This window comes from Streptomyces sp. NPDC111744 (assembly GCF_055634995.1).
The window spans coordinates 113,693-169,469 of the sequence record NZ_JBVKCG010000004.1 but is presented as its reverse complement, the minus strand read 5'-3'; the positions used below and the strand labels follow the sequence as shown (position 1 = coordinate 169,469).

The 55,777-nt window shown below is 71.1% G+C and carries 50 protein-coding genes, 2 tRNA genes and 5 pseudogenes (2 of these 57 cut by a window edge); 28 read left to right on the top strand and 29 right to left on the bottom strand.

The window, feature by feature from the left end; genetic code table 11:
* On the top strand, positions 1–3,161 hold the 3' portion of the coding sequence (gene cydD / locus ACZ7OO_RS10970; protein ID WP_471503671.1) for a thiol reductant ABC exporter subunit CydD. Its footprint begins 406 nt before the window's first position; the window shows 3,161 of its 3,567 coding nt (coding positions 407–3,567); the start codon falls outside the window, past its left edge; the stop codon is at positions 3,159–3,161.
* A gap of 19 nt (positions 3,162–3,180) precedes the next feature.
* Positions 3,181–3,334: pseudogene (locus ACZ7OO_RS10965) on the top strand (two-component system sensor kinase); the annotation flags it as partial.
* Positions 3,335–3,480: 146 nt separating this feature from the next.
* Here ACZ7OO_RS10965 and ACZ7OO_RS10960 read toward each other — a convergent pair.
* The 4 genes from ACZ7OO_RS10960 to ACZ7OO_RS10945 form a co-directional block, all read right to left on the bottom strand.
* A complete protein-coding gene (locus ACZ7OO_RS10960) occupies positions 3,481–4,368 on the bottom strand; it encodes an HAD hydrolase family protein (protein WP_471503669.1) in 888 nt (295 codons plus the stop codon).
* Positions 4,369–4,492: 124 nt separating this feature from the next.
* Positions 4,493–5,386: an LLM class flavin-dependent oxidoreductase gene (locus ACZ7OO_RS10955; RefSeq protein ID WP_471503667.1), complete on the bottom strand. Its 894-nt coding sequence runs from the start codon at positions 5,384–5,386 to the stop codon at positions 4,493–4,495.
* A gap of 50 nt (positions 5,387–5,436) precedes the next feature.
* Positions 5,437–5,637 carry a hypothetical protein gene (locus ACZ7OO_RS10950; RefSeq protein WP_471503665.1) on the bottom strand — a complete coding sequence of 67 codons (201 nt, stop codon included), beginning with the start codon at positions 5,635–5,637 and terminating at the stop codon, positions 5,437–5,439.
* Between the two features lie 29 nt (positions 5,638–5,666).
* Positions 5,667–6,173: an SWIM zinc finger family protein gene (locus tag ACZ7OO_RS10945; protein ID WP_471504248.1), complete on the bottom strand. Its 507-nt coding sequence runs from the start codon at positions 6,171–6,173 to the stop codon at positions 5,667–5,669.
* Here ACZ7OO_RS10945 and ACZ7OO_RS10940 point away from each other — a divergent pair.
* Positions 6,108–6,257 (top strand): annotated as a pseudogene (locus ACZ7OO_RS10940) (DNA-binding protein); the annotation flags it as partial. The gene ACZ7OO_RS10945 and the pseudogene ACZ7OO_RS10940 sit on opposite strands and share 66 nt — an antisense overlap.
* A 51-nt stretch (positions 6,258–6,308) precedes the next feature.
* On the opposite strand, the pseudogene ACZ7OO_RS10935 reads toward ACZ7OO_RS10940, so the two are convergent.
* The 5 genes and pseudogenes from ACZ7OO_RS10935 to ACZ7OO_RS10915 all read right to left on the bottom strand — a co-directional run.
* Positions 6,309–6,552 (bottom strand): annotated as a pseudogene (locus ACZ7OO_RS10935) (LLM class flavin-dependent oxidoreductase); the annotation flags it as partial.
* 138 nt (positions 6,553–6,690) lie between these two features.
* Entirely contained in the window at positions 6,691–7,278 is a 588-nt protein-coding gene (locus tag ACZ7OO_RS10930; RefSeq protein ID WP_471503663.1) for an RNA 2'-phosphotransferase, read from the bottom strand.
* A 121-nt stretch (positions 7,279–7,399) separates the two neighbouring features.
* The gene (locus tag ACZ7OO_RS10925) at positions 7,400–8,350 is read right to left on the bottom strand and encodes a MerR family transcriptional regulator (protein ID WP_471503661.1); all 951 of its coding nucleotides are present in this window, start codon (positions 8,348–8,350) and stop codon (positions 7,400–7,402) included.
* On the bottom strand, positions 8,347–10,107 hold the full coding sequence (locus tag ACZ7OO_RS10920) for an SDR family oxidoreductase (protein ID WP_471504246.1): 1,761 nt from the start codon (positions 10,105–10,107) through the stop codon (positions 8,347–8,349). Before ACZ7OO_RS10920 ends, ACZ7OO_RS10925 begins: the two co-directional genes overlap by 4 nt.
* A gap of 20 nt (positions 10,108–10,127) precedes the next feature.
* Complete coding sequence (locus ACZ7OO_RS10915; protein ID WP_471503659.1) at positions 10,128–10,976, bottom strand: M24 family metallopeptidase; 849 nt, start codon at positions 10,974–10,976, stop codon at positions 10,128–10,130.
* Positions 10,977–11,201: 225 nt separating this feature from the next.
* On the opposite strand from ACZ7OO_RS10915, the gene ACZ7OO_RS10910 reads away from it, so the two are divergent.
* The 5 genes from ACZ7OO_RS10910 (at position 11,202) to ACZ7OO_RS10890 (ending at position 14,996) form a co-directional block, all read left to right on the top strand.
* Positions 11,202–12,167 carry an ABC transporter ATP-binding protein gene (locus ACZ7OO_RS10910; protein ID WP_471504244.1) on the top strand — a complete coding sequence of 322 codons (966 nt, stop codon included), beginning with the start codon at positions 11,202–11,204 and terminating at the stop codon, positions 12,165–12,167.
* Positions 12,157–13,065 (top strand): ABC transporter permease subunit, encoded by a 909-nt coding sequence (locus ACZ7OO_RS10905; protein WP_471503657.1) that lies wholly within the window; start codon positions 12,157–12,159, stop codon positions 13,063–13,065. Before ACZ7OO_RS10910 ends, ACZ7OO_RS10905 begins: the two co-directional genes overlap by 11 nt.
* Complete coding sequence (locus tag ACZ7OO_RS10900; RefSeq protein WP_471503655.1) at positions 13,062–13,973, top strand: ABC transporter ATP-binding protein; 912 nt, start codon at positions 13,062–13,064, stop codon at positions 13,971–13,973. Before ACZ7OO_RS10905 ends, ACZ7OO_RS10900 begins: the two co-directional genes overlap by 4 nt.
* Before the next feature lie 10 nt (positions 13,974–13,983).
* The gene (locus ACZ7OO_RS10895) at positions 13,984–14,703 is read left to right on the top strand and encodes an ABC transporter permease (RefSeq protein WP_351695747.1); all 720 of its coding nucleotides are present in this window, start codon (positions 13,984–13,986) and stop codon (positions 14,701–14,703) included.
* 80 nt (positions 14,704–14,783) lie between these two features.
* Positions 14,784–14,996, top strand: coding sequence for an SGM_3592 family protein (locus ACZ7OO_RS10890; protein WP_471503653.1), 213 nt, complete (start codon positions 14,784–14,786; stop codon positions 14,994–14,996).
* On the opposite strand, the gene ACZ7OO_RS10885 is transcribed toward ACZ7OO_RS10890, so the two are convergent.
* Complete coding sequence (locus ACZ7OO_RS10885) at positions 14,921–15,100, bottom strand: hypothetical protein (protein ID WP_471504272.1); 180 nt, start codon at positions 15,098–15,100, stop codon at positions 14,921–14,923. The two genes, ACZ7OO_RS10890 and ACZ7OO_RS10885, sit on opposite strands and share 76 nt — an antisense overlap.
* 112 nt (positions 15,101–15,212) lie before the next feature.
* Here ACZ7OO_RS10885 and ACZ7OO_RS10880 point away from each other — a divergent pair.
* Positions 15,213–15,318 (top strand) — tRNA-OTHER (locus tag ACZ7OO_RS10880).
* 47 nt (positions 15,319–15,365) lie between these two features.
* On the opposite strand, the gene ACZ7OO_RS10875 is transcribed toward ACZ7OO_RS10880, so the two are convergent.
* The 9 genes from ACZ7OO_RS10875 to ACZ7OO_RS10835 all read right to left on the bottom strand — a co-directional run bounded on the left by ACZ7OO_RS10875 (position 15,366) and on the right by ACZ7OO_RS10835 (position 25,451).
* Complete coding sequence (locus ACZ7OO_RS10875) at positions 15,366–16,163, bottom strand: HAD family hydrolase (protein WP_471503651.1); 798 nt, start codon at positions 16,161–16,163, stop codon at positions 15,366–15,368.
* Positions 16,160–17,437 carry a serine--tRNA ligase gene (gene serS, locus ACZ7OO_RS10870; protein WP_471503649.1) on the bottom strand — a complete coding sequence of 426 codons (1,278 nt, stop codon included), beginning with the start codon at positions 17,435–17,437 and terminating at the stop codon, positions 16,160–16,162. Before serS ends, ACZ7OO_RS10875 begins: the two co-directional genes overlap by 4 nt.
* Before the next feature lie 528 nt (positions 17,438–17,965).
* Positions 17,966–18,901, bottom strand: a complete 936-nt coding sequence (gene pheA, locus ACZ7OO_RS10865; RefSeq protein WP_352222513.1) for a prephenate dehydratase — start codon at positions 18,899–18,901, stop codon at positions 17,966–17,968.
* Positions 18,902–19,093: 192 nt separating this feature from the next.
* Positions 19,094–20,377 (bottom strand): iron uptake transporter deferrochelatase/peroxidase subunit, encoded by a 1,284-nt coding sequence (efeB, locus tag ACZ7OO_RS10860; protein ID WP_471503647.1) that lies wholly within the window; start codon positions 20,375–20,377, stop codon positions 19,094–19,096.
* Positions 20,378–20,385: 8 nt separating this feature from the next.
* The gene (locus ACZ7OO_RS10855) at positions 20,386–22,392 is read right to left on the bottom strand and encodes a copper resistance CopC/CopD family protein (RefSeq protein WP_471503645.1); all 2,007 of its coding nucleotides are present in this window, start codon (positions 22,390–22,392) and stop codon (positions 20,386–20,388) included.
* Between the two features lie 14 nt (positions 22,393–22,406).
* Positions 22,407–22,847: a copper chaperone PCu(A)C gene (locus ACZ7OO_RS10850; RefSeq protein ID WP_471504242.1), complete on the bottom strand. Its 441-nt coding sequence runs from the start codon at positions 22,845–22,847 to the stop codon at positions 22,407–22,409.
* 77 nt (positions 22,848–22,924) lie between these two features.
* Entirely contained in the window at positions 22,925–23,578 is a 654-nt protein-coding gene (locus ACZ7OO_RS10845) for an SCO family protein (protein ID WP_471503643.1), read from the bottom strand.
* A 127-nt stretch (positions 23,579–23,705) separates the two neighbouring features.
* Entirely contained in the window at positions 23,706–24,440 is a 735-nt protein-coding gene (locus tag ACZ7OO_RS10840) for a YcnI family copper-binding membrane protein (protein WP_471503641.1), read from the bottom strand.
* A gap of 144 nt (positions 24,441–24,584) precedes the next feature.
* A complete protein-coding gene (locus ACZ7OO_RS10835; RefSeq protein WP_471503639.1) occupies positions 24,585–25,451 on the bottom strand; it encodes a hypothetical protein in 867 nt (288 codons plus the stop codon).
* Between the two features lie 239 nt (positions 25,452–25,690).
* On the opposite strand from ACZ7OO_RS10835, the gene ACZ7OO_RS10830 reads away from it, so the two are divergent.
* The 4 genes from ACZ7OO_RS10830 to ACZ7OO_RS10815 all read left to right on the top strand — a co-directional run bounded on the left by ACZ7OO_RS10830 (position 25,691) and on the right by ACZ7OO_RS10815 (position 28,637).
* Positions 25,691–26,140, top strand: a complete 450-nt coding sequence (locus ACZ7OO_RS10830) for an ATP-binding protein (RefSeq protein ID WP_471503637.1) — start codon at positions 25,691–25,693, stop codon at positions 26,138–26,140.
* A gap of 38 nt (positions 26,141–26,178) precedes the next feature.
* Positions 26,179–26,754, top strand: a complete 576-nt coding sequence (locus ACZ7OO_RS10825) for a GNAT family N-acetyltransferase (RefSeq protein ID WP_471503635.1) — start codon at positions 26,179–26,181, stop codon at positions 26,752–26,754.
* A 121-nt stretch (positions 26,755–26,875) separates the two neighbouring features.
* Positions 26,876–27,811 (top strand): intradiol ring-cleavage dioxygenase, encoded by a 936-nt coding sequence (locus tag ACZ7OO_RS10820; RefSeq protein ID WP_471503633.1) that lies wholly within the window; start codon positions 26,876–26,878, stop codon positions 27,809–27,811.
* A gap of 10 nt (positions 27,812–27,821) precedes the next feature.
* Positions 27,822–28,637: a triphosphoribosyl-dephospho-CoA synthase gene (locus tag ACZ7OO_RS10815; RefSeq protein ID WP_471503631.1), complete on the top strand. Its 816-nt coding sequence runs from the start codon at positions 27,822–27,824 to the stop codon at positions 28,635–28,637.
* Position 28,638: 1 nt separating this feature from the next.
* Here ACZ7OO_RS10815 and pdxR read toward each other — a convergent pair whose 3' ends face one another.
* The 3 genes from pdxR to ACZ7OO_RS10800 form a co-directional block, all read right to left on the bottom strand.
* Entirely contained in the window at positions 28,639–30,003 is a 1,365-nt protein-coding gene (gene pdxR / locus ACZ7OO_RS10810) for a MocR-like pyridoxine biosynthesis transcription factor PdxR (RefSeq protein WP_471503629.1), read from the bottom strand.
* A 124-nt stretch (positions 30,004–30,127) separates the two neighbouring features.
* Positions 30,128–31,621 carry an aminopeptidase P family protein gene (locus ACZ7OO_RS10805; protein WP_471503627.1) on the bottom strand — a complete coding sequence of 498 codons (1,494 nt, stop codon included), beginning with the start codon at positions 31,619–31,621 and terminating at the stop codon, positions 30,128–30,130.
* 104 nt (positions 31,622–31,725) lie between these two features.
* Positions 31,726–33,111 carry a PP2C family protein-serine/threonine phosphatase gene (locus ACZ7OO_RS10800; RefSeq protein ID WP_471503625.1) on the bottom strand — a complete coding sequence of 462 codons (1,386 nt, stop codon included), beginning with the start codon at positions 33,109–33,111 and terminating at the stop codon, positions 31,726–31,728.
* 610 nt (positions 33,112–33,721) lie between these two features.
* Between ACZ7OO_RS10800 and ACZ7OO_RS10795 the strand changes: the two genes are divergently transcribed.
* Positions 33,722–34,396, top strand: coding sequence for a bifunctional DNA primase/polymerase (locus ACZ7OO_RS10795; RefSeq protein ID WP_471503623.1), 675 nt, complete (start codon positions 33,722–33,724; stop codon positions 34,394–34,396).
* A 54-nt stretch (positions 34,397–34,450) separates the two neighbouring features.
* Positions 34,451–34,966 (top strand): annotated as a pseudogene (locus tag ACZ7OO_RS10790) (hypothetical protein); the annotation flags it as partial.
* Positions 34,967–35,340: 374 nt separating this feature from the next.
* On the opposite strand, the gene ACZ7OO_RS10785 reads toward ACZ7OO_RS10790, so the two are convergent.
* The 3 genes from ACZ7OO_RS10785 to ACZ7OO_RS10775 all read right to left on the bottom strand — a co-directional run bounded on the left by ACZ7OO_RS10785 (position 35,341) and on the right by ACZ7OO_RS10775 (position 38,401).
* Positions 35,341–36,330, bottom strand: coding sequence for a DUF5926 family protein (locus tag ACZ7OO_RS10785; protein ID WP_471503621.1), 990 nt, complete (start codon positions 36,328–36,330; stop codon positions 35,341–35,343).
* A 394-nt stretch (positions 36,331–36,724) separates the two neighbouring features.
* Positions 36,725–37,366 carry an ATP-binding protein gene (locus ACZ7OO_RS10780; protein ID WP_471503619.1) on the bottom strand — a complete coding sequence of 214 codons (642 nt, stop codon included), beginning with the start codon at positions 37,364–37,366 and terminating at the stop codon, positions 36,725–36,727.
* Between the two features lie 183 nt (positions 37,367–37,549).
* Positions 37,550–38,401, bottom strand: a complete 852-nt coding sequence (locus tag ACZ7OO_RS10775; RefSeq protein WP_471503617.1) for a glycerophosphodiester phosphodiesterase — start codon at positions 38,399–38,401, stop codon at positions 37,550–37,552.
* A 257-nt stretch (positions 38,402–38,658) separates the two neighbouring features.
* Between ACZ7OO_RS10775 and ACZ7OO_RS10770 the strand changes: the two genes are divergently transcribed.
* The gene (locus ACZ7OO_RS10770) at positions 38,659–40,164 is read left to right on the top strand and encodes a S1C family serine protease (RefSeq protein WP_471503615.1); all 1,506 of its coding nucleotides are present in this window, start codon (positions 38,659–38,661) and stop codon (positions 40,162–40,164) included.
* 59 nt (positions 40,165–40,223) lie between these two features.
* Positions 40,224–40,310, top strand: a tRNA-Ser gene (locus ACZ7OO_RS10765).
* A 175-nt stretch (positions 40,311–40,485) separates the two neighbouring features.
* On the opposite strand, the pseudogene ACZ7OO_RS10760 reads toward ACZ7OO_RS10765, so the two are convergent.
* Positions 40,486–40,611 (bottom strand): annotated as a pseudogene (locus tag ACZ7OO_RS10760) (GntR family transcriptional regulator); the annotation flags it as partial.
* On the opposite strand from ACZ7OO_RS10760, the gene ACZ7OO_RS10755 reads away from it, so the two are divergent.
* Positions 40,573–40,719: a hypothetical protein gene (locus ACZ7OO_RS10755; RefSeq protein WP_471504270.1), complete on the top strand. Its 147-nt coding sequence runs from the start codon at positions 40,573–40,575 to the stop codon at positions 40,717–40,719. The pseudogene ACZ7OO_RS10760 and the gene ACZ7OO_RS10755 sit on opposite strands and share 39 nt — an antisense overlap.
* A 424-nt stretch (positions 40,720–41,143) precedes the next feature.
* Positions 41,144–41,374: a hypothetical protein gene (locus ACZ7OO_RS10750; protein ID WP_471503613.1), complete on the top strand. Its 231-nt coding sequence runs from the start codon at positions 41,144–41,146 to the stop codon at positions 41,372–41,374.
* A 61-nt stretch (positions 41,375–41,435) separates the two neighbouring features.
* On the opposite strand, the gene ACZ7OO_RS10745 is transcribed toward ACZ7OO_RS10750, so the two are convergent.
* A complete protein-coding gene (locus ACZ7OO_RS10745; protein ID WP_471503611.1) occupies positions 41,436–41,558 on the bottom strand; it encodes a hypothetical protein in 123 nt (40 codons plus the stop codon).
* Between the two features lie 153 nt (positions 41,559–41,711).
* On the opposite strand from ACZ7OO_RS10745, the gene ACZ7OO_RS10740 reads away from it, so the two are divergent.
* Positions 41,712–42,590, top strand: coding sequence for a GNAT family N-acetyltransferase (locus ACZ7OO_RS10740; RefSeq protein ID WP_471503609.1), 879 nt, complete (start codon positions 41,712–41,714; stop codon positions 42,588–42,590).
* 321 nt (positions 42,591–42,911) lie between these two features.
* Here ACZ7OO_RS10740 and ACZ7OO_RS10735 read toward each other — a convergent pair whose 3' ends face one another.
* Positions 42,912–43,799: a bifunctional DNA primase/polymerase gene (locus ACZ7OO_RS10735; RefSeq protein WP_471503607.1), complete on the bottom strand. Its 888-nt coding sequence runs from the start codon at positions 43,797–43,799 to the stop codon at positions 42,912–42,914.
* Positions 43,800–44,157: 358 nt separating this feature from the next.
* Between ACZ7OO_RS10735 and ACZ7OO_RS10730 the strand changes: the two genes are divergently transcribed.
* From ACZ7OO_RS10730 to ACZ7OO_RS10695, 8 genes are all read left to right on the top strand, one after another.
* Positions 44,158–44,475, top strand: a complete 318-nt coding sequence (locus tag ACZ7OO_RS10730) for a hypothetical protein (protein WP_471503605.1) — start codon at positions 44,158–44,160, stop codon at positions 44,473–44,475.
* Positions 44,476–44,763: 288 nt separating this feature from the next.
* Positions 44,764–45,933, top strand: a complete 1,170-nt coding sequence (locus tag ACZ7OO_RS10725; RefSeq protein WP_471503603.1) for an acyl-CoA dehydrogenase family protein — start codon at positions 44,764–44,766, stop codon at positions 45,931–45,933.
* Positions 45,917–46,927, top strand: a complete 1,011-nt coding sequence (locus tag ACZ7OO_RS10720; protein WP_471503601.1) for a bifunctional MaoC family dehydratase N-terminal/OB-fold nucleic acid binding domain-containing protein — start codon at positions 45,917–45,919, stop codon at positions 46,925–46,927. Before ACZ7OO_RS10725 ends, ACZ7OO_RS10720 begins: the two co-directional genes overlap by 17 nt.
* A gap of 1 nt (position 46,928) precedes the next feature.
* Positions 46,929–47,972: an acyl-CoA dehydrogenase family protein gene (locus ACZ7OO_RS10715; RefSeq protein ID WP_471503599.1), complete on the top strand. Its 1,044-nt coding sequence runs from the start codon at positions 46,929–46,931 to the stop codon at positions 47,970–47,972.
* A complete protein-coding gene (locus tag ACZ7OO_RS10710) occupies positions 47,962–48,429 on the top strand; it encodes a MaoC family dehydratase (protein ID WP_471503597.1) in 468 nt (155 codons plus the stop codon). The genes ACZ7OO_RS10715 and ACZ7OO_RS10710 overlap by 11 nt, the downstream gene beginning before the upstream one ends.
* A complete protein-coding gene (locus tag ACZ7OO_RS10705) occupies positions 48,426–49,592 on the top strand; it encodes a lipid-transfer protein (RefSeq protein WP_471503595.1) in 1,167 nt (388 codons plus the stop codon). The genes ACZ7OO_RS10710 and ACZ7OO_RS10705 overlap by 4 nt, the downstream gene beginning before the upstream one ends.
* Before the next feature lie 191 nt (positions 49,593–49,783).
* The gene (locus ACZ7OO_RS10700; protein ID WP_471503593.1) at positions 49,784–50,353 is read left to right on the top strand and encodes a SigE family RNA polymerase sigma factor; all 570 of its coding nucleotides are present in this window, start codon (positions 49,784–49,786) and stop codon (positions 50,351–50,353) included.
* Between the two features lie 149 nt (positions 50,354–50,502).
* On the top strand, positions 50,503–52,146 hold the full coding sequence (locus tag ACZ7OO_RS10695) for a long-chain fatty acid--CoA ligase (RefSeq protein WP_471504240.1): 1,644 nt from the start codon (positions 50,503–50,505) through the stop codon (positions 52,144–52,146).
* 85 nt (positions 52,147–52,231) lie between these two features.
* Here the strand turns inward: ACZ7OO_RS10695 and ACZ7OO_RS10690 are convergent, their stop codons facing one another.
* Positions 52,232–55,777 carry the 3' portion of a hybrid sensor histidine kinase/response regulator gene (locus ACZ7OO_RS10690; RefSeq protein ID WP_471503591.1) on the bottom strand. 582 nt of this gene lie beyond the right edge of the window, so the window shows 3,546 of its 4,128 coding nt (coding positions 583–4,128); the start codon falls outside the window, past its right edge — the gene reads right to left on this strand; its stop codon occupies positions 52,232–52,234.

The window sequence follows — 55,777 nt, the reverse complement described above, 5'->3', positions numbered from 1 at the left end:
TGCCCCAGTTGGGGCTCGCGGTGGCCGTACCGGTCGCGGTGCTGGCCCGGATCGTCACCGAGGACTGGGTCTCCGCGGCGATCATCGTCGGGACCCTGCCCCTCATCCCGCTCTTCATGGTGTTGATCGGCTGGGCCACGCAGTCCCGTACGGAGAGTCAGTGGCGGCTGCTGTCCCGGCTGTCCGGCCACTTCCTGGATGTGGTCGCCGGGCTGCCCACGCTGAAGGTGTTCGGGCGGGCCAAGGCGCAGGCCGAGTCCATCCGCCGGATCACCGGTGAGTACCGGCAGGCGACCATGCGCACCCTGCGGATCGCCTTCCTCTCCTCCTTCGCACTGGAGCTGCTCGCCACGCTGTCGGTGGCGCTGGTCGCCGTGACCATCGGTATGAGGCTGGTGCACGGCGACATGGACCTCTACATCGGGCTGGTCATCCTGCTGCTGGCGCCCGAGGCATACCTCCCGCTGCGGCAGGTGGGTGCCCAGTTCCACGCGGCGGCGGAGGGGCTCGCGGCGGCGGAGGAGATCTTCGCGGTGCTGGAGACGCCGATGCCGCTGTCCGGGGCGGAGGACGTCCCTCCTGAGGCTTCTCTGGCCTTCGAGGGAGTGACTGTCCGCTACCCGGGTCGCTCGGCGGCCGCGGTGACCGACGTGTCGTTCACCGTGGAACCCGGCGAGACCGTCGCGCTGGTCGGCCCGAGTGGAGTGGGCAAGTCGACGCTGCTGAACGTGCTGCTGGGGTTCGTGCAGCCGGTGGCGGGCCGCGTGCTGATCGGGGGAGCCGAGCTGGGTGAGGTGGATCTGGAGGCGTGGCGGTCGCGGATCGCGTGGGTGCCGCAGCGGCCGCATCTGTACGCCGGGACGATCGCCGACAACGTACGGCTCGCGCGTCCCGCCGCGGACGACGACGCGGTACGGCGGGCGTTGGGGGACGCGGGGGCGCTGGAGTTCGTGGACGCGTTGCCGGAGGGCGCCGGGACCGTGCTCGGCGAGGACGGGGCCGGACTGTCCGCCGGGCAGCGGCAGCGGCTGTCGCTGGCGCGGGCCTTCCTGGCTGACCGGCCTGTGCTGTTGCTCGATGAGCCGACAGCTGCGCTGGACGGGGCGACCGAGGCGGAGGTCGTGGCGGCGGTACGACGGCTTGCCGCGGGGCGGACGGTGTTGCTGGTGGTGCACCGGCCGGCGTTGCTCTCGGCGGCGGACCGGGTGGTGAGGCTCTCCGGCAGCGAGGCCCCCAGTGGGCTCCGCCCCCTGGACCCCCAGCGCCTTCCCCCACCCACCACCCGACTTGGTCAAGAGGTGAGCGAGGAGCTCGATCGGTCGGGGAGTGGCTCGGTGGAGCAGCCCGGTCTGTCTGCACGTGGCCCTGTGGAGTCTGGGGCCGTGCGTCGCCGGAGTGTTCTGGCTCGGGTTCGGGCGACCTCTGGGGCCAGGCGAGGGCGATTGTTGCTCGCTCTCCTGCTCGGGGCTCTCGCGCTCGGCAGCGCCGTGGGGCTGATGGCGACCTCCGGGTGGCTGATCTCGCGGGCCTCGCAGCAGCCGCCGGTGCTGTATCTGATGGTCGCCGTGACGGCCACGCGGGCCTTCGGGATCGGGCGGGCCGTGTTCCGGTACAGCGAGCGGCTTGTGTCGCACGACGCCGTGCTGCGGATGCTGGCCGACACCCGGGTCGCCGTGTACCGGCGGCTTGAGCGGCTCGCACCTGCCGGGCTCCGGGCGACCAGGCGCGGGGATCTGCTCAGCCGGCTGGTCGCCGACGTGGACACCATGCAGGACTACTGGCTGCGGTGGTTGCTGCCCGCCGGGGTCGCGGTGGCCGTGTCCGCCGGGGCCGTGGGGTTCACGGCCTGGCTGTTGCCCGAGGCGGGGGCCGCACTGACCGTGGGGCTGTTGGCCGCCGGTGTCGGTGTTCCGCTGGTGACCTCCGCCGTGGCCCGGCGCGCCGAGCAGCGGCTGGCGCCCGCCCGCGGATTGCTCGCGACCCGGGTGACCGACCTGCTCACCGGCACCGCCGAGCTGACCGTCGCAGGCGCGCTGCCCGCCCGTACCGACGAGGCCCGGCGGGCCGACGGCACGCTCACCCGGATCGCCTCGCGGGCCGCCACCGCCACCGCGCTCGGTGACGGACTGACCGCTCTGCTGACGGGCCTGACCGTCGCCGCCACGGCGCTGCTGGGCGCCCAGGGGGTCGCCCACGGCCGGCTGAACGGGGTGGCGATGGCGGTCGTCGTACTCACTCCACTGGCCGCCTTCGAGGCCGTACTGGGGCTGCCGCTCGCCGTGCGGCACCGACAGCGGGTGCGCAAGAGCGCCGAACGCATCTACGAGGTGCTGGACGCGCCCGAGCCCGTGCGGGAACCCGAGCGGCCGCGCCAGGCGCCCGCCACGCCCTTCCCCGTCGTACTGAAGGGCCTGTCCGCCCGCCACGAGGGCCAGCGTCGGGACGCGCTCACCGGGCTCGACGTCACCCTCCACGAGGGTCGCCGGGTCGCCGTGGTCGGTCCCTCCGGCTCCGGCAAGACGACCCTCGCCCAGGTCCTGCTGCGGTTCCTCGACCCGGACGCGGGCTCCTACACGCTCGCTGGCGTGGACGCGTACGCCATGGACAGCGACGACGTACGCCGGCTCGTCGGGCTGTGCGCCCAGGACGCCCACCTCTTCGACAGTTCCGTACGCGAGAACCTGCTGCTCGCCCGAAAGGACGCCACCGAGAAGGACCTGCGGGACGCGCTGGGCCGGGCCCGGCTGCTGGCCTGGGTGGACGGGCTGCCCGACGGGCTGGACACTCTCGTCGGCGAGCACGGGGCTCGGCTGTCCGGCGGGCAGCGGCAGCGGCTGGCGCTCGCCCGGGCGCTGCTGGCGGACTTTCCGGTCCTGGTCCTGGACGAGCCCGCCGAGCATCTCGACCTGCCCACGGCGGACGCGCTCACCGCGGATCTGCTGGCCGCCACCGAGGGCCGTACGACGGTGCTCATCACCCACCGGCTGGCAGGCCTGGAGGCCGTGGACGAGGTGATCGTGCTCGACGAGGGCCGGGTGGTGCAGCGCGGGCCGTACACGCAGCTGGCCGCCGTGTCCGGGCCGTTGCGGGGGATGGCCGAGCGGGAGGTGGCGGCGGAGTCGCTGGTGGGAGAACCCCAAGGCCTGGTGGGGGCGCCTTAGGGCCTGGCGGGAGAGCCTGGTCGCCGACGACGGGGTCGGCGTCCTCGAAGGCGGCCGCCGCAGCGGCTCAGGAACCGCAGGCGGCGCGCGGAGTCGCTGGGCGGCGACAGCCGGCACGGACCCGGCATCGGCACGTACGGGGGCGGGCGACGGTGGTCTGGCAGGCGCCGTACTGGACCGGAAACGGAGAGCCCGTGCCGGACAGCAAGTGGCGGAGGAACGCCGTACTGAACTGGAATCGGAGAGCCGTGCCGGACAGCAAGCGGCTGCAGGCGCCGTGCTGGAAGCGGCGGCGAGCGCGGTACCGAGTCCGGCAGCCTTAGCGGCGCGCGGCCAGCAGCTGCTCGATCACGACCGCCACGCCGTCGTCGTTGTTGGCGACCGTGCGGCCGGAGGCGGCGGCGATGACGTCGGGGTGGGCGTTACCCATCGCGTACGACTGCCCGGCCCAGGTCAGCATCTCGACGTCGTTGGGCATGTCGCCGAAGGCCACGACCTCCTCGTGTGAGATGCCGCGCTCGGCGCACTCCAGGGCCAGCGTGCTGGCCTTGGAGACCCCCGGACCGCTGATCTCGAGCAGGGCGCTCGGGCTGGAGCGGGTGACGTTGGCGCGGTCGCCGATGGCGAGGCGGCCGAGGGTGAGGAACGCGTCGGGGCCGAGGTCGGGGTGGTAGGCGAGGATCTTGAGCACGGGCTCGCCGGCGCTCGGGCCGTCGACCGCTAGGATCTCCTCCGCGGACAGCAGATGGTCCGGTGTCTCCAGATGCAGCTTGGGATAGGCCGGCTCCTGGTGGAAGCCGTACGTCTGCTCGACCGCGTACACCGTGCCGGGCGCGGCGTCGCGCAGCAGCCGTACGGCGTCCAGCGCGTTCTCCCTGGCCAGCCCGCGCACCTTCACGAAGCGGTGGGCGCCGGGGCCGCCGTGCAGGTCGACCACGGCCGCGCCGTTGCCGCAGATCGCCAGGCCGTGGCCGTGGACGTGGTCGCTGACGACGTCCATCCAGCGGGCCGGGCGGCCGGTGACGAAGAAGACCTCGACGCCCGCCTCCTCGGCGGCGGCCAGCGCGGCGACCGTCCTCGGGGAGACCGACTTGTCGTCGCGCAGCAGGGTGCCGTCGAGATCGGTGGCGATCAGCCGGGGTGGGGTCGCGAAGGCGGAGCTCTCGGGCTGTCGGGTCGCTGAGGTCACCGAGCCATTCTCACGCATATGCCCGCACGCAAGTGCGGTGCTGCGCACAGATGAGACACAGATGACTCCCGAAGCATCCCCGGGCCATGCCCAGCACCCTTCGGACTCCTGCCCAGTGGCACCCGGATCCGGCCCGCCGGCCTCAGGCCAGCTGGGCCGGGGCCTCCATGGCGATCTGCTCGAAGACCTTCTCGTCGGCCGCGAAGTCCGAGTCGGGGATGGGCCAGTGGATCACCAGCTCGGTGAAGCCCAGCTCCTGGTGCCGGCCGGCGAAGTCCACGAAGGCGTCCAGGGACTCCAGCGGACGGGCGCGGTCCGGGGTGAACCCCGTGAGCAGGACCTTGTCCAGCTCCGACGCGTCCCGGCAGACCGCCGCGCAGGCCTCGCCGAACTTCACCGTCTGACCGCGCAGCGCCTCGACGGACTGTTCCGGCGTGCCGTTCTCGTACAGCTTCGGGTCGCCGGTGGTCACCCACGCCTGTCCGTACCGCGCGGCCAGCTTCAGCCCGCGCGGGCCGGTGGCCGCGACCGCGAAGGGCAGCCGGGGCCGCTGGACACAGCCTGGGATGTTGCGTGCCTCGTGGGCCGAGTAGAACTCGCCCTCGTACGTGACGGAGTCCTCGGTGAGCAGCCGGTCGAGCAGCGGCACGAACTCGGCGAACCGGTCGGCGCGCTCGCGTGCGGTCCACGGCTCCCGGCCCAGCGCGGTGGCGTCGAAGCCGGTCCCGCCGGCACCGATACCGAGCGTCACCCGGCCGCCGGAGATGTCGTCCAGGGAGATCAGCTCCTTGGCGAGTGTCACCGGATGCCGGAAGTTCGGCGAGGTGACGAGAGTACCCAGCCGCATACTCTGCGTAGCTGTCGCCGCTGCGGTCAACGTGGGTACCGCCCCGAACCACGGCCCGTCCCGGAAGGTGCGCCAGGAGAGGTGGTCGTAGGTGTAGGCGGTGTTAAACCCGAGGTCTTCGGCGCGCTGCCAGACCTTCTGTCCCTCGCCCCACCTGTGGATGGGAAGGATTACGGTGCTCAGTCGCATGCCTACGACCCTATGCTCCCGTGACTGCGAACAATGCTGAGGGATGTGTACTACATCCCGGCGCGCTGCCAGATTGCGGTGAGCGCGGTAACGGGGTCGGTGTCGGCCGGTGCAGCCGGCCACCATTCGCTGTCGTTCTCCTGGAGGTAGGGGTACCAGCGGGCGTCGGGCCCCAGGCGCAGCTGGACGCCGTGGTCGGGGAGGGCGAGACGGTGGCGCCAGGCCCTGAGGCGGACGGGGGTGTCGGTCATCTCGGCGAGGGCCGTGGTGGTGGAACCACTCAGGGCCGGGGCCGCTCGCGGCGATGTGTACGGCGTCCTGGTGCCGGGTCAGGTGCAGGGTGGTGGCGTCGCCCGACAGCAGCCGTGCCGCGCGTGCTGAGACATCGGTCATCAGGCGCTCCAGGTCCGCGCCGACGAGACCGCTGCCCGCCGGTGGGGACCGGCAGCGCGGCGGCGTGGGCGGATGGTCCGGGCAGGTCGGGCAGTCCGGGCCACCCCGGGGCGTGCTCGGCCAGGGCGGTCCAGGCGGCGTAGGCGCCGGCCGGAGCGGGCGGGGCGTCGGTGGTCCGGCCCGCTGTCCGGCGTGCGCGCAGTTCTGCGAGGACGTCGTCCCGTCCGCGACCCCGCAGAGCGAACAGCACGAACGGGTCGTCGTCGATGGTGGCGGCGATGGCGTAGCAGAGCGCGGCGGCGTGTTTGCAGGGATGGCCCGAGTCGGGGCAGGAGCACTCGGGGTCGAGAAGTACGCGATCGACGCGACCGTGGCCGAGGTGGCCCTGCGTCAGCCGGGCCCAGTAGTCGTGCTGACCTCCGACGTCGACGAGATGGCCCGGTTGTGTGGCGACCGTGTCCGGCTCATCGGCATCTGAGAGGGGCAGCTGCGACAGCTGACCGAAGGAAATCCTCGCAAGTCAGGCTGCGACAGGTGAGAAAGCCTTGACTGAGGTGACGAGCGTGCCCAGACGCACCCGTCCGTGACGGACGCGGCGGCGGTCAGCGTCGGAATCGCACCGAACACGTGCCGTCCCGGAAACTTCGCCACGACAGGTGGTCGTAGGTGTACGCGGTGTGGAAGCCCAGCTCCTCGGCCCGCGTCCACGCGGCACGACCGCCCTCGCTCCAGCGGCGCTACGGCAGGATCACGGTGCTCAGAGGCAGACTCATGCGTCCGAGACCAAGGGGCCTCACTGACAACGGACGAAACGGTCACCTACGCGGCCGCTCAGCCACGCCCTGACGAGGCGCCCCCCACTGCGGAAGGCTCTGGTCCGAACCAGTCATCGTGCAGGGGGTCAGTGGGGGTCAGTGCGGCTCGGGGAACCGCAGGTATTCCGGCGGTACCGCCTTCGTCAGCCACACCCCGTTCGCACTGATGTGGAAGACATGGCCGGCGCTGTGCATCGCGCCCGCGTCGACCGACAGCACGACCGGGCGGCCGCGCCGGGCACCGACCCGGGTCGCGGTCTCGCGGTCAGCCGACAGATGCACATCGTGCCTGCTCATCGGGCGGAGACCCGCCGTCCGGATCGCGTCCAGGTTCCGTGCCACAGTCCCGTGGTAGAGGTACGGCGGCGGGGTCGCCGGCGGCAGTCCGAGTTCGACGTCGATACTGTGGCCCTGGCTGGCGCGGATCCGGGGGCCTTCGATCGCGAAGCGCTGCTTGTCGTTGGCGGCGACGACATGGTCGAGTTCCTCGCGGGTGACCGGGAAGCCGTGCGCCGCTGCCGCCGCGAGCAGTGTGTCGATCTCCACCCAGCCGGCCTCGTCGAGCGTGAGGCCGATGCGTTCGGGCTGGTGGCGCAGGTGTTTCGAGAGGTACTTCGACACCTTCACGGTCCGCCGCTCGTCCCGCACTTTGTCGTTCTGTCCGATGTTCGGTTTGTCGTTCACACCACCAGCGTGCCGGGAGAGACACGGATCACGCAGATATTTTCTGCCGGAGGTTTGATCCACAACCAAGTGCGGTTATCCACAGGCCAATTGGCTGGACTGTGGACAACTGCTGGGCGATTCAGGGTGTTTCGTCAAGATCGTTAATAGAGACGTGATGTGCGGCGAGAGCATCCAAGTGGCGTGCCCGCACCTCCCGTTCGGCTGCCAGGGTGATGAACTCGGCTATGTGGTCCGGGCCAACGAGGCGTCGTACGGCCTGGATTGCGTCGGCGGGGAGAGGCACGGTACGCGTCTCCTCCCGGTTCTTCGGCTGTTCTCCGGCACCAAGTTGCCTGCGTACTTCGCGGGTCGCGAACAGACGCATGGCCCGGGCCAGTTCGGCGTCCACGGTCTGCTGGGCGAGGGGGCGCAGACGTCGTACGAGGGAGGCCGCTTCGACTGCTTTCGCGTCGCTGCGGTGGTGTGGGTCGTCGAGATAGCGGGCGAAGACGTGCTCGGTGGTGAACTCCAGGAAACGGGAGGCTATGTGCTCGACCTGGAACCTCAACTCCCGCAGGTGGTCAGAGATCGCGGTGAGCGGTACCCCGGCCGCGTGCAACTCGGCTGCCACCGCCAGCTCTTGGGGGCTCGGGACGAGGAAGGAGTCGGGGTCGCCCGCGACCGGTTCCAGTATGCCCAGTTCCACCGCCTCGGCCACGGCCGTGTCGTCGGGGGTGCCGCCGAAGCGGGCGTCCAGGTCGGCGCGGGAGAGGCGGGCCGGTTCCTCGTCGGTCCAGGGGCCCTCGGCCTCGGTGACGAGGCCGAGGACGCCGGCCAGGCCGCGGCCGGTGTCCCAGGCTTCGAGGAGTTCCTTGATGGAGGCCAGGGTGTAACCGCGGGCGAGGAGGTCGGCGATCTGGTGGAGGCGGGTGAGATGGGCGTCGGAGTAGAGGTTGGCGCGGCCCTGGCGCTCCGGGCGGGGGAGGAGACCTTTGTCCTGGTAGGCGCGGATGGTTCGGACGGTGGTTCGGGAACGGTGGGCCAGGTCTTCGATGCGGTACGTCTTTTGGGGTGGTGGGTCGGCCGTCACAGCCTCGGCTCCATCCGTGCGATCCGCCTCAGCACCCCCGGCGCCACCCGCGACAGCAACCGTGCCCCCCGCGCCTCCGGGGTCACGGGTACCACCGCCCTGTTGTGCTCCACCGCCTCCAGAATCGCTGAAGCGACCTTCTCCGGCGGGTAGTTCCGCATCCCGTACAGGCGGGCCGAGCGCTTCTGCCTGCGCCGTTGCTCCTCCTCGTCGACTCCGGTGAAGCGGGCCGTCGACGTGATGTTGGTGTTGATGAAGCCGGGGCAGATCGCGGTCACGCCGATGCGCTGAGCGGCGAGTTCGGCGCGCAGGCACTCGGACAGCATCAGGACCGCCGCCTTGGAGGTGCTGTAGGCCGGCAACGCCCGCGAAGGCTGGTACGCGGCAGCCGACGCGACGTTCACGATATGGCCGCCCTGGCCGCGTTCCGCCATCCGCGCGCCGAACAGGCGGCAGCCGTGGATCACGCCCCAGAGGTTGACGTCCAGGACCTTGCGCCAGTCCTCCGCGGTCGTCGTGAGGAACGAGCCCGACAGGCCGATGCCCGCGTTGTTGACCAGCACGTCCAGGACCCCGTGCTCCCGGTGGACCCGCTCGGCGAGCTTCTCCATGGCCTGCTCGTCGGAGACGTCGGCCGTCTCGGCCCAGGCGTCCGCCGCTCCGACCAGCCGGGACAGCTCGGCGGTGCGGGCGGCGGCCTCCGCGTCCCGGTCCACGGCCACCACGCGCGCGCCCGCCTCCGCGAACGCGAAAGCCGTGGCCCGGCCGATGCCGCTGCCCGCGCCGGTGATCAGGACCAACTGTCCCGCGAACCGCTGGGCGTGGCGGTCCGCTCGCTTCGGCTCGGTGCCCCGGCCGCCCTCGACGGAGATCACGAACTCCTCGATCCAGGCCGCCACCTGGTCCGGCCGGGTACGGGGGATCCAGTGCTTGTCGGGCAGGGTGCGGCGGGTCAGCTGCGGTGCCCAGCGTTCCAGGTCGTCGTACAGCCGCTCGGAGAGGAACGCGTCGCCCAGGGGCGTGATGAGCTGCACGGGCGCGTGCGCGTACGCGTCCTCGCGTGGGCGGCGCAGCCGGGGCCTTACGTTGTCGCGGTACAGCCAGGCGCCGTGCGCCGCGTCGGAAGGGAGGGAGGCGGTCGGGTAGTCCCCGGCGGGGAGCCTCTCGGCCCGCTGGAGGAGCCTCGGCCAGGCCTTGCCGAGCGGGCCGCGCCAGGCCAGTTCGGGGACGACGGGGGTGTGCAGCAGGTACACGTACCAGGACTTGGCGCCCTGGCCGAGGAGCTGTCCCACCCGGCGGGGGGTCGGGCGCTTCACGCGCGCGTTGATCCAGTGGCCGAAGTGGTCGAGGGACGGCCCGGACATCGAGGTGAAGGAGGCGATACGGCCCTCCGTACGCGCCACCGTGACGAACTCCCAGGACTGCACCGAGCCCCAGTCGTGGCCGACGAGGTGGACCGGGCGGTCCGGGCTGACCGCGTCGATCACCGCCAGGAAGTCGTCGGTCAGTTTGGCCAGTGTGAAGCCGCCGCGCAGCGGTTGCGGTGCGGTCGAGCGGCCGTGGCCCCGGACGTCGTACAGCACGACGTGGAAGCGCTCGGCGAGGCGGGGCGCGACCTCGGACCAGACCTCCTTGCTGTCCGGGTAGCCGTGGACGAGGACGACCGTCGGCTGTGCCGGATCGCCCAGTTCCGCCACGCACAGTTCGATGCCGCCGGCGCGCACCCGGCGCTCGCGCGCGCCCTTCAGTGCCGTCACCTGTCCGCCGCCCAGCTCCGTCACTTGTCCTCCGCCCAGCGCCGCACGTGCGGCAGATCGTCGTCCAGCCAGAAGGCGCTCTGCTCGGGGTCCCGGGAGTCGGTGACCACGAGGATCTCCTCGAACTTGGCTCCTGTGCCCCGGAAGCCGAGGTGCGGTTCGACCGCCCACAGGCCCGGCCGGGGCGGGTGGTCGGAGAAGCGGTACGGAGACCACAGGGGCGACCAGCCCTCGCGGTGGCCGTGCAGGGCGTCGGCCGCCAGGCCCTTCAGGGACTGGGTGCCGAACCCGAAGAGATGAGGTGACCAGCGGTGCTGCTTCACCCGGTCCACCTTGTGGGCGATCACGCCGAACGGGTACGCGCGGTGCCGGTTGGCGTAGCCCTGGCGGACCATGAGGCGGTCCACGTCCTCGTAGATCTCGCGCAGCGGGCGCCGCTCGCGCACCTCGCGCAGGATCAGCTGCCGGTGTGCCTCCAGGTCGGCCATCAGCCGGTCCTGTACGGGGTTGATCCCGAGGGAGCCCGAGTAGCCGATGTCGGCCGTGTAGCCGTCGTACACCGGGGCCAGGTCCAGGATGAACGGCATTCCGGGCGCGAGCCGGCGGTCGGTCGGGAAGAACTGGAGCGGTATGCGGAAGTCCGTGAACGCGGTGCGGTCGCCGAACCAGGCGAAGGGGAGGTGGAACCAGTCCCGTACGCCACGCGCGCGGAGCCACGCGCGCTGCATCCGGGCCGCCTCGCGCTCGGTGATCCCGGGCTCCAGCCGGGCCGCGACCGCCTCCGCGCATGCGTACGAGAGTCGCTGCACCCGCCGGAAACCCTGGAGCTCCGTGGCGCGTTCGGAGAGTACGTCCTGCACTGTCGTCATCCGCCCCGTCCCCATCGACTGCGGTACGCGTCCGTAACTTGACACTGGCGAATGTGACAGTTGTTAGAGGCGACGTCAATAGGAGGTGCAAGGCCTGTGGACAACTCCGCGTAGCTCTCAGGCAGGGGATCCCCTAGGGTCCCGTAATACTCGAGAGTGATGCGAAGACGGCTCTCGGGTCTGACGACCTCCGTGGTCCGCATCACTACCTTCGATGACGTGACTGTGATCGCGACCGAAAGCCTGAGCAAGCGGTTCCCCCGGGTGACCGCGCTCGACCGGCTGTCCGTGGACATCGGACCCGGTGTGACCGGACTCGTCGGAGCCAACGGCGCCGGCAAGTCCACCCTGATCAAGATCCTGCTGGGTCTAGCCCCCGCTACCGAGGGCCGGGCCGAGGTGCTCGGCCTCGACGTGGCGACCAAGGGTGCCGCCATCCGCGAGCGGGTGGGCTATATGCCGGAGCACGACTGCCTGCCGCCCGACGTCTCGGCCACCGAGTTCGTCGTGCACATGGCCCGCATGTCCGGCCTGCCGCCCGCCGCCGCACGCGAGCGCACCGCCGACACCCTGCGCCATGTCGGGCTCTACGAGGAGCGGTACCGCCCCATCGGCGGCTACTCGACCGGCATGAAGCAGCGTGTGAAGCTCGCCCAGGCGCTGGTGCACGACCCGCAGCTGGTCTTCCTGGACGAGCCCACCAACGGCCTCGACCCGGTCGGCCGTGACGAGATGCTCGGCCTGATCCGCCGTATCCACACCGACTTCGGCATCTCGGTCCTGGTCACCTCGCACCTGCTCGGCGAACTGGAGCGCACCTGCGACCACGTGGTCGTCGTCGACGGCGGCAAGCTGCTGCGCTCCAGCTCCACCACCGACTTCACCCAGTCCACGACCACCCTCGCGATCGAGGTCACCGACAGCGAAGAGCACCCCGACGGCACCCGCGCGGTGCGTGACGCGCTGCACGCGCGCGGGGTGGAGACGGACCACGAGGGCGGCGGCCTCCCCGGCGCCGGCCACATCCTGCTGCTCACCGCCCAGGGCGAGGAGACGTACGACCTGGTGCGTGACGTCGTCGCCGACCTCGGTCTCGGCCTGGTCCGCATGGAGCAGCGCAGGCACCACATCTCCGAGGTCTTCACCAGCAGCGACGAGCAGCGGAAGGAGGCGGCCGTCCATGGCGGTTGAGCAGCCCCTGGCCACCCCCGCGGGTGACCAGTCCCGTATCCACGACATCGGCTACCGCGGCTACGACGGCCCGCGCCTGGGCCGCGCCTACGCCCGCCGTTCCCTCTACTCACAGTCCCTGCGCGGCTCCTACGGCCTCGGCCGCTCGGTGAAGTCCAAGGTGCTGCCGATGCTGCTGTTCGCGGTGATGTGCGTGCCCGCGGCCATCATGGTGGCCGTCGCCGTCGCCACCAAGGCGCACGAACTCCCGGTGTCCTACACGCGGTACGCGATCATCATGCAGGCCGTCATCAGCCTGTACGTCGCCTCGCAGGCACCGCAGGCCGTCTCGCGCGACCTGCGCTTCAAGACCATCCCGCTGTACTTCTCGCGGCCCATCGAGACCGCCGACTACGTCCAGGCCAAGTTCGCGGCCCTGGCCTCGGCGATGTTCATCCTGACCGGCGCCCCGCTGGTCGTGATGTATGTGGGTGCCCTGCTCTCCAAGATGGGCTTCGCCCACCAGACCAAGGAATTCGCCCAGGGACTGGTCGCCGTGGCCCTGCTCTCGCTCCTGTTCGCCGGAATCGGCCTGGTCATCGCGTCGGTCACGCCACGCCGCGGCTTCGGTATCGCCGCCGTGATCGCCGTGCTGACCATCTCCTACGGTGCCGTCTCCACCCTCCAGGCCATCGCCGACGCCCAGGGCAGCGGCAGCGCCGTCCCCTGGATCGGCCTGTTCTCCCCGGTCACGCTGATCGACGGCGTGCAGTCCGCGTTCCTGGGCGGCAGCTCCGCCTTCCCGGGCGGGATCGGCCCGTCCCACGGCGAGGGCGCTGTGTACGTCCTGGTCGTCCTGGGCCTGATCGCCGCGTGCTACGGCCTGCTGGTGCGCCGCTACAAGAAGGTGGGACTGTGACCACGCTCTCCATCGACCACGTCTCCCGCTGGTTCGGCAACGTGGTCGCCGTCAACGACATCACCATGACCATCGGCCCCGGCGTCACCGGCCTCCTCGGCCCCAACGGCGCCGGCAAGTCCACCCTCATCAACATGATGGGCGGCTTCCTGGCCTCCTCCACCGGGACGGTCACCCTCGACGGTCAGCCGGTCTGGCGCAACGAGGGCATCTACAAGCACATCGGCATCGTCCCCGAACGCGAGGCGATGTACGACTTCCTCACCGGCCGCGAATTCGTCGTCGCCAACGCCGAGTTGCACGGCCTAGGCGCCAAGGCCGCCCAGAAGGCCCTCGCCACGGTCGAGATGGAGTACGCGCAGGACCGCAAGATCTCGACGTACTCCAAGGGCATGCGCCAGCGCGTGAAGATGGCGTCCGCCCTGGTCCACGACCCCTCCCTGCTCCTCCTCGACGAGCCCTTCAACGGCATGGACCCGCGCCAGCGGATGCAGCTGATGGACCTGCTGCGGAAGATGGGCGACGACGGCCGCACGGTGCTGTTCTCCTCGCACATCCTCGAAGAGGTCGAACAACTCGCCTGGCACATCGAGGTCGTGGTCGCCGGACGGCACGCGGCCAGCGGCGACTTCCGCAGGATCCGCCGGCTGATGACCGACCGCCCGCACCGCTACCTGATCCGCTCCAGCGACGACCGCGCCCTCGCGGCCGCACTGATCGCCGACCCGTCGACCTCGGGCATCGAAGTCGACCTCACCGAGGGCGCGCTGCGCATCCAGGCCGTCGACTTCGGCCGCTTCACCGCCCTGCTGCCGAGGGTCGCCCGCGACCACGGCATCCGGCTGCTCACGGTCTCGCCGTCCGACGAGTCCCTCGAATCCGTGTTCTCGTATCTGGTCACGGCGTAGGAGGCCGAAGATGTACGACCCCACAGTCGCCCGGCTCACTTATCGAGCCCTGCTCGGCCGCCGCCGGGCTCTCATCCTGGGGGCGCTGCCCCTGCTGCTCATCGCGATCTCCGTCGTCGTCCGCGGCCTAGCAGGCGCCGACGACCAGACGGCCTCCGACCTGCTCGGCGGCCTCGCGCTCGCGACCATGGTGCCGATCATCGGCGTCATCGCCGGCACGGGTGCGATCGGCCCGGAGATCGACGACGGCTCGGTGGTGTACCTGCTGTCCAAGCCGATCAAACGGCCGACGATCATCCTCACCAAGCTGATCGTGGCCATCGCCGTGACGATGGTCTTCTCGGCCCTGCCGACACTGATCGCGGGCTTCATCCTCAACGGCAACGGCCAGCAGATCGCCGTCGCCTACACGGTGGCCGCACTGGTCGCGTCGATCGCCTACGCGGCGCTCTTCCTGCTGCTGGGCACGGTGTCCCGGCACGCGGTGGTCTTCGGGCTCGTCTACGCGCTGGTCTGGGAGGCCCTGTTCGGCTCCCTCGTCCCGGGCGCGCGCACGCTGAGCGTCCAGCAGTGGTCCCTGGCGGTCGCCCACAAGGTGACCGGCGGCGAGCTGGTCACATCCGACGTGTCACTGGCGACGGCCACGGTTCTGCTGATCGCGGTGACCGTCCTGGCGACCTGGTACGCCGGCCAGAAGCTGCGCTCGCTGACGCTGGCGGGCGAGGAGTAGACGCCCGGCTTATTGACGGGGGCTTCACCTCTGTCCGGGCACACTGGACAAAGCCGGGTGTACTGCGTAGGAGGCGCGGGATGTCTGAGGGTTTCGGAGACGGGGACTGGGACGGGCTTGTCCTGGACGAGGACTTCATACGGTCCGCGGGGACTTCGGAGCCGTCCGCGCGGGCGCGGATGCTGGCTGCGAAGTGGCGGGCCAAGTCGCCGGAACCTCAGCCGTGGCGGTCGGACGAGCCGCCCGCCGGGTGGTTCTTCAGCAAGGTGCGGCGCCGGTGGTGGCGTCGGTAGGCGTCTTTTAATTCGGTGGCTTCCAACTCGGCGAACAGGCACAGTTGTCGTGTCGGCCCATGAACCGGGCCCATGAACCGGGAGAGGAGCCGGACGATGTCCATGCACGACAGTACGTCCCGCTCCCTTCAGGGCAGCCCGCGGCAAACCGCGATGTAGCTGCCCGGGGCGGCCGCTTCGAGCACGCGATGTCGCTCTCGCGTGGGCCGCCCACCCGGAGGATTGGCCGAGTGGTAAGGCACCGGCTTGCGCTGTGCTTGATTCGAGGCAAGTCGTGGTCGGGCCTGGAAAGCCCGCGCACGTTCGATCCGTGCATCCTCCGCAATGCGTTGAAGACGCCTCGGCCGAAGCCGCAGCGAACGCCGGGGCTCAGCCCAGCAGACGTTCCAGCACCACAGCGATCCCGTCCTCCTCGTTGGAGGCCGTCACCTCGTCCGCCACGGCCTTCAGCTCGGCATGAGCGTTGGCCATGGCCACGCCCCGAGCAGCCCAGGCGAACATCGGGATGTCGTTGGGCATGTCGCCGAAGGCGATCGTGTCGGCGGCCTTCAGGCCCAGCCGGCGCGCGGCCAGCGACAGGCCCGTCGCCTTCGACAGTCCCAGCGGCAGGAGCTCCACGATTCCGGCGCCCGCCATGGCCACCGTGACGAAACCGCCGGCCGCCTGACGGGCCACCTCGGCCAGCTCGTCGTCGGAGAGCTCGGGATGCTGGATGTAGATCTTGTTCAGCGGAGCCGCCCAGAGATCCACCGCGTCCGTGAACGGCGTCGACGGTAGCTTCCCTGTCACCGCGTACCCCGGCCCCACCAGCACGTCGCCGTCGAGGCCGTCGCGGCTCGCGGCGAGGTACAGCGGGCCGACCTCGGCCTCGATCTTCGCCAGGGCGACCCCGGCCAGCTGGCGGTCCAGTGTCACGGACGTCAGCAGGCGGTGGGACCCGGCGTCGTACACCTGCGCCCCCTGACCGCACACGGCGAGGCCGTGGTAGCCGAGGTCGTCGAGGATGGGCCGGGTCCAGGGGACGGCGCGGCCGGTGACGACGATATGGGCGGCGCCCGCCGCGGTGGCCGCGGCGAGCGCGTCACGGGTGCGCTGCGAGATCGACTCGCCAGAGCCGAGCAGCGTTCCGTCGAGGTCGGTGGCGATCAGCCCGTAGGGGAAGCTCACCGGGACACCGGCTCCAGGACCTCCCGGCCGCCCAGATACGGGCGCAGCACCTCGGGGACCCGGACCGAACCGTCGGCCAGCTGGTGGTTCTCCAGGATCGCCACGATCGTGCGGGGCACGGCGCACAGCGTGCCGTTCAGCGTGGCCAGCGGCTTGACCTGCTTGCCGTCGCGGAGCCGGATCGACAGCCGGCGGGACTGGAACTCGGTACAGTCCGACGTCGACGTCAGCTCGCGGTACTTGCCCTGCGTCGGGATCCACGCCTCGCAGTCGAACTTACGGGCGGCCGACGCGCCGAGGTCACCGGAGGCGACGTCGATCACGCGGAACGGCAGCTCCAGCGAGGTCAGCCACTGCTTCTCCCAGGCCAGCAGACGCTGGTGCTCCGCCTCCGAGTCCTCGGGGGCGACATAGGAGAACATCTCCACCTTGTCGAACTGGTGGACGCGGAAGATGCCCTTCGTGTCCTTGCCGTGCGAACCGGCCTCGCGGCGGAAGCAGGGCGAGAAGCCGGCGTAGCGCAGCGGGAGCCGCTCGGCGTCGATGATCTCGTCCATGTGGTACGCGGCGAGGGGCACCTCGGACGTGCCGACCAGGTAGAGGTCGTCCTTGTCCAGGTGGTAGACGTCCTGGGCGGCCTGGCCGAGGAAGCCGGTGCCCGCCATGGACTGGGGCCGGACCAGAGCCGGGGTCAGCATCGGCGTGAAGCCGGCCTCCGTGGCCTGCGCGATCGCCGCGTTGACCAGCGCCAGCTCCAGGAGAGCGCCGACACCGGTCAGGAAGTAGAAGCGGGAGCCGGACACCTTTGCGCCGCGCTCGACGTCGATCGCGCCGAGCAGCTGGCCGAGCTCCAGGTGGTCCTTGGGCTCGAAGCCCTCGGCGCCGAAGTCGCGGATCGTGCCGTGCGTCTCCAGGGTGACGAAGTCCTCCTCGCCGCCGACGGGCACGTCGGGGTGGACGAGGTTACCGAGCCTGAGCAGCAGCTCATGGGCCTCGGCGTCGGCCGCGTCGCGCTCGGCGTCGGCGGCCTTGACGTCGGCCTTCAGCTGCTCGGCCTTCTTCAGCAGCTCGGCCTTCTCGCCGCCGGCGGCCTTGGGGATGAGCTTGCCGAGCTGCTTCTGCTCGTTGCGCAGCTCGTCGAAGCGGACGCCGGAGGACCTGCGCCGCTCGTCGGCGGAGAGGAGGGAGTCGACGAGCGCGACGTCCTCTCCACGGGCGCGCTGGGACGCGCGCACACGGTCGGGGTCCTCACGGAGCAGGCGAAGGTCAATCACGGAGCCAAGGCTACCGGTGCGGGGTTGTCCCCCACGAATCACTATCGCCCCGTGTTCCGAATCGCGGCTTACGTTCCGTTATGGGGGAATTGCCAAGCGTGTCAATAAAAAGTGTCTCACTCCCCGGGACGGGGCATGCGAGCGGCTCCTGGTTGACAGGATTTCCTTGTGGGGAGCGGGACTTGGGGGCTCGGTTGTCCACAGGAATCCACACCCTCGCGAGAGTTATCCACAGGCTGTGTGGATGAGGTGTGGACTTCGGAATTGATCACTCCGGAGTCGGTGTGCGAAGAGAGGAATTCCCCGCCCAAACCGGGGCAACGCCCACTTTCGAGTGGAAAGGCGCCGCTCCAAGAGATGAACCGTGGGAAACGAGTGGACGAAGGGTGATGAGTGATCACCGCCCCATCTGTGGACCGTAGGCCGATTTGTCGACAGAGTCGGATGTCGGTGTCGACTTGTCCCCAGGTCGAGTTGCGGACCTGTGGATAACTCCTGTGGATAACGAAGATAGGAACGTATGGCCGGTTAGAAACGGCCGTCCTGGCAGCGCGCCACCCAGTCCGACGCCGCCATGAACTCCTCGTCCGACGTCCCCGGCCGTGTCGGCCCCGCGGTCTCGCCCGGCTTGATGTCCGCCCGCGGGTACGAGCCGAGGAACCGCACCTGGCGGCAGATCCGCTTCAGCCCCATCAGTGCCTCCGCCACCCGGCGGTCGGAGATGTGACCTTCGGCGTCGATGCAGAAGCAGTAGTTGCCGATGCCGGCGCCGGTGGGCCGGGACTGCAGCAGCATCAGGTTGATGCCCCGGGTGGCGAACTCGCCGAGCAGATCGCGCAGCCCGCCGGGATGGTCGTCGTTCTGCCAGAGCACGACCGAGGTCTTGTCCGCGCCGGTCGGGGCCGCGGGCCGGGCCGGACGGCCGACCAGGACGAACCGGGTCTGCGCGTTCTTCGCGTCGTGGATCTCGGTCTCCAGGGCCTCAAGGCCGTACCGCTCGGCCGCGAACTCACCGGCGAACGCGGCGTCGTAGCGGCCCTCCTGGACCAGCCGGGCGCCGTCCGCGTTCGAGGCGGCGGACTCCCAGACGGCGTTGGGGAGATGGGCCCGCAGCCAGTTGCGGACCTGCGGCTGGGCGACCGGATGCGCGGTCACCGTCTTGATCTCGGAGAGCTTGGTGCCCGGGCGGACCAGCAGCGCGAAGGTGATCGACAGCAGCACCTCGCGGTAGATCGTCAGGGGCTCGCCCGCGACCAGCTCGTCGAGGGTCGTGGTGACCCCGCCCTCGACGGAGTTCTCGATCGGCACGAACGCGGCCTCGGCCTCGCCGCCCCGCACCGCGTCCAGCGCGGACTGCACGGAGACATAGGGGATCAGCTCCCGGGTGGCCGCCTCCGGAAGGGTGCGCAGGGCGACTTCGGTGAAGGTGCCTTCGGGACCGAGATACGCATAGCTCGCTGGCATGTCCCTCACCCTAATGGGCGCAAGGGAGCGGGGCTCACGTGTCTCATCGGATCCACTCGACCGGGTGGTTTGAAACCCGGAAAGGCACCAATAGTGTTCAGAAACCACTGCGGTAACGCGGTCACCGCGGGAAACCCACCGCACGCCCGCGGAATCCACTACGCGAAACTGCCGGGCCCCGGCTCTCGGGTCTCAGCCCTCCAGCAGCCGCTGCCCCACGTACTCCCCGTCGGCCGCCCCGCCCGGCACCGCGAACAGTCCGCTCGCCTCGTGCCGGATGTACTGCGAGAGCGCGTCCCCGCGGTCCAGCTTCCGTTGCACCGGCACGAACCCGCGCAGCGGATCCGCCTGCCAGCAGACGAAGAGCAGCCCCGCGTCCGGCGTCCCGTCGGCGTCGATGCCGTCGTGGTAGGAGAACGGGCGCCGCAGGATGGCCGCGCCCCCGTTCTGGTCGGGCCGGGTGATCCGGGCGTGGGCGTTGATCGGGACGACGTAGTCGCCGTCGGACCTGGTCTTCTCCAGGTCCATGGCCGTCGTCTCGGTGCCTCCGGACAGGGGCGCTCCGTTGGACTTCCTGCGCCCGATCACGTTCTCCTGGGCGGCGATCGAGAGCTTCTCCCAGTCGTCGAGCAGCATGCGGATCCGGCGTACGACGGCGTAGGAGCCGTTCGCCATCCACGCGGGGTCGTGGGAACCGCTCGCCGGAACGAAGATCCGCTGGTCGAAGTCCGAGTCCGTCGGCTTCGGGTTGCGGGTGCCGTCCAGCTGGCCCATGAGGTTGCGGGCCGTCATGGGGTGGGCGGTGGCGCCCGGGGTGCGGTTGAAGCCGTTCATCTGCCAGCGGACCTTGGCCGCGCTGCCGGCGTCCTTCTGGATGGCGCGCAGCGCGTGGAAGGCGACCAGGGCGTCGTCGGCGCCGATCTGCACCCACAGGTCCCCGTTGCTGCGCGACTTGTCGAGGTGGTCGGAGGAGAAGTCGGGCAGGGGGTCCAGGGCGGACGGGCGCTGCTTCTCCAGGCCCGTGCGGGCGAAGAAGCTGTTGCCGAAGCCGAAGGTGATCGTCAGCGACGAGGGACCGGCATCGCGGGCCACATCCGTGTCGTTCTGCGTCATCGCCTCGCCCGCCATCAGCCGCTCGGCCGTCGTCGACCAGCGACGCAGCAGCGCGGCGGCCTCCTTCCGCCCCGCGCCCGCCGCCAGGTCGAAGGCGACGAGATGGCCGCGTGCCTGGAGGCCCTCGGTGATGCCGGGCTGATGTTTCCCGTGAAACATCGCCCGGTCGGAGCCGACCGAGCTGAGCGGAGTGGCCTGTGCGGGCGCGGCCACGTAGCCGATGCCCGCGCCCGCCGCGCCGAGTACGAATCCGGTGGCGCCGGCGGTGCCGAGCAGCGCGCGCCGGCTGACGCCTTCGGCCGGGGGAGCCGACGGGCTCTCCTCGGTGACCGGTGGACGGAGGGACTGGGACGGTTCAGCCATGGTGCGGTTCAGCCGATCTGCGCGTTCTTGGAGACGGTCACCTGGTCGATGTCGGAGGTGCGCACGGTCACGGCGATCTGCCAGTCGCCGGCCATGGGGATCTGCACTCCGTTGGCGGCCCAGTGGCCGGTGGTGACATGGTCGGGGGCGACGGGAAGCGGCCCGATCTTCTTGGCGGCGAGGGTGAAGGCGACCTTCACCTCGGGGATGTCGAAGGCCCGGCCGTTGGGGCGCTGGACGTAGACGTGCATCTCGTTGCTGCCCACGGCCGCGGGGTCGAGGTCGACGCGGACGACGCCCTTGCCGTCCTTGCCGCCGGTGTCGAAGGACATGTCGAGGGTCAGCGCGCCCGAGGACGAGTTCGATGCCGAGGACGAGGAGGAGGACGTCGCCGAGGCGGTGGCCTTGGCGTCCTGCTCGGTGCGGCCGGGTTCGGTCTGCGTCAGCACGGTCGTGACCGCGAGCAGGGCGACGGCGACCCCGGTCTCGGCGAGCACCGAGCGGCGCAGGCCGAAGCGGTTGGGGTCGGCGTCCCGGACACGTTTCTGCCGGGCGGCGTCCTTCGCGGCCTGCTGCCGGGCCAGTTGGGCGGCGCGCCCGGTGCCCTTGCCGTATACCTTCCCGCCGGACGCCCCCTTGCCGGAGTCCTTGTCGCCGGACGCGCCGGACGCGCCGGACGTGCTCGACGTGCCGGACGTGGCGGACACCTTCTTCGCGGCGGCGGCGGACGCCTTGACGGTCTCCTTCTTCTCCTTCGCCTCGGCCACTTCCTCCGTCACCGCCGTGTCCGCGAGCCGTCCCGTCCACCGCCGCGAGATGGACGCGATACCGACGAGCAGTGCCACCAGCGCGATCTTGACCAGCAGCAGCTGTCCGTAGGCGGTGTCGGTGAACGCCGACCACGAGCCGAGCTGGCGCCAGGACTGGTAGATCCCGGTGGCGACCAGCGCCACCACGCTTCCGAAGGCCACGCTGGAGAAGCGGTGTACGGCATCGGACCCGACAGGCGTGTCCGCGGGCGCCCGGTAGAGGGCGACCAGCAGAGCGGTCAGGCCGCCCAGCCAGGTGGCGACGGCGAGCAGATGGATGACGTCGACCGGCATCGCGATGCCCGGCTGGAGTCCGGTGGAGGCGTGCTCGGCCATGGCCCAGCTCGCGGCGAGCCCGGCGGCCACGACGGTCCCGCCGATGGCGAGCCCGAAGGTGAGGTCCCGCTTTTCCGCGACCTCCTCCCGCTTGTCGTAGGCCCCGAAGAGGACGGCGATGAACAGCGCGGCGGCCGCGAGCAGCAGCAGCCGGGAGACCAGGGCCGCGCCGGTCTTGGTCTGGAGGACCTGGCCGAGCAGGTTGAGGTCGAAGATGTCGCCGACGCTGCCGGATGTGCTGTAGGAGCCGCGCAGGAGCAGCAGCCAGAGAGTGGACGCGGTGAGCGTCAGCCAGCCGCCGACGACCAGCCGCTGCAGGGCCTGTACTCCGGAGCCGCGCTGCCAGCAGGCGAGGACGAAGGCGGCGCCGCCGACGAGCACGATGTACCCGGCGTATGACATGTACCGCCCGAAGCCGTAGAGCCAGCCGACGACTCCGCCGCCGGCGTCCTGCTCCCCGACCGAGGCGACGGTCCTGGAGGGCGCCCCGACGGAGAAGGTGTAGGCGCCGGCGACGGGGTGGCTGTCCGCCGAGACGACCTGCCAGGCGACGGTGTAGGTGCCCTTGCCCAGCCCGCTCTTGAGCTGTACTCCGTAGGTCGTCCCGGTCAGGTTGTCCGGCTTGGCCAGGTCGACCCGTTTGCCCTGGGGGTCGAGGACCCGGATCGAGTTGCTGTTCATCGACACGTTCTCGGAGAACGTGAGCGAGACCTGGTCGGGTGCCTTCGGGACCACCACCCCCTGGGAGGGGTCGCTGCCGAGCAGCGCGGCATGCGCGGAGGCCGGCCCGGCGCCGGCCAGCAGCGCGCCGGTGACGGCGAGGAACAGCAGCACCAGCGTGCGCAGGCGGGGGGTGATGGTCCGCGTCAAGGTCGGTCCCTCCCTCAGTGTCCGGTCGACGGGTTGTACGTGGCGGACTTCACCGGCATCTCGATGGTGAGGGGGCCGGATTTGGCAAACTTGAGCTTCAGGGTGATCGTGTCGCCCTGTTCCGGGCGGTGCTTCAGGTTCTCGAACATCAGGTGGTTGCCACCGCTTTTGAAGACGAGTTGACCGTGCGCGGGCACCTCGAATGAGTTGACCTCCTTCATCGCCCCGCCGTCGGTCTCGTGCATGGTGACCGCACCGGCGGAGTCGCTGGTGACGGACGTCAGCTCGTCCTTCGTCCCACCCATGTTGGTGATCGTCAGGAATCCGGCGGCCATGTCGGCGGAGACCGGCTGGGGCATGTAGGAGGCGCCGACGGACAGCTGCGCATCCGACGAGGAGCCCGAGGAGCCGCAGCCCGCCAGGGCCAGCGCCGTCGCCACCGCGGCGCCGGTCATGGCCACGCCGGTCAGGGCGAGCCGCCGCCCGGTCGGCGCCGGGAGGCTCAGGGCCGGCCGGGTCGGGGCCGGACGCCTCACGGGTTCTCCCCCTTGATCAGCTTGGGGAGGTCCTTGGTGTAGTCGTCGACGGTGGCGTCCTCGCCGTAGAGGACGTAACCGCCGTCGGTCTTCGGTGAGAAGGCGATGACCTGGGTGCCGTGCACCGAGACGGTCTTGCCGGTCTTCTTGTCCTTGTGGGTCGGCTCGATGGAGATGCCGAGGGTGCGGGCGCCGGCCTGGATGGTGGAGAAGTCGCCGGTCAGGCCGATGAACTGGGAGTCGATGCCCTTGAGCCACTTGCCGAGTTCGGCCGGGGTGTCGCGGGCGGGGTCGGTGGTGACGAACACGACCCGCAGCTTGGCCTGGTCGGCCTTGGACAGCGCCTTCTTGGCGACCGCGAGGTTGTTCATGGTCAGCGGGCAGACGTCGGGGCAGTGCGTGTAGCCGAAGTAGACGAGCGTCGGCCTGCCCTTGGTCTCGGCGCGCAGGTCGTACTTCGCGCCGTGGGTGTCGGTGAGCACCAGATCCGGCTTCTCGAACGGCTGGTCCAGAATGGTCGCGGCCTTGTTCGAGGTGTCCCCGGCGACCACGGTGACGGGTGACTTGCCGTCGTCGCCGCTGCCGCAGGCGGAGAGGGTCAGGGTGGCGGCGGCGAGCAGCGCGGCCGCGGCGAACGTCTTCTTGCGCATAGGAAAATGTCCCAGATGTGAGTGATCCGGCGCGCACCGGGGGCGTACGAGGGCTGCCCGGGCTGTACCCGTGCTGTCGGAGCCCCGACAGCCTCGCACGGCCCCCTGTGCGCTACGGACGGGGAGTTCAGGCCTTGGAGCCGGTGGACCGGCGGCGGCCCGCGAGGACGCCGTAGGCGACCCCGGCCGCGCCGACGACGATGCCGACGACGCCGAGGACGCGGGCGGTGGTGTCACTGCCGCCGGAGGAGTCGGAGCCGTCGGAGGCCGTGGTCTCGGTCTTGGCCGCGGTGTCCTCGGCGGCGGTGCTCCCGTGCTCGTCGTGGGTGGCGGCGGACAGCGCGAGGGCCGGGGCCGGGTTCTCGGGCTCCGCCTGGCCCTTCTGCTGGACCTCGATCCAGCGGACGACCTCCTTGTTGGAGTACGTCTGGATCGCCTTGAAGACCAGTTCGTCGGTGTCCTCGGGCAGGGCGCCCACGGAGAGCGGGAACTTCTGGAAGTAGCCCGGCTCGATCCCCTTGTCCTCGGCGGTCCAGGTGACCTTGGTGACCGCCTCGTCGATCTTCTCGCCGTGCATGTCCATCGGCTTGGCCAGCTTGGACTTGGTGACCTCGATCTTCCAGCCGGCCATCGGCTGCGGCATCACGGAGGCCAGCGGGTGGTCGGTGGGGAAGCTGACCTCGAGCTTGGTGGTCGAGGCATTGTCGCGTTCGTTGGGGACCTTGAAGTCGATGACCGTGTAACCGCCCTTGGCGGCGGCGCCCTCGGGCTGCACGGTGACGTGTGCGAACGCGGGTGAGGAGACGGCCAGGACGGCCGTGCCCGCGACGGCGGCGACGGCGGCGATACGAGAAACCTTCATGGCAGGGAGCACTCCACTCTGAGTGAGTTCTGTCGTTTGAGGGGGTCGCGCGGGCAGTGGGAAGCGCACGCGCGCGTGCCGCACGACGGCGGCCGGCCCCTCCCGATCCGGACAGATCCAGGGGAGTGCTGAGGTCGCGTCGCGTCAGGCGGCGAGAAGGAGTGGGGCGGCGGCCATGGGCGGCCCGCGCCGGATCACGGAGTGCTGGAGTGCGACGGTGTGCGGCGCGGGCGGTTCGGTCCAGGTGCCGCGACGGCCGTGAGCGGGCGCCTCCGGTACGGCCATGAGCCCGGCGCACAGTGCGCACGCCAGCGCGAGCGCCCCGCGCAGAGAACGGACGAGCGCCCCCTCCGCGACCCCGTGCGCCGACAGCTCGATCAGCCGCAGCAACGCCAGGTCGCCCCGGCGCAGCAGCCATCCGGCCACCACGGCCGCGAGGACGTGTCCGAGCAGCATGGGCACGGAGGGCAGCAGCCAGCCGGAGGCCCCGGTGGCGTCCGTCGCCTGGGCCGTCCCGCTCAGGCCGGCGGCCGAACCGGTGGTGCTGAGATGCGCGTCGGAGAGGATCTTGTACGCGTGGGCGGGGCTGATCTGCGCCGCCCCGGCCCCGCACACCAGCCGCGCGGCCCGCTCGACCAGCGAGGCATCAGTCGCCGAGAGGGAAGACAGCGACGACATCGACATGTAACCGGACATCGAGCCGGACATCGAGTCGGCCGACATCGCCCCGCCGCCGTGCTGACCGAGCCCGAACAGCGTGTGCAGCACCGTCTGCAGGACCGCGAGCAGTGCCACGATCCCTGGCAGTGTGCGGGCCCGCCCGGTGAGCGGGGCGGCGAGTGCCAGGGTGCCCAGGAAGCCCGCGCCGAGAGTCCACAGCGGAACGGTCGCGCAGGAGGCCAGGGTGTGCCCCGCCGCGGCCAGTACGACGCAGAGCGCGGCGAACACCGCGGCCCGCAGGAGCCGCAGTCCGCTTCCGGTGCGCGCCGTGCGCGGGTGGGGGGCGTTCATGGCGCGCTCATCATCGCACTGGGCCCCCACCCCCCATACGGCAGGTCCACAGATTCGGTTACAGGTGAAAGGAGTGAAAGAACCGGAAGATCGTCCTTGGCATGAACCACCCGGTCATACACCGAAACCTCCCAAGGTGCATCCCCCGGATGGGCGTTCTCACATGAACGGAGTGCTTACACCCGGGCACGGGTGGCAATAGGTATCGGTATGTCGAGCCGCGGCCAGGAGGCTGGAGCATGAGCATCTGGTGGTCACTCCATCTGCGGCGTGAGGCCGCGAGCGTCCCGCTCGCCCGGCGACTGCTGATCGGCACGATGGAGACGGCGGGCGTCGACCCCGAGATCTCCTACGACCTCTCCGTCGCCCTCAGTGAGGCCTGCGCGAACGCCGTGGAGCACGGCGGGGCGGGCCGCACCTCGGAGGCGTACCGGGTCACCGCCTACCTGGACGGTGAGAAGTGCCGTATCGAAGTGGCCGATTCGGGCCCGGGGTTCGGCCCGGGGTTCGCCCGCACCCAGGAGATCAGACCCGCCCGCCCCGACGCCGAGCACGGCAGAGGGCTCTGTCTGATCAGAGAACTCGCCGATCACGTCCACATCGGCAACAAGCCGGGCCGTAGCGGCACGGTGGTCAGCTTCGACAAGATCCTCAAGTGGACCAAAGATCCTTCTCTGCTTTCGGCATGACACTCCCCCCTGCATAACCTGCGCGCTAGGGTGCGCGCATGATTCTCAGAAAGATTAAAGAAAGCGCAATACTGCCTGACGTGATATTGCGTCCCATTGCCGTCGGCGACGCGAAACCGCTGTCCGCCGCGTACGTCGGCAACCGAAAGCATCTGGAACCCTGGGAACCGGTCAGACCCGAGTCGTTCTTCACCGTCGAGGGCCAGACCGAACGCATCGATGGCCTGCTACGACAGGCCGCCGACGGGATCATGGCCCCCTGGGTCATGGAGACGGCGGAGGACCGCCGGATCGTCGGCGCGATCACCCTTTCCGGAATTTCCCTGGGTCCTTTCTGCAGTTCGTACGTCGGCTATTGGGTGGCCGGTGACCAGCAGGGCCGCGGTCTGGCCAGCGCCGCTCTGGAGCGGGTCTGCGAGATCGCCAGGGATGACCTGGGGCTCCACCGGATCGAGGCGTCCACACTGATCGACAACACGACGTCGCAACGGGTGCTGAAGAAATGCGGATTCGAGACGATCGGTGATGCGCCGCAGTATCTCCACATCAATGGAGAATGGCGGGACAGCCGGTTGTTCCAGCGCGTTCTGCACGACCGCGACCCCGCCCTGTGAAAGCGCTGCCCCACCCCTGCGACCAGCGTTTTTCCGCCGACTTCAGCTTCCTGGGCGTTCACAGCCGGTTGCCAGTCCCTGCCCACGCCCCTGACAAGCGGCGTTCCTAGCTTCGTCGACCATGACGGGAAACCACAAAGACACGTCGATCACCCGCCGCCGCGCCCTCGTGGTGTCCGGCGGCACGGTGGCGGCCGGCGGCCTTGCGGTCGCCGGCTTCCAGTCGGCCTTCGCCGACACGACCGACACGACCGGCACCGAAGCGGACGCCACGGCCTCCGCCAGTTCCACCAGCAGTGAGTGCATGACGCTGATGAGCAGCGTCACGGAGGGCCCGTACTACCTCGATGGTGCCTTGGTGCGCAAGGACATCACCGAGGGCAAGGCCGGCGTTCCGCTCACCCTGCGCCTGACCGTCGTGGACGCCACCGACGGCTGTACCCCGGTCAAGGGTGCCGCGGTCGAGATCTGGCACTGCGACGCCTGGGGCTACTACTCCGGTTACACCACCGCCAACCCGGGCGGCTCCGCCCCCGCCGAGAGCGAGGAGGGCGACTCCGCCGACGACAACACCTATCTGCGCGGCTACCAGATCGCCGACGCCCACGGGGTCGTCAAGTTCGAGACGATCTTCCCCGGCTGGTACACGCCGCGCACCTGCCACATCCACATCAAGGTGCACACGGGTGGCGAGAAGGCGGACGGCACCTACGAGGGCGGCACCGTCAACTACACCGGCCAGCTCTTCTTCGCCGACGACATCGCCGAGGAGATCTTCACCCTCGACCCGTACTCCAAGCACACCGGCAGCTACACCGTCCTCGCCGACGACATGGTGTACGACGGCGGCGGTGCCTCCAGCGGTCTGCTGACCCTGAAGGCCGTGCACAAGAAGGACCCGTCGAAGGGCTACAAGGGCTCCCTGACCCTCGGCATCGACCCGGACGCCGAGAACACCGGCGCCGGCAGCGGCGGCGGAGGCACTCCGCCCAGCGGCGCTCCGACGGGCACCCCGCCGAGCGACAGCGCCTCCCCTTCGGCCTCCGCCTCCTCGTAAGGTAAGGGACATGACAAGCCGCGAGGACGCTGCGCTGGCGCAGGCCGCCGTGGCCGCGCTCACCGGTCAGCTGGCGCTGGCCCCGAAGCCGGGGCTGCCCGACCCGCGTGACCTGGACGCCCGCAGCACGCGCCGGGAGCACGACAGTCTGCGCTGGTCGGCCAGGGCGCTGGCGCCCGGCCTCGCGGCGATGGCCGCCTCCGCCCGCCGTACCGGCGAACCCTCGCCGGTGCTGCGGGCGGAGCTGGGCGCGATCGGCCGGTCCACCGAGCACTCGGTCGGCCTGGCCGGCGGCGGCCACAAGGGCGCCCTGTGGGCCCTCGGCCTATTGGTCGCCGCGGCCGTCCTGGACCCCCGGGCCAAGGCCCGCGAGATTGCCGCCACGGCGCGCAGGATCGCCGCCTTCAACGACAAGGGCGCCCCCAAGCGCCCCTCACGGGGTTCGTCGATCTCCGCGAAGTACGGCGCGGCCGGCGCCCGGGGCGAGGCCAGGGCCGGATTCCCGCACGTACGAAGGGGGTTGGACGCACTGGCGACGGCCCGCAAGGCGGGTGCCACCGAGAACCAGGCCCGTCTCGACGCCCTGCTCACCGTGATGTCCACCCTCCAGGACACCGAACTCCTCTACACCGCGGGCCCCCTGGGCCTGCGCCATGTCCAGGCGGGCGCCCGCGGCGTCCTGGAAGCGGGCGGTACGGCGACGGAGGCCGGCGCGGAGGCCCTGACAGCCCTGGACGCCGACCTGTACGAGCGCGGCTGGAGCCCGCGGGGCAGCGCGGGCCTGCTGGCCGGGGCCCTGTTCCTGGACGCCCTCCCGACGCGCTGAGTCAGCCGTCCAGCACCTTGGCGAGCACCTCCAGGGCCTCCGGATAGACCCGCTCCCGGGGCGTCCCGTACCCGACGACCAGGCCCTGCGGCCGCCCCGCACCGCCGTCCGTGTGCCAGTGCTCCCCGAGGCCGCCCACCGCCAGCCCCGCGGCCTCCGCACGGGCCAGCGTCTCCTTCTCGTCGGCCACGGTGACGAGCGCATGCAGCCCGGCGGCGATCCCCCGCACGTCCCGTCCGGAGCCCAGCCGCCCCAGCAACTGGTCCCGGCGCCGCCGGTAACGCAACCGGCACGCGCGCACGTGCCGGTCGTAGGCGTGGCTCTCGATCAGCTCGGCGAGCGCCAACTGCCCGATGGACTCGGTGTGATGGTCGCTGTGCAGCTTGGCGTCGGCGACGGCGTCCACGAGATGCGGCGGCAGCACCATCCATCCGAGCCGCAGCGCGGGCCCCAGCGTCTTGGAAGCGGTCCCCAGATACACGACCTGCCCCGGCGCCACCCCCTGCAAGGCGCCCACGGGCTGCCGGTCGTACCGGAACTCCCCGTCGTAGTCGTCCTCGACGATCACCCCGCCACGCGTGCGTGCCCAGTCCAGCACGGCCCGCCGCCGCTCCGGGTGCAGGGTGACTCCGGTCGGGTACTGATGGGCGGGGGTGAGGACGACAGCCACCGCATCCCCCAACTCCGCAGCCCGGGCTCCTCGTTCGTCCACCCGCACCGGCACGACGATCCCCCCGTTCTTCCGCACCACCTCCCGGTGGAACGGCATCCCGGGGTCCTCCATGGCCACGGCGGCGGCCCCGCCCAGCACCCGCGTGAGCAGGGCGAGCCCCTGCACATATCCCGAGGTGACCACGATCCGCTCCGGCGGCGCCACCACCCCACGGGCCCGCACCAGATACCCCGACAGCGCGGTCCGCAACTCGATCCGCCCGCGCGGATCGCCGTAGTCGTACGCCAGGGAGGGCGCGCCGGCGATGGCCCGCCGCAGCGCCCGCAACCAGGCGGCCGCCGGAAACGCCCCGACGTCCGGCCCCCCGGGCCGCAGATCGAAAAGAGGCGCACGCGCGCGTGCCGCGGCTTCGGGCGTGTCGGATGCGGCGGAGGGGAGGGTGGCGACCCGGGTCCCGGACCCCTGCCGAGCGGTCAGGTACCCCTCGGCGACCAACTGGTCGTAGGCGGCCTTGGCGGTGCCGCGAGAGATCCCGAGTTCAGCGGCGAGCCGCCGGGTGGCCGGCAGCCGCGTCCCGGGCACCAACCGCCCATCACGCACGGCATCGCGCAGGATGCGCTCAAGTCCGACCCGCCGCCCGTCACCGGTGTCACCTTCCAGACGCAGCACGACGGCACCCCAGAAGTCGTCCACTTCTCACCCCCGTTGACCGGATCCACCCATGAGCGCGGGGAACTACGCGCTCAGCCCCCACTCATCCGCAGAACGCGACAATGGCCGGGCACCCACGCAGGTACCCGGCCGTTCACCCGACACGTCAGCCCTTGAGCGAAGCCATCCAGGCCTCGACCTCGTCAGACCGCCGAGGCAGCCCCGCGGAAAGGTTCCGGTTCCCGTCGGCCGTCACCAGGATGTCGTCCTCGATCCGCACCCCGATCCCCCGGTACTCCTCCGGAACGGTCAGGTCGTCGGCCTGGAAGTACAACCCAGGCTCCACGGTCAGCACCATCCCCGGCTCAAGGACGCCCTCCACATATGTCTCGGTCCGCGCGGCGGCGCAGTCGTGGACGTCGAGCCCGAGCATGTGCCCCGTCCCGTGCAGCGTCCACCGGCGCTGCAGTCCGAGCTCCAGCACCCGCTCCACCGGTCCCTCCACGAGCCCCCACTCGACGAGCCGCTCGGCCAGCACCCGCTGCGCCGCATCGTGGAAGTCGCGGTACTTGGCGCCCGGCTGCACCGCCGCGATGCCGGCCTCCTGGGCGTCGTACACCGCGTCGTAGATCTTCTTCTGCAGCTCGCTGTACGTGCCGTTGATCGGCAGCGTGCGTGTGACGTCGGCGGTGTAGAGGCTGTGCGTCTCGACGCCGGCGTCCAGGAGGAGCAGGTCGCCCGAGCGCACCGGACCGTCGTTGCGGACCCAGTGCAGGGTGCAGGCGTGCGGGCCGGCCGCGCAGATGGAGCCGTAGCCGATGTCGTTGCCCTCCACGCGCGCGCGGAGGAAGAACGTGCCCTCGATATAGCGCTCGGACGTGGCCTCGGCCTTGTCGAGGACCTTCACCACGTCCTCGAAGCCGCGGACCGTGGAGTCGACGGCCTTCTGCAGCTCGCCGACCTCCCACTCGTCCTTGACCAGCCGTGCCTCGGAGAGGAAGACGCGCAGTTCCTCGTCGCGCTCGGCGGTGACCTTGTCGGTCAGCGCGGCCTCGATTGCGGTGTCGTACCCGCGGACGACCCGCACCGGGCCGGTGGCCTCGCGGAGCTGGTCGGCGAGTTCGCGGACGTCGGCGGCGGGGATGCCGTAGAGCGCCTCGGACTCGGTCAGGGAGTGGCGGCGGCCCACCCACAGCTCGCCCTGCCCGGAGAGCCAGAACTCGCCGTTCTCACGGTCGGAGCGGGGCAGCAGGTAGATGGTGGCCACATGGCCGTCGTCCTTGGGTTCCAGGACGAGTACGCCGTCCTCGGTCTGGTCACCGGTGAGATAGACGTATTCGACCGACGCCCGGAACGGGTAGTCCGTGTCGTTCGATCGGGTCTTCAGGTTGCCGGCCGGGATCACCAGGCGGTCGCCCGGGAAGCGGGCGGACAGTTCGGCTCGGCGGCGAGCGGTGTGCTCGGCCTGCTCGACGGGGGTCAGGTCGCGCAGCTCCGTGTCGGCCCAGCCGGACTTCATGCTGTCGGCGAGCTCGTCGGACACGCCCGGGTACAGGCCGTTCTTGCGCTGCTTGATCGGCTCTTCCGGCTCGGTTTCCGGGCCCTCCGCGTCAGCGGCAACATCAGGTACTGCCGGTGTGAGCTCGTCCGCCACGGTCATCCTCCTCGACACTGCACTGGATCCCGTCCATCGTACGGTCGTACCGAACGGCGACCCAGGCCGGACGACTCCTGACCGGGTGACCTGCCTTTCTGACTGACCGATCAGTCGAAACGGGCCGCCAGCAGCACCACGTCCTCCTCGCTGCCGGCCGAGTCCAGCCCGTCCGGCAGCACCGTGCGCAGCACATGGTCGGCGATCGCCCCGGGGTCGCGGCGCAGCGGGCGCGGGATGCTCGCGGCGGCCGTGTGCAGCCGGGCGAAGGCGCGGTCCATGGGGTCGCCGGTGCGGTGCAGCAGCCCGTCGGTGTAGAGGAGCACGGTTTCCCCGGCCTCGGCCTCGATCTCCACGCTGGGCGCCTCCCAGCACGCCAGCATCCCGAGCGGCGCCGAGACCGAGGTCTCCGCGAACTCGGTACGGCGCTCGCCGATCAGCAGCGGCGGGCTGTGTCCGGCCCCGGCCAGGGTGACCTTGCGCAGCGCGGGCTCGCAGTAGGCGAACAGGGCGGTGGCGGAGCGGGCCGGTTCGGTCAGCCGCAGCAGCAGTTCCAGGTCGGAGAGGACCGCGACCGGGTCCTCGCCCTCCATCACGGCGTACGCCCGCAGGGAGGCCCGCAGCCGGCCCATGGCGGCCACCGCGCTGGGCCCGGAGCCGGTCACCGAGCCGACCGCCAGACCGAGAGCGGCGTCGGGCAGCGGCAGCGCGTCGTACCAGTCGCCGCCGCCGCGCGGGCCGGTGCGGTGCCGGGCGGCGAGCTGGACGCCGGCCACCCGGGGGAGCCGGGAGGGGAGCAGTTCGTCGGCGATGGTCGCCATGCACGCGCGCGTGCGCTCGACTTCCAGCAGCCGGGCCAGGTGCTCGGCTGCGAATCGGACGTACAGGCCGATGAGGTGGCGCTGGCGCTCGTTCGGCTCGGCCGGCTCGTCGTACAGCCAGAGGACCGCGCCCAGGCGGACGGCGGCGTCGGTGGTCAGGGGGAGCGCGTAGCTGGCCGCGTAGCCGAGACGGGCGGCGACCTCGCGGTGGCGGGGGTCGAGGCCGTCCTCGGCGAACAGGTCGGGGTGGACGATCTCGGCGGTGGTGCCGGCGTCGTACGGCAGCGCGCCGCGCGGGACGGTCTCCATGTGGCCGAGCTCCGCTCGGCCGAGGCCGAGGCCGAGCGTGGTGTGCGGGCCGAGGCCGTCGGCGGGCTCCAGCGCTACGAGTCCGCGCCGGGCGCCCACGAGGGCGGCACCGGCGCGCAGCAGTTCCTGGAGGGCAGGGTCAAGTCCGTCGGTGCGGGCGAGCCGTTCGGTCAGTTCGTGGAGGGTGGTGAGGTCGGAGACCCAGCCGGCCAGCCGGTCCTGGAGGAGGGTGCCCGGTGCTGGTGCGGCAGGGGCCTTCGGGACCGGAGGTGCGATCGGGGCGGGGGGAACCGGCGCGACAGTGTGTGCGGGCGTGGGGACCGTTGAATCGATTCCAGCCACTTTCGGAAGGTGCGGGGCGTTCATCGTGTCCGGCTTTCAGACCTGTGCGTATTGCTCAAAAGCATCGCAAACCCCCATGTCTTTCTGCGCCGCTAGCAGTGTCTCCACATGTACACGCACTCGTGAGGGGATGTCCAGCATTGTCCTGCTGGGATTCCTGGTGTCCGTGGGTCTCTTGGTGACTTCTCCGGACGGCTTGCACAAAGGCAAAGTTGGCTTAAAACTGACTCAGGTAACGGTTCACTGCGGTCGACTGGCCTTGCTCCACGGAGCGTCACAGCGGTCGTGATGGGTACGTACTCGGAGAAGGCCAGGGGTGGTTGGGGATCACCCGGAACCTGGCGACGGACCCGGGCGTCTTAACCACCGACGACCGTGCCCCATCCTCCCGTGGCGGCGGCGGAGAGAAACACTCGGAACGGCAAAACGCCAGACTTCGCCACCCCCACGCCGTGGCCGTGCTTTTGATAGACGCAGTATCGGACGCGGGCGCGGCCCCCGCTCGACCCTTTGGGTTCCCCTTGCCAGCGCAGGGGTGTGATGCGCCAACAGGTACGCACAGTGAAGTGATCGACACATGATGTGATGTGGTCCACGGTGTTGCCAGTGGTGCAACGGAAAGGAACGAGCGCTCATGCGCGAGATCCTCGGAAGGCGACGCAGGCTCCTGTCCAAGCGGAAAGACAAGGGGCCTGATTTTCTCGGCGCGGCCCTGACCTTCGCGACGGAATGGCAGTGGCCCGTACTCCCGGGTGTGGCCCCGGACCCGCAGGGCCGGGCCCGTTGTGCCTGCCCCGACCCGGAGTGCACGGTGCCCGGTGCGCACCCCTTCGACCCCGGTCTGCTCGCCGCCACCACCGACGAGCGCATGGTGCGCTGGTGGTGGGGCAACCGGCCGGCCGCGCCGATCGTCCTCGCCACCGGAGCCTCCGGCGGAAAGGCGCCGTGCGCGGTCAGTCTGCCCGCCCTCGCCGCCTCTCATGCCCTCACTCTTCTCGACCGCCGCGGCATGCGCCTCGGCCCGGTGGTCGCGGCGCCCACCCGCTGGGCGCTGCTGGTCAAGCCTTACTCCATGGAGCAGTTGGGCGAGCTGCTGTACGCCAAGGACTTCGTCCCCGGCTCGCTCCGCTTCCACGGGGAGGGCGGCTATCTCGCCCTGCCCCCCTCCGAGACCGGCCAGGGCGCCATCCGCTGGGAGCGTGCCCCGCTGCCCGGCTCGGCCAAGCCCTGGGTGCCCGATGTGGAGGCCGTGGTGGACGCCGTGGTCGACGTCCTCACTCGTACGGGTGTGAGCGCACCCGAGTTGTGAGGGTGTCGGGCGCGAGAACACGGCTTTACGCGCCTCGCTGGTTATCTTCCGCACATGAACGTACGTCTGCTCGCCCTCGCGGGCGTCATGGTGTGCGCGGTCGCGCTGCCGCTGACCGTGGCGTCCGCGGGACAGGTGGGCGACGCCGCCGTACACCCCGCCCGGCACGACGACGAGAAGCTGCCGGTGCCCGTCCGGTCCCCCCTGGTGCTCGGCCTCGGCCTGGCCACGGCCGCCCGCTGCGGGCCCGAACTCACCTCCCCGGACGGAGTGGAGGCGCAGACCTGTGTGATGGCCCAGGGAGCGGACACCTGGGCGCGCACCTACTACCGCAACGCCACCGGGGCGGACCTGGAGTCCGTGCTGAGCTTCATGGGCCCGTACGGCCGTACGGTGCAGACGCACTGCGCCGCGAACGCCGACGACGAGCCCGCCATCTGTGAGACGCCCCGGGAGCACACACGGGGCGCCCTGGACTCCTACACGGCCGTCACGGAGTTCGCGGCGCGGGATGGCGACGGACCGTTGCTGCTGCGCAGTGCGAGCAATTCCGCGAGTGATTCCGGGAGCGGGGCCGGGATCGGGAGCGACTCCCCGAGTGACTCCGGGCGGGATGCTGCGGGCAACTCGGCCGACGCCTCCGGGGACTCGTCCGGGAGCAACTCGGATTCGTCAAGCGGGAGTTGACGTACCCCTACGTTCCGTACACCGGACGCCGACGTGGCCGCGCGCATGAAAAGGCCCGGTTGCTGGCGACGGGGGATGCACCAGCAACCGGGCTACTGAGACGGTAACAAGAGATCGGCGGTTCGCAAATTCGATCTCGCCTATTCGGACACGTATCTGCTTGCCACTTAGGGAAGTTGTGACAGGAGTCACCCGAGTCAACGAGCCCGGAGCGGCTGACCGGTCGGTCAGCCGCGTTCCTCCGCCGGTACCGGGTGTCAGCTGAGCGTGACCTGTCGGTTGGTCAGCCCGCCACGGGCCCGGCGCTCCTCCGCGGTGAGCGGTGCCTCCGAGGCCAGAGCGGTCGCGAGCCGCTCGGCGAACTCGGCGGCCGGCTTCTCCACGTCCTCGGCGCCGACCCCGCTCGGCAGGTCCCAGACCGGCACGGTGAGACCGTGGGCGCGGAAGGAACCGACCAGCCGGGTGCCCTCACCGAGGCTGGATCGGCCCGCCGCGTGCAGTCGCGCGAGAGCGTCCAGAAGCTGCTCCTCGGGATACGGCATGACCCACCGCAGATGGTTCTTCTCGGGCGTCTCGCACCAGTAGGCGGAGTCGACGCCGGTCAGCTTCACCGTCGGGATGGCCGCCGCGTTGGCCCGCTCCAGGGAGGCGGTCACCTCCGCGGTGGCGTTCTCAGCGTCCTGCACCCAGAACTCGAAGCCGTCGTGCACGACTGGCACGAACGGGCCCTCGGGGTCGAGCAGATCCTGCAGCCGGGGGCTGTCGGCGGGGGCGCGGCGGCCCTGCACCGGGGTGCCCGGCTCGGCGACGAGGGCACGCTGGAGGGTGTCGGCGAGGTCGCGGCTGATGTCACCGGACGCCGTGTCGTTCTGCAGGCCGAGGAGGACGGTGCCGTCTTCGCGCCGCAGCGCCGGCCAGGCCATCGGCAGCACCGTCGCGAGCGTGACCGAGGGGACGCCCTCGGGCAGGCCGTCCTTCAGGGTCAGCTCGACCGTGGCGGCGGGGACCAGCTCGCGCAGTGCCACCCAGTCGCCCTCGCCCGCCAGCCCCTTGAACGGGCGGTGCACCAGCTCGGTCGCCGCGTGCGCGGCCGCCCGGCCGTGGCACGCCTTGTAGCGCCGGCCGCTGCCGCAGGGGCAGGGCTCACGGGCACCGACAACCGGAAAGTCTCCATCAGCGCCTCCGGCGCGGGCTGCATCGCTGAGCTGCGGCCGCGTGGCCTTTGTCTGGGGTCGCTTCTTGGCCATCTGGGTGTCTCCCGGTTACGGCTCGTCTCGTACTGGCGGGAGCCTAGCCGTTCACGCCCTGGACCACGGGTACCTGTGGACAGAGCCGCGGGAGCGGGCGCCGCCGGGTCGGGTCGGTACGGGCCGGATCGGGCCGGGTCGGTAGGGGCAGGGCCGGATCGGTACGGGTCGGGTCGGGCCGGGTCGGTACGGGCAGGGTCGTACCGACCGAATCGGTACTGGGGCCGGTCCAGGCCGGTCCCGGTTGGTACGAGCCGGTCCGGACCGGCCGGTCAGGTCGGTCCCGGTTGGTACGGCCCGGTGCGGGCCGGTCCAGGCCGGACCATCTCGGCTCAGGTCGGCACTATCTTCGGCTCAGGTCGGCTCAGGTCGGCTCGGGTCGGCTCGGGTCGGCTCAGTCCAGGTCGTCGAACGCGTCGGCGAAGTCCAGACCGGCCATCTCCGGTGCCGCGGGTGCCGTGACGCGCGTAGCGAAGGCGTCGCGGTGGCCCGTGCCATCCGGATCACTCACGTCCTTGTGCACCACGACCCAGACCGTCACCTCGCCCCGGGCGTCGTCCCGGACCCCCCAGTCGTCCGCCAGGGCCGTGATGATGTTCAGCCCGCGGCCGCCGTGCGCCGTGACCGACGGGGTCATCGGAGCCGGGCGCGTCGGTCCGCCGCCGTCCGTCACCTCGACTATCAGGCGGCCGCGCGTATCCACCCGCCAGGCGGCCCGGACGTCGCCGTCCCCGGACAGCGCGTCGTCCCCCAAGGGACGCCCGTGTTTGCACGCATTGCTCAAAAGTTCGGAAAGGATAAGTACGGCATCGTCGATGACTGATTCCGATATGCCACCGGTGCGCAACTGATCGCGCATACGGTGCCTCGCCTTCCCCACGCCCGCAGGGCCATGGGGTACGGCCATGCTCGACGACGTGGGCACCTCCTGTGCCACCACCAACGCCACCCCCGAGACCTCCTTTGCCCCACGCCACGATGTGGATGCCCCATTGGCCTGAACCGGAAACCGGCCAATGAATGTCCGGTGACGCATTCGCTACGAACGAATACCTACCGAACGCGCCGGAGCACACCCTGTGACGGGTTCGTCGCCATACCCCCAGATATGGCTTCGTGTGGCTTGATTTCGATGGTGTGGCCGATAGGTGAGGATGGTGTGAGTGAGCTGTCGGGTCAAGGGGTGTGGGGCTTCCTTACGCGACTCTTTATGTGAGCCTCACTCAGCAGGACGGTTCCCGGTTCCCCGTCCCAGCCGCTGCAGCACCGCTCCCGGCCGGTTGGTGATGATCGCGTCGATACCGAGGTCCAGGCACAGATCCACGTCCTCCGGCTCGTTCACCGTCCAGACGTGCACCTGGTGGCCGTTCCGCTTCAGCCGCTCGATGTACCCGGGGTGGTTGCGCACGATCCGGATCGAGGGGCCCGCGATCCGCACCCCGGCCGGCAGCCGCCCGTCGCGCAGCCGGGGCGAGAGGAACTGGAGCAGATAGACCGTCGGCAGCGTCGGCGAGGCCCCCCGTACCCGGTGCAGCGACCGCGCGGAGAAGCTCATGACCCGCACCTGTGACTCGGCGGCCGTGGCCGGAGCGTCCAGGCCGAACCGCTTCAGCAGGAGCATCAGCCGCTCCTCGACCTGCCCCGCCCACCGCGTGGGGTGCTTGGTCTCGATCGCCAGCTCCACCCGCCGCCCGGCGTCCGCGACCAGCTCCAGCAACCGCTCCAGCGTGAGTACGGAGGTGTCCGCGCGGTCCTCCGGCCGGAACTCCCAGTCGGGCTCCTCGTCCCGCCCCCGCCAGGCCGGGCTCTTCTTCCACGAACCGAAGTCCAGGGCGGCCAGCTCCGCGAGCTCCAGGGCCGAGACCGCCCCGCGCCCGTTGGACGTACGGTTGACGCGTCGGTCGTGGACACAGACCAGGTGGCCGTCCGCGGTCAGCCGTACGTCGCACTCCAGGGCGTCGGCGCCGTCCTCGATGGCCTTCTTGTAGGCGGCGAGGGTGTGCTCGGGGGCGTCCTCGGAGGCCCCGCGGTGTGCGACGACCTGGATGCGATGCTGTGGTGCGTGGGTCACCGCGACATGGTGCCACCGTGCGGGCGGCCGTGGGGGCATCCCCGATGCCAGCAAAGGGAACTTTTGTCGGACAGGCCCTATATAAAGGTTGTCGGTGTACCCACAGCCACCGCTTATGGTGCTCTGACGGCCTGTGGGAAAAGCTGACGGCATACAAAAGCACATGCACAGCTGATTCGCGCCGGACCGACAGCAAGCGTGAAAGAGCGTGACCGAGTGCGACCGAGAAGAAAAGCCGTGGACCGAGGAGAGAAGCTGTGAGCACCGAGAACGAGGGCAACCCGGTACCCCCGGCCCCGTCCGCACCTCCCGTGCCGCCGACGTCTCCCACTGCTTCGCCGCAGGCAGCCGCGTCCGACGGCGGGGAAGCGCCGACCACCCCGATCGCCCCGACCCCGCCGGCGGCGCCCCAGGGCGCGCCCGCGGGTGACCCCTACGCGCCCCCGCCGCAGGCCCCCGAGGCTTCCTGGCCGCCGCCGCCCCCCGCGACCCCTTCCTACGCGGACGCGGGTGCGGGTGCGGCTGGCGGGGCGGCTGGCGGGGCCGGGGCCGGCTGGGGCTCGCCGTACGACCAGCAGCACCAGCAGTACCCACAGCACCAGCCGTTCCAGCAGCCGCAGCACGCGCCGAAGAAGGGCAGCGGGCGTGGTGGTCTGATCGCCGCCGTCCTGGTGGCCGCACTGGTCGCGGGCGGTCTCGGCGGCGGCCTCGGCTACACCCTGGCCAAGAACAACGACGACACCGGTTCGACGACCGTATCCGCCTCCACCGACGGCGGCGCCACGCAGGTCAAGCGCGCGGCCGGCACCATCGCGGCGGTCGCCAACAAGGCGCTGCCCAGCACGGTCACCATCGAGGCCGAGTCGACCAGCGGCCAGGGCGGCACCGGCACCGGGTTCGTCTTCGACACCCAGGGCCACATCGTGACCAACAACCACGTGGTCGCGGACGCCCTCGACGGCGGCAAGCTGACCGCGACCTTCCCGGACGGCAAGAAGTACAACGCCGAGGTCGTCGGACATGCGCAGGGCTACGACGTCGCCGTCATCAAGCTCAAGAACCCGCCGTCGGACCTCAAGCCGCTCGCCCTGGGCAACTCCGACAACGTGGCGGTCGGCGACGAGACGATCGCTATCGGTGCTCCCTTCGGCCTGTCCAACACCGTCACCACGGGCATCATCAGCGCCAAGAACCGCCCGGTCGCCTCCAGCGACGGCAGCTCCACCAGCAAGGCGTCCTACATGAGCGCCCTGCAGACCGACGCCTCCATCAACCCGGGCAACTCCGGCGGCCCGCTGCTGGACTCCTCCGGTGCGGTGATCGGCATCAACTCCGCGATCCAGTCCGCCTCCAGTGGCGGCCTGGGCAGCACCGGGCAGTCGGGCTCGATCGGCCTGGGCTTCGCCATCCCGATCAACCAGGCCAAGTACGTGGCCCAGCAGCTGATCAAGACCGGCAAGCCGGTCTACGCGAAGATCGGCGCGTCGGTGTCCCTGGAGGACAGCAGCACCGGCGCGCAGATCACCGACTCCGGCTCGGGCGGCGCCGCCGCGGTCGAGTCGGGCGGCCCCGCCGACAAGGCCGGCCTCAAGTCCGGTGATGTCATCACCAAGCTCGACGACTCGGTGATCGACAGCGGCCCGACCCTGATCGGCGAGATCTGGACCCGCAAGCCCGGCGACAAGGTCCAGGTCACCTACAAGCGAGGCGGCACGGAACACACGGTCGAAATGACCCTGGGCTCCCGCGTGGGCGACAACTGACCCGCACACGCGCGTGCGGACCGGTTACTCTGTTCCCCGCGCCGATCTCGGTCGGCGCGGGTGGGTTGCCCGAGCGGCCTAAGGGAACGGTCTTGAAAACCGTCGTGGCAGTGATGTCACCGTGGGTTCAAATCCCACACCCACCGCGTGACGTTGACGGCCCCTGACCAGGCAAGACGGTCGGGGGCCGTTGCCGTGCCCGCTGCCCGCCGGACACCGCCGTCCCCCGGTTTCCCGCCCTGTCGGGCGCGGAAGGGGCATGGCCTGGGGGCTTGGGGAATGGCCTGAGGTGGCTGTCGCCTACCGGTTGACGGGGATCTCGCTGGCCTGCCGGGGCCCGGGCTGCTCCACGGCGTGGCTGACGGTGATCCCGATGACGGCCATGCGGTTCACGACGCCTGTCCCGGCGTGCGGGCCTCCCTCGGGGAGGACGACAAGGGTGCCGGCAAGTTCCCCTCGGGCTCGTTCCAGTGCACCGGCGGTCACAACTCCAACCACGGCGGCGTCCTGCTCCCCGATGCCCTCCGCTGGTTGTGGCGGCCCGACGAGGGCTGAGCGCCGCCAGGTGTTGATCAATGGCCCTGAGCACCAGGGCGGCCAACTGAGGCACTCAATGGCAACTGAAGTGCTGGGTTACCAGCATGTCGCCGAACCGGTGTCCGCGCTGGCCTAAAAAATCGAACACATGCTTGAATTTGGTCATGCGACCGTTTCCCGACGACCTAGCCCAGGCGCAGCAGGAGTGGCGGGCCACCTACCGGCAGCTCGCCGAGCGGCCGGGCCGTACCGAGCTGCGTCGGCGTCTGTACCGGCTGTCGGTTCAGCTGTTCTTCCATCCCTACTGGCAGCAACGGCGCCCAAGGCCTGCGGCCTGGTGGGAACTTCGGGACCTCGGACGGTCAGACGTAGACGTGAGTGGGCGGCTTCGCCGATGACGGGATGGAATGCGGGGCCGCATGTCCCGGATGATCCTGAAGGCATGTCCGGCCCGATTCGCGTGATCGTCCACCCGCCATCGCCGTCGGGTGGCCGTCGCGTACGCGTCGATGGCGAGATCCTCGGCCTGGCCCACAACCTGGCCGACGTCGCCGAGTTCCTCCGCCGAGCTGGGCTGGAGATCGACTCGACGCAGGTGGCGGAGTCACCGTGGATCGAGTGGCGCGGAGTGGGGCCGGAGCACTGGGGCCCGGAGACCAGCGGTTGTGGCTGATACGGGATCTCATCGGTCGTGTCCTACGGCGCTGCCGCGGCCTGCGGCTTCAGCTGACGTCTCACACCGTGTCCCGGACGGGGAGTCTCACGGGCGTGGCCGGATCCGTGGACCGGCGCTCCACCGAGGTGATGGCGACCTGACCAGCGTCCTGACGCGGGTCGGTGCCGAGGACCTCGCGCATCGTCGCCTCCGAATCGAAAGCGATCCGGACGATGGCGTCGATGGGCTCCTCGGCGGCGTCCTGCCTGGAGTGCGACAGGTAGTACCGGTCCGTACTCGTGCTCCATGAAGTGGGGGCCTGGACGGGGGACTTCGGCTTGGGAAAGCTTCGGGCATGCGCTCAGCTGACTGGTACTTGACCGAAGACGTCGACGAGTTCCTTTCCCGGGCCGGGGACTTCTTGCGTTCGCGTCCCGTGCTGCACACCTCGCCGTTGTCGGTGATGGAGAAACTACGCACCCTTGGGACGGCCGGGTTCGGCGGCCGGGTCCCCGTGCTCGGCCGGCTGGAGCGGGCGGGTGAGGTCGGTGCCCTGTTCTACCGCTTTCCGCCCGGCGGCCTGACGGTCTCCTCTCTCACGCCCCAGCAGGTCGACACCCTCGCCGGCCACCTGGTCGACCTCGGGCACTCCCTGCCCTCCGTCAGCGCGGACCACGACACCGCCACCGCGTTCGCCGAGGCCTGGCAGCGGCACACCGGTGCGACGCCGACACTCCGGGTTCGGATGCACCTGTACCGGCTCGGCGCGCTCACCCCGCCGGAACCGTTCCCCTTGGGGCAGGGCCGGCTCATGGGCGAGCGGGACCATGAGCACCTCATGCGCTGGTGCCGCGAGTTCGCCGTGGACGTCGGGGAGGAGGTCACCATCGACGCCGACTCCTGGGCCGGCACCCGCTTCGCCGAGAAGCGCTACACCCTGTGGGAGACGCCGGACGGCACACCCATCTCCATGGCGGGCGTGAACCCGATGGTCGCCGGCATGGTCCGGGTGGACCCCGTCTACACCCCGGCCCACCTGCGCGGTCGCGGCTACGCGGGCGCCGTGACCGCCGAGGTGAGCCGGGCAGCACGCGCCGCGGGCGCCCGAGAGGTCGTGCTCTACACGAACGCGGCCAACCCGACCAGCAACGCCCTCTACCAACGCCTCGGATACGTCCGGGTCACGGACTGGGCGGTTTACGACTTCTCGTACACCGCCCCGGAAGCCGGTTAGGACGTGATCGGGACACGGCCCCGGGACCGCACCTGCTGTCCGGCCAACGGCGGCGCTGCGCGGCTGTCGCTGTCCTGCGGGATCAGCCGTTGCGCCAGTCGTTGATCCGCTTCTCCCACTCCCTGTCGTCCGTCGTCTCCATGATTTCGCGGCGGGCGAGCGGTCGTTGAGGGCCTTGTGCGGGTAGCCCTCCAGCAGCCCGTCGTACGTCGACGAGAGCCGCAGTGGGAGAGGCCGATCGAGCGGCCGGAGGCGAGGATGACGCGGGTCAGGGGCATGCGCGGCAGGTCAGGGGGACGGGCGGCTGTCCGTGTTCGGTTTTCAGGGGCGGCGGCCGGTCATGCGGGCCGCTGACGCGATCGTCGCGCGGGCCTCGCGTTCCGTCAGGCCCGTGTGGACCGCCGCGTCGATCAGCGGGGCCCTCAGGGCGCGGCCGATGCCGTTCTCGTAGGCGCGGCAGGCCGCCCAGAACAGGCGGGTGTTGCGCTGGCCCTCGTGGGCGGTGAGGACGAACTGGACCAGGCCCTGGCCGCGGTTGCCGACCGAGGGGTGGGTCGAGGGGTGGGGCGCTCGCGGGGGTGGGAGCAGGAGACGGAGGAGGGACGGCGGGCAGGGGGCCGGGACCAGGTGTTCGGTGCCGGGGGCGGTGGCGTAGACGCCGTGGTCGGTGCGGGAGCCGGGGCCGACCAGGTAGCCGCCCGCGCCCCGGATGTCGATGCCGGGGGCGAGCCGGCCGGCGGAGTTGGGGATCACGGCGTCCGGCGGTCCGGTCAGCCACAGGTGGCGGCCGCCGCTCGGCGTGAGCACGACGACCGTGGGCGGGATGGTGAACAGGTGCCGCAGTGCCAGTTCGCGCAGCGCGGCGGTGGAGTCCGTACCGGACTTCACGTCGAGGTCGACGCCGATGAGGCGGTAGGGGGGCAGTCCGCAGGCGATGCCGTAGCCGGTCGCCCAGGGCGCCGCGGCGAACAGCTCGCGGATGCGGGCCGGGTCGGTGGTGGCGTCGTACACCCCGTGGCCGGGGCGGCCGCACTCACCGTGGCAGGGCGGTAGCGCCGGTTCCGGCTCGTCGAGGTTGGGGGATCGGTGCGGGGAGCGAAGGGCCGGGAGTTTGGTTCGGGACAGGGGGATGACGGCCAGGCCGCGCTCGGCGGCTGACAGGGCGTGTGCGAGGGCCAGCGTCGTGGCCTGCCGGTCGGTGGTGGCCATGGATCCATGTTCGTACGTACGTTCGAAAAAGGGAAGAGGGAGCCGGTGTGACACGCCAGGGGTGGCGGCTTGGCCGGAAAAGGTGCTGGATCGGTTCTCCCCTTGGGGTGCTTGAAGAGGGGATGTCCGGAGTGGTCATGACTGGGGCTGGAGTCGACCAAAGATGCCGAAAGGGGTTTATCGACTTGTCATCACGCTTGAGGGCGAATGAGGCCTTCCGGTCTGGTTCGCCGGGGATTCGGTGGGCAATTCTGATCTCGCGACGTCGATGACAACCACCGAGGCGGTCGGCCAACTGCCTTGTAAACAGCCTTACTTGACGTACTTCCGGCTTAGCCGGGCTCTGAGAGGAAACAACATGGCAAGCATCCGTACCGCCCGCGTCCTCGCCGCCGTCTCCGCCCTCCCGCTCGCCGCCGCTCTCTTCGCCGGTGTCGCCGCCGCGGGCAACGGTGCGATCGCGGACGACGGATCGAGCGCCAACGCCGGTGTGGCAGGCATCATCGGCAGCGGTGTCGGCCACGACAACAACGGCAACTCCTCCACCACGCAGCAGAACGCGGTGGGCAACGGTGCCTCGAACCAGAGCAACACCGCGCAGGTCAACGGCTCCGCGTGGACGGCCATCCAGCAGGGCAACCGCAACGTCGCCGTCCACTTCACCGAGCTGTGGTAAGCCCCGCCTGAGACCTGGTGGGGTGTGCTCTGTGGGGATGAAGCGCGCCTGCGCGGCGGTACTCCGGTACCGCCGCGCAGGCGTTTTTCCTGCGCGCTGCTTCCCGGCAGCTCTCCGGTTCTCCGGTTCTCCGGTTCTCCGGTTCACCGGTTCTCGGTTCACCGGTTCACCGCCTTGCGGTCCACCGCTTCTCGGCAGCTCTCCTTCCTCCGGCCTTCCTTCTTCCGGCTCTCCGCGCCGTCTGTTCGACCTTGACAGTGAGCCGTATCTGACGGACAGTCAGAAACCATGCATCTGGCCCCCACCGAACGCCAGCAGCGGCTGCGCGCCGAACTCCGTGCCTACTTCCGGTCCTTGATCCCGTCCTCCGCCCCCGAGACGCCCGAGGAACGCCGTGCCCTGCTGCGCAGCATCGGCGCGGACGGTCTGCTCGGCCTCGGCTGGCCCGTCGAGTACGGCGGCCAAGGGCGGGGAGCCGACGAGCAGTTCGTGTTCTTCGACGAGGCGTACCGGGCCGGCGCCCCCGTCTCGATGGTCACGCTCAACACGGTCGGGCCCACGCTCATGAAGTACGGCAGCGACGAACAGAAGGCCCGCTTCCTGCCCGGCATCCTCAGCGGCGACCTGGTCTTCGCGATCGGCTACAGCGAACCCTCCGCCGGCACCGACCTCGCCGCACTGCGGACCCGGGCGGTGCGGGACGGCGACGGCTGGCGGATCGACGGGCAGAAGATCTTCACCTCGGGCGCCCAGCACGCCGACTGGATCTGGCTGGCCTGCCGTACCGACCCCGAGGCGCCCAAGCACCGGGGCATCTCGATCCTCCTGGTTCCCACCGACGCGCCCGGGTTCTCCTGGACCCCGATCGAGACGGTGGGCGGCCAGATCACGACGGCGACGTACTACGACGGTGTCCGGGTCCCCGCAGGGAACCTGGTCGGCGCCGAGCACGACGGCTGGTCGCTCATCACCAACCAGCTCAACCACGAGCGGGTCGCCCTCGCCGCGACCGCCATGCAGGCCGAGGACTTCTACCAGGCAGCGCTCACCGCCGCCCGCACCCCCGATCCGGTGACGGGTCGACGCCGTGTTGACGAGTCCTGGGTGCGTTTTCGGCTGGCCGAAGCGCATGCCCGGCTGGCGGCAAACCGCCTGCTCAGCTGGCGTTTGGTGGGTGATACGGGAGCCGGTCGGGTGGCCCCCGCGGAGGCCAGTGGCGTGAAGTTCGCGGGAACGGAATCGGCAGTCGCGACGTATCGCATGTGTCAGGAGATCGTCGGCGAGGCGGCATTGGTCCGGTCCGGATCGCCGGGGGCGTTCGAGGACGGCGAGCTGGAGAGGCTCAACAGGGCGGCGCAGATCAACACGTTCGGGGGCGGGGTGAGCGAGGTGCAGCGGGAGATCGTCGCGACGATGCGGCTCGGGATGAGGAGGGGTGGCCGTGGCCGGGGGGACTGACCAGCAGGGGGTGCGCCCTCCCACGGACGACCTGGGGGTGCGGCTCAAGGTGTACGAGGGACAGCCGGCCGCGGTCTCGGGCGTGGGCCGGGACCCGGTCAACCTGCCCATGGTCCGGCACTGGTGCGAGGCGATGGGCGACACGAACCCGGCGTACGAGGGACCGGACGCGATCGCCCCGCCCACCATGCTCCAGGCCTGGACGATGGGCGGCCTGTCGGGACACGCGGGGCGCACCGGCGCGTACGACGAGCTGATGACCCTGCTCGACGACGCGGGCTGCACCTCGGTGGTCGCCACCGACTGCGAGCAGGAGTACGTGAAGCCGCTGCGGCCGGGTGACGAGGTGGTCTTCGACACGGTGATCGAGTCGGTGTCCGAGCGGAAGCGGACCAAGCTGGGCACGGGGTACTTCGTCACCACCCGCACGGACGTCCGCGTCGGGGACGACCTCGCCGGCACCCACCGCTTCCGCATCCTCAAGTACGCGCCGAGCGGCCGCCCGCCCGCCGGGAAGGCCCGGCGTCCCCGCCCGGTGGTCAACCCGGACAACGCCGGCTTCTGGGAGGGCGTGGCCGAGGGCCGCCTCCTCATCCAGCGCTGCACCGGCTGCGGCACCCTGCGCCACCCCTGGTTGCCGGGCTGCAACGCCTGCGGCTGCCTCGACTGGGACACGGTCGAGTCGGCCGGCGAGGGCACGGTCTATTCGTACGTCGTGATGCACCACCCGCCCTTCCCGGCCTTCGCCCCTCCGTACGCGGTCGGCCTGATCGAACTCACCGAGGGCGTGCGGATGGTGAGCAACGTGGTGGGCGTGCCGTACGACAAGGTGCGGATCGGTCTGCCGGTGCGGGTGGAGTTCCGCCGGTACGAGGACGAGGAGGAGGCGCTGATCCTGCCCGTCTTCCGGGTCGTCGACGTTCTCGACGTTCTCGACGTTCTCGACGATCCCGCCGCTCTCGGTGCTTCCGGTGCTCCCGGTGGGGAGGCCTGACATGGACTTCACACCCACCGAGGCGCAGGCCGAGGCCCGTGACCTGGCCGCCAGGGTCTTCGCCGACCTCGCCACCCATGAGCGGCTGCGGGCCGCCGGCACCGGCAGCGACCCGGAGTTGTGGAAGGCCCTCACCGCGGCCGGGCTGGTGTCCGCCGTGGAGGAACTGGGCCTGCTGGGGCTGGTGCTGCTCCTGGAGGAACAGGGGCGCACCACGGCCCAGGTGCCGTACGCGGCGAGCTGTGTGTACGGGCAGCTGGCGATCGCCGCCCATGGCACGACCGAACAGCGACAGCGGCTGCTGCCGGGGATCGGGGACGGATCGGTGGTCGTCGCCGGGGCGTTTCCTGCCCAGCAGGGGGTACGACCCTCCGCGCGCGGCGGGCTGACCGGCACCGCCCCCGTCGTCCCGTGGCTGCGCGACGCCACGCATGTCCTGGTCGCGGACGCCGGCCGGCGGCTCTGGCTGGTGCCGCTCGGGGACGGCACCGGCATCGAGGAGACCGAGCTGACCGCACCTTGGTCGGCGGGGCGCCTCACGTTCCACGACGCCCCCGCCGAGCCCCTCGGCACCGCCCCTGCCCCCGGGGGCCCCGGCCCCTACGCCGACGTCCTGGCCACCGCCCGCACCGCCTTCGCCGGACTCCAGGCCGGTGTCTGCGCGGGCTCCCTCGCCCGGGCCGTCGCGCACACCAACACCCGCGAGCAGTTCGGGCGCCCGCTCGCCACCCGGCAGGCCGTCCAGCTCCGGGCCGCAGACGCCCATATGGACACCGAGGCGATACGGGTGACGGCGTACGAAGCGGCCTGGCGGCGGGACGCGGGGCTGCCGTACATCACGCATGCGCTGACCGCCGCCTGGTGGGCCTCCGAGGCGGGGCAGCGGGTCGTGCACACGGGCCAGCATCTGCACGGCGGCGCGGGCGCCGACGTCGAGCATCCGGTGCACCGGCACTTCCTGTGGGGGCGCCAGCTGGACGCATATCTGGGCAGCGGAAGCGAAGTGCTACAGGAACTGGGGGAGTTGATCGCGAGTGGGGACTGAGACGACACGGCCGGGCGTGGGCACCCAGCTGCCGCCACTGGAGATCCCGATCACGCGGACGCTGATCGTGGCCGGCGCGATCGCGTCCCGGGATTACCAGGACGTGCACCACGACGTCGAACTGGCCCGCCGGAAGGGCTCTCCCGACATCTTCATGAACATCCTGACCACCAACGGCCTGGTCGGCCGGTACGTCACCGATCACTTCGGCCCGACGGCCGAGATCCGCAAGGTCGCCATCCGGCTGGGTGCGCCCAACTACCCGGGCGACACGATGGTGTTGACCGGCCGGATCGAGGAGCTGGACGAGGTGACGGGGACGGCGACGGTCCGGGTGGTCGGCGCCAACGGCATCGGCAACCATGTGACGGGCACGGTGGCCGTCACCCTCACCGCGACCGCGACCGCGGCCACGGCCAGGGTCACTGTCACCGCCACCGACGAGGTGGACTCATGAGCGTGCGGGGCCGGGACTCGCTCGGCGGGCGGGCGGCGATCGTGGGGATCGGTGCCACCGAGTTCTCCAAGGACTCGGGGCGCAGTGAGCTGCGGCTGGCGGCGGAGGCGGTGCGGGCCGCGCTGGACGACGCGGGGCTGACTCCGGCGGACGTGGACGGGATGGTGACGTTCACGATGGACACCAGCCCGGAGATCACCGTGGCCCAGGCCTGCGGGATCGGCGAGCTGTCCTTCTTCTCCCGCGTGCACTACGGCGGTGGCGCGGCCTGTGCGACGGTCCAGCAGGCCGCGCTGGCGGTCGCGACCGGGGTCGCCGAGGTGGTGGTCTGCTACCGGGCGTTCAACGAGAGATCGGGCCGCCGCTTCGGCTCGGGCGTGCAGCATCGGGAGCCGTCGGCGGAGGGCGCGGCGCTCGGCTGGGCGCTGCCGTTCGGGTTGCTCACCCCCGCCTCCTGGGTTGCGATGACGGCACAGCGCTATCTGCACACCTACGGACTGACCCCGGAGGTGTTCGGGCATGTGGCGGTGGTGGACCGCAGATACGCGGCGACCAACCCGGCCGCCTACTTCCACGGCCGTCCCATCACCCTCGCCGACCACGCGGCCTCCCGCTGGATCGTCGAGCCGCTCCGTCTGCTGGACTGCTGCCAGGAGACGGACGGCGGACAGGCCCTCGTCGTCACGTCGGTGGAGCGGGCGCGTGATCTGCCGCATCGGCCGGCCGTGATCGCGGCGGCCGCGCAGGGCGCAGGCCGGGCCCAGGAGCAGATGACCAGCTTCTACCGGGACGACCTGACCGGGCTGCCGGAGATGGGTGTGGTGGCCCGCCAGCTGTGGCGCACGTCCGGGCTCGCCCCGGCCGACATCGACGTGGGGATCCTGTACGACCACTTCACGCCGTTCGTGCTGATGCAGCTCGAGGAGTTCGGGTTCTGCGGACGCGGGGAGGCGGCGGACTTCGTGGCCGAGGAGCGGCTCCCGCTGAACACGCACGGGGGACAGCTCGGGGAGGCGTACCTCCATGGGATGAACGGGATGGCGGAAGGGGTGCGCCAGCTGCGCGGCACGGGCGTGAACCAGATACCGGGCGCGGACCGGGTCCTGGTGACGGCCGGTACCGGGGTACCGACGTCGGGGCTGGTCCTGACCTCGGACGAGTGAACCGGAAGCCGGCCGGGGAGCGGCCCGCCGCCTGCGCCGTACCGCCCCCTCAGGGGTAAACCCGCAGGAGCACTGCCCCGTACTCCACCTTCAGGAGGTGTAGCCAACCCCACCCCTACAACCTGAGGCGGACTCTCCTTCGGGACCTGCGGCCGATCCGCCGCAACACCGCTCGCTCATAGCGTGGAGCCATGACCACACCCGTCTGCACCAGCGCTTCGGACGCCGCTGTCTCGGCGAGGCAGACCCGCGCCTACCCGCTCCCCTACCCGTCCTTCGCGTCGTACGTCAGGGCCCGCCAGCCGGTCCTGCTGCGCACCGCCCGGTCGTTGACCGCGAACCCCAGTGACGCCGAGGACCTCCTCCAGACCGCGCTCGCCAAAACGTACGTGGCCTGGGAGCGGATCGAGGACCACCGGGCGCTCGACGGCTATGTGCGCCGGGCGCTGCTGAACACCCGGACCTCACAGTGGCGCAAGCGCCGGGTCGACGAGTTCGTCTGCGACGAACTGCCCGAGCCGGAGCCGGCGGGCGGCGGGGACGACCCGGCCGAGCGGCAGGCGCTGCACGACGCGATGTGGCGCGCGATCACGAAGCTGCCCGCACGGCAGCGGGCGATGGTCGTGCTGCGGTACTACGAGGACCTCAGCGAGGTGCAGACGGCCGAGGTGCTCGGGGTGTCGGTGGGCACGGTGAAGTCCGCGGTTTCGCGTGCGCTCGGCAAGCTGCGTGAGGACCCCGAGCTGGACGTCGCCCGATAGACCGGACCGCAGCGGCCGGACCGCCGCCGGACGGTGTTGGTCTGCTCTCCCTAGTGACATACCGCACGGTATGTGCGCAGAATCAGCGCAGTCCCTTTTACCGCCGAGTAGGGCAATGTCGCCCCCGGGAGGACGCCGTGCTGAGCACCATGCAGGACGTACCGCTGCTGATCTCCACGATCCTGACGCATGGGTCGAGGGTTCACGGCGAGTCACAGGTGACCACCTGGACGGGCGAGGCCGAGCCGCACCGCCGCAGCTTCGCCGAGGTCGGCACCCGCGCCGCCCAGCTGGCCCACGCCCTGCGCGACGACCTGGGTGTCCAGGACGACGACCGTGTGGCCACTCTCATGTGGAACAACGCGGAACATACCGAGGCATACTTCGCGATTCCCTCCATGGGTGCGGTCCTGCACACGCTCAACCTGCGGCTGCCCGCCGAACAGCTCGCCTGGATCGTGAACCACGCGGCCGACCGGGTCGTGATCGTCAACGGCTCGCTGCTGCCGCTGCTCGCCCCGCTGCTGCCGCACCTCAAGCCGTTGCGGCATGTCGTGGTCTCCGGCCCTGGCGACCGTTCCCTGCTGGACGGCGCGACCGTGGCCGTACACGAGTACGAGGACCTGATCGCCGGCAAGCCGACGGCGTACGACTGGCCGGAGCTCGACGAACGCCAGGCCGCCGCCATGTGCTACACCTCCGGCACCACCGGCGACCCCAAGGGCGTGGTGTACAGCCACCGTTCGATCTATCTGCACTCCATGCAGGTCAACATGGCCCAGTCGATGGGCCTGACCGACCAGGACACCTCCCTGGTCGTCGTACCGCAGTTCCATGTCAACGCCTGGGGCCTGCCGCACGCCACCTTCATGACCGGCGTCAACCTGCTGATGCCGGACCGCTTCCTCCAGCCCGCCCCGCTCGCCGCGATGATCGAGAGCGAGCGGCCCACGCACGCGGCCGCGGTTCCCACCATCTGGCAGGGCCTGCTCGGCGAACTCACCGCCAACCCCCGGGACGTCGCCTCGCTCACCCAGGTCACCATCGGTGGCTCGGCCTGCCCGCCCTCCCTCATGGCCGCCTTCGACAAGCTGGGCATGCGGGTCTGCCACGCCTGGGGCATGACGGAGACCTCCCCGCTCGGCACGGTCTCGCGGCCGCCGGCCCACGTGGTCGGCACGGAGGAGGAGTTCGCCTACCGCCTCACCCAGGGCCGTTTCCCGGCCGGTGTCGAGGCCCGGCTCACCGGCCCCGGCGGCGAACGCCTCCCCTGGGACGGCGAGTCGGCCGGCGAGCTGGAGGTGCGCGGCCCCTGGATCGCCGGCGCCTACTACAACGGCCCCGACGCCGACCCCCTGCGCCCCGCCGACAAGTTCAGCGAGGACGGCTGGCTGAAGACCGGTGACGTCGGCACCATCTCCCCCGACGGCTTCCTCACCCTCACCGACCGCGCGAAGGACGTCATCAAGTCCGGCGGCGAGTGGATCTCCTCGGTCGAGCTGGAGAACGCGCTGATGTCCCACCCGGACGTCGCCGAGGCCGCGGTGGTCGCCGTACCCGACGACAAGTGGGGCGAGCGTCCGCTGGCGACCGTGGTGCTGCGGGAGGGCTCCAGCGCGACCTTCGAGACGCTGCGCACGTTCCTCGCGGAGGAGGGCCGCATCGCGAAGTGGCAGCTGCCGGAGCGCTGGACGGTGGTGGAGTCGGTGCCGAAGACGAGCGTGGGCAAGTTCGACAAGAAGGTGCTCAGGAGGAAGTACGCCGACGGTCAGCTGGACGTCACCAGCCTGTGAAGCGCACCTTCAGGGGCGCGGGAACTGCGCGACCAGCCACGTCCAACCGCAAGTCGGCTGACGTCAGTTCCCCAATGGCGCTTCCTCAGTTCGTACCGATCCGTGCCAGCAAGTCCACGATCCGGCTCTGCACCTCGGTACTCGTCGACCGCTCCGCGAGGAACAGCACCGTCTCACCGGACGCCAGCCGAGGCAGATCGGCCTGGTCGACGGCCGCCGTGTAGACGACCAACGGCGTCCGGTTGAGCTGCCCGTTCGCGCGGAGCCAGTCGATGATGCCGGCCTGGCGGCGGTGGACCTGCATCAGGTCCATCACCACCAGGTTCGGCCGCAACTGCCCGGCCAGCGTCACCGCGTCCGCGTCGCTCGCCGCCCGCGCGACCTGCATCCCGCGCCGTTCCAGCGTCGCGGTCAGGGCGAGGGCGATCTCCGCGTGCTCCTCGATGAGCAGCACCCGCGGCGGATGCTGCTCGCTGTCCCGGGGCGCGAGCGCCTTCAGGAGTACGGCGGGATCGGCACCGTACGCCGCCTCGCGCGTCGCCTGACCCAGCCCGGCCGTGACCATCACCGGCACCTCGGCCGCCACCGCCGCCTGCCGCAGCGACTGCAGTGCGGTCCGGGTGATCGGCCCGGTCAGCGGGTCCACGAACAGCGCCGCCGGGAACGCGGCGATCTGCGCGTCGACCTCCTCACGGGAGTGCACGATCACCGGCCGGTAGCCGCGGTCGCTCAGCGCCTGCTGGGTGGTGACGTCCGGCGCGGGCCACACCAGCAACCGGCGCGGGTTGTCCAGCGGCTCCGGGGGCAGCTCGTCGTCCATCGGCTGGGGGCGCGGCGGATCCGCGACCTCGACCGCCCCGCCCGGACCGTCCAGCGGCTCCGGGCCCTCGGCGGCGTTCACGTCCGGTGCGCCTATCGCGTACGACCGTCCAGCGCCCTCGGTGGCGCCCGTGAGCCGGGACTGCCCGGCCAGCGACGGCTGGGGCATCGGCTGGGCCACCGGCTGCTCGGCCGACGGATGCGGCCGGGCCGCCTGCTCGGGCTGCTGCTGCTCGTTGCGGGTGCCCAGCTTGCGGCGCCGTCCGTTGCCGCCCGGCTGGTGCGGGGGCGGGGTCGCCGTCGGCTGCTGCACCTGAGCGGCCTGCCGCGAGAACGGCACCCCCTGCCCCAGCGTCCGCACGCTGAACGCCTTGCCCTGTGTGGAGTCCGGGTCGGCCGGCGGGGGCGTCGCCGCCTCTGCGGGCAACGGCTGCGCGCCACGCGTGGGTTGAGGGGCGGGCGGGGGCGCTTCGTCGGCGCCGCCCGGCCACTGCTGCGGTACGGGAGCCACGGGGGCTGCCTGCGCCGGGAGGGGGAGCGGGAGCGGGAGCGGCTGGGCGGGGGCCGGGGTGGCTTCGGCGGCGGGGGCGGCCCGGGGCGGGACCGGCTGGCCCGGGGCCACCGGAGCGGGGCCCTGCGGCTGTGCCTGCGCCCTTGCCGGTACGGCGGCCACGCCCGGCAGTGCCTGCGAAACCGGCTGGCCGGGCTGGCCGGGCTGGCCGGGCTGGCCGGGCTGCGGCCCGGCGGCCACCGGGCCGGCGGGGACGCCGGACGGCGCGACGACCGGGCCCGCGGGCCCGGCCTGCGCCTGGATGCCCTGGCCGGGCTGACCAGGCTGACCAGGCGGAACCGGCTGACCGGGGGCGGACGCCTGCGCGGGTACCGTCGGTACCACTTGCGACCCGGCCGGGGCGCCCTCCGCGGGCTGCCCCATGGCCCGTCGACGGCGGCCCGTCGGCGCGTTGGTGGGGTGCGGCTGCGGCGGGGTGTGGTCCTCGGCCTGGTCGTGCGCCACGGCGTCGTGCCGGCCCTCCTCACCCGCCACCGAGCCCGCCGCCACGGCCGGCTCGGGGGTGCGGTCGGCCTCGGCGGGCGGCAGCGCGAACACCGGGCGGGGTCCCGCCTGCTGCTGCTCGGCCCGCTCCGCCCGCTCGGCAGCCGCGGCCAGCGCACGGCGCCGGCGCCCGCTCGGCTGCCCTTCGTCGTCCTGTGGCGCAGCGACCGCGGGCAAAGCCGCCGGCAGCGCCTGCCGCTCGTCGGGCTCGCGCCGGGCCCGTCGCCCCGCCGCCGGCGCGGGCACGCCCTGCGGCGGAACGGTGCCACCGAGCCCCGTACCCGAGGCGGCCGTACCGGCACCCTGCTCGGCGGCCGTCACCACGGCACCCTCGGAGACACCGGCGACACCTGCGACGCCCGGGTCTGCGTCCGCGTCGGCCGGACGTCCGCGCCGCCGCCCGGTACCGCCGGACCCCGACCCCGACTCCGCGTGCTCGGCGCTCTCGATCGCGGCGGGCCCGCCCTCCTGGGCTGCCACATCGGCGGCACGCCGGCGTCGCCGCCCGGTCGGCGCCGCGCCCGGAACCTCGCCCTCGCCGGCGTCGCCGCCGGGCATGTCGCTCTCCAGGAAGGCGTCCACGGAAGCCCGCCGGGCCCGCCGCCGTCCACCGGCACCGGTGTCGTCGGCGGCAGGGATCGTAGCCACCGCCGTACCGGGCGGAGGGGGTACGGCCCCGGCGCCGCCCCCGATCGGCACCTCCAGGACGAACGCGCTGCCGCTCATGCCCGGCACCTCGTGCGTCTGAAGCACACCGCCGTGCGCGCGTACGATCCCGCGCACGATCGGCTCGTGCACCGGGTCGCCCCCGGGGTACGGCCCGCGCACCTCGATACGCACGACCTCACCGCGCTGCGCCGCCGCGACCACCACCGTGTTGTCCATGTAGCCGCCGGCGGAGACGGGCGCGTTGCCGGTCGCGTCGACACCCGCCACGTCCGCGACGAGATGTGCGAGCGCGACGGCGAGCCGCTGCGGATCCACCTCGGCCTCGATGGGCGGCGCGTGCACGGCGAACTGGACCCGCCCGGGCCCGATCAGCTCCACCGCCCCGTCCACACCGGCCGCGACGACCGCGTCCAGCATCACTTTCGTGCGGTTGACGTCCTCGGTCCCGGCGTCCAGCGCCTGGTAGCCGAGCACGTTGTCGATGAGCTGGGTGATACGCGAGTAACCGGCCGAAAGGTGATGGAGGACCTGGTTGGCCTCGGGCCACAGCTGCCCGGCGTCGTCGGCGGCGAGCGCGGCCAGTTCCCGGCGCAGCTCGTCGAGCGGGCCGCGCAGCGACTGCGCGAGCAGGGTCAGCAGCTGCTCGTGCCGCCCGGAAAGGGCCTCGTACCGGTCCTTCTCGCGCTCACCGAGGGCCGCGTACCGCTCCTCGCCGGACGCCAGCTCCTCGGCGTGCCGCTCGCGCAGCTCCTCGACCTCGGTGACGTGCTTCTGGCGCAGCGCGGTCAGGTCGGAGGCGTGCTCCTCGGAGAGCCTCTCCAGCTCTTCGGCGTGCGCCTTCTCCTGGGCGTCCTTCGCCTCGGCGAGGGCGTCGTACGGCCGCCGGTCGGTGAAGGTCATCACGGCGCCGACGAGCTGGTCGCCGTCGCGCACCGGCGCGGTCGTCAGATCGACCGGCACCTTCTTGTCGCCCTTGGCCCACAGCACCTGTCCACGCACCCGGTGCTTGCGCCCGGAGCGCAGGGTGTCGGCGAGCGGCGACTCGGCGTACGGGAAGGGCGAGCCGTCCGGACGCGAGTGCAGCACCAG

Excerpts from the sequence above, each read along its gene's own strand:
- ACZ7OO_RS10960 (WP_471503669.1), bottom strand. The coding sequence starts at position 4,368 with ATGCGTGAGAATGGCTCGGTGACCTCAGCGACCCGACAGCCCGAGAGC.
- ACZ7OO_RS10955 (WP_471503667.1), bottom strand. The coding sequence starts at position 5,386 with ATGCGACTGAGCACCGTAATCCTTCCCATCCACAGGTGGGGCGAGGGA.
- ACZ7OO_RS10950 (WP_471503665.1), bottom strand. The coding sequence starts at position 5,637 with ATGACCGACACCCCCGTCCGCCTCAGGGCCTGGCGCCACCGTCTCGCC.
- ACZ7OO_RS10915 (WP_471503659.1), bottom strand. The coding sequence starts at position 10,976 with ATGACGACAGTGCAGGACGTACTCTCCGAACGCGCCACGGAGCTCCAG.
- ACZ7OO_RS10905 (WP_471503657.1), top strand. The coding sequence starts at position 12,157 with ATGGCGGTTGAGCAGCCCCTGGCCACCCCCGCGGGTGACCAGTCCCGT.
- ACZ7OO_RS10895 (WP_351695747.1), top strand. The coding sequence starts at position 13,984 with ATGTACGACCCCACAGTCGCCCGGCTCACTTATCGAGCCCTGCTCGGC.
- ACZ7OO_RS10890 (WP_471503653.1), top strand. The coding sequence starts at position 14,784 with ATGTCTGAGGGTTTCGGAGACGGGGACTGGGACGGGCTTGTCCTGGAC.
- ACZ7OO_RS10885 (WP_471504272.1), bottom strand. The coding sequence starts at position 15,100 with ATGGACATCGTCCGGCTCCTCTCCCGGTTCATGGGCCCGGTTCATGGG.
- pheA (WP_352222513.1), bottom strand. The coding sequence starts at position 18,901 with ATGCCAGCGAGCTATGCGTATCTCGGTCCCGAAGGCACCTTCACCGAA.
- efeB (WP_471503647.1), bottom strand. The coding sequence starts at position 20,377 with ATGGCTGAACCGTCCCAGTCCCTCCGTCCACCGGTCACCGAGGAGAGC.
- ACZ7OO_RS10850 (WP_471504242.1), bottom strand. The coding sequence starts at position 22,847 with ATGACCGGCGCCGCGGTGGCGACGGCGCTGGCCCTGGCGGGCTGCGGC.
- ACZ7OO_RS10845 (WP_471503643.1), bottom strand. The coding sequence starts at position 23,578 with ATGCGCAAGAAGACGTTCGCCGCGGCCGCGCTGCTCGCCGCCGCCACC.
- ACZ7OO_RS10840 (WP_471503641.1), bottom strand. The coding sequence starts at position 24,440 with ATGAAGGTTTCTCGTATCGCCGCCGTCGCCGCCGTCGCGGGCACGGCC.
- ACZ7OO_RS10835 (WP_471503639.1), bottom strand. The coding sequence starts at position 25,451 with ATGAACGCCCCCCACCCGCGCACGGCGCGCACCGGAAGCGGACTGCGG.
- ACZ7OO_RS10830 (WP_471503637.1), top strand. The coding sequence starts at position 25,691 with ATGAGCATCTGGTGGTCACTCCATCTGCGGCGTGAGGCCGCGAGCGTC.
- ACZ7OO_RS10825 (WP_471503635.1), top strand. The coding sequence starts at position 26,179 with ATGATTCTCAGAAAGATTAAAGAAAGCGCAATACTGCCTGACGTGATA.
- ACZ7OO_RS10820 (WP_471503633.1), top strand. The coding sequence starts at position 26,876 with ATGACGGGAAACCACAAAGACACGTCGATCACCCGCCGCCGCGCCCTC.
- ACZ7OO_RS10815 (WP_471503631.1), top strand. The coding sequence starts at position 27,822 with ATGACAAGCCGCGAGGACGCTGCGCTGGCGCAGGCCGCCGTGGCCGCG.
- ACZ7OO_RS10805 (WP_471503627.1), bottom strand. The coding sequence starts at position 31,621 with ATGACCGTGGCGGACGAGCTCACACCGGCAGTACCTGATGTTGCCGCT.
- ACZ7OO_RS10800 (WP_471503625.1), bottom strand. The coding sequence starts at position 33,111 with ATGAACGCCCCGCACCTTCCGAAAGTGGCTGGAATCGATTCAACGGTC.
- ACZ7OO_RS10795 (WP_471503623.1), top strand. The coding sequence starts at position 33,722 with ATGCGCGAGATCCTCGGAAGGCGACGCAGGCTCCTGTCCAAGCGGAAA.
- ACZ7OO_RS10785 (WP_471503621.1), bottom strand. The coding sequence starts at position 36,330 with ATGGCCAAGAAGCGACCCCAGACAAAGGCCACGCGGCCGCAGCTCAGC.
- ACZ7OO_RS10780 (WP_471503619.1), bottom strand. The coding sequence starts at position 37,366 with ATGCGTCACCGGACATTCATTGGCCGGTTTCCGGTTCAGGCCAATGGG.
- ACZ7OO_RS10750 (WP_471503613.1), top strand. The coding sequence starts at position 41,144 with ATGTCCGGCCCGATTCGCGTGATCGTCCACCCGCCATCGCCGTCGGGT.
- ACZ7OO_RS10745 (WP_471503611.1), bottom strand. The coding sequence starts at position 41,558 with ATGCGCGAGGTCCTCGGCACCGACCCGCGTCAGGACGCTGGTCAGGTC.
- ACZ7OO_RS10740 (WP_471503609.1), top strand. The coding sequence starts at position 41,712 with ATGCGCTCAGCTGACTGGTACTTGACCGAAGACGTCGACGAGTTCCTT.
- ACZ7OO_RS10735 (WP_471503607.1), bottom strand. The coding sequence starts at position 43,799 with ATGGCCACCACCGACCGGCAGGCCACGACGCTGGCCCTCGCACACGCC.
- ACZ7OO_RS10730 (WP_471503605.1), top strand. The coding sequence starts at position 44,158 with ATGGCAAGCATCCGTACCGCCCGCGTCCTCGCCGCCGTCTCCGCCCTC.
- ACZ7OO_RS10725 (WP_471503603.1), top strand. The coding sequence starts at position 44,764 with ATGCATCTGGCCCCCACCGAACGCCAGCAGCGGCTGCGCGCCGAACTC.
- ACZ7OO_RS10715 (WP_471503599.1), top strand. The coding sequence starts at position 46,929 with ATGGACTTCACACCCACCGAGGCGCAGGCCGAGGCCCGTGACCTGGCC.
- ACZ7OO_RS10705 (WP_471503595.1), top strand. The coding sequence starts at position 48,426 with ATGAGCGTGCGGGGCCGGGACTCGCTCGGCGGGCGGGCGGCGATCGTG.
- ACZ7OO_RS10700 (WP_471503593.1), top strand. The coding sequence starts at position 49,784 with ATGACCACACCCGTCTGCACCAGCGCTTCGGACGCCGCTGTCTCGGCG.
- ACZ7OO_RS10695 (WP_471504240.1), top strand. The coding sequence starts at position 50,503 with ATGCAGGACGTACCGCTGCTGATCTCCACGATCCTGACGCATGGGTCG.